Genomic DNA, 46,776 nt, shown 5'->3' on the forward strand with positions numbered 1-46,776 from the left:
CGCCTCAAGATTAGTCGTGGGACTCGCCTCCTAGTTGTGGGACTCGCTTCGCGAGTCCACAACTCGTCGCCTCGGTCATGGAAAAATGCAAGCATTTTTCCGCGACACTCGGCTCCTAGGGGACTGCTTCGCAGTCCCTCATCTATCGGCTCGCCTATACAAAAGCACTAGTGCTTTTGTGCAGGTCTCGCCTCATTATTAGTCGTTCATCATATGATTATAGAACTTGCGGTAGTTGTCCTTGTCTTCGGTCTTGCGGACGGCGATGGCATCCTGCGGGTGGCGGTTGAGCATACCCGTGATCATCTGCGGGATGATGTAGCCCCACTCGTACTTGCTCTGCAGCGGGAGGAAGAGTTCCTGGATGGCGTCGAGCACCGGACGCAGGTCGTACTTCGGGTTCTTGAGGAAGCTGAGCAAGAGTTCGGTGGTGCAGTTGCCTGCGCCGCGGCCCATGCCGGACACCGAGCCGTCGAGGTAGTCGACGTGGTTGATGATGGCCTGGATGGTGTTGCTGAAGGCGAGCTGCTGGTTGTTGTGACCGTGGAAGCCGAACTTCTTGTTCTTCACGATGCTCTTGTAGCGGGCGAGTTCCTTGTCGATGTCTTCCTGGTAGAAGGCGCCGAAGCTGTCGACGAGGTAGAGCACGTCGGCCTTGCATTCTTCGTTCACCTGGTGGAGCGCTTCGTCGAGTTCCGGACCGCGGTCACGGCTCACGGCCATGATGTTGAGGGTGGTCTCGTAGCCCATGTCGTGGAAGGCGTTCACCATGCTGATGCCCTTGTCGATGTTCTTGACGTAGCTGGCCACGCGGAACATCTGGTACGGGCTTTCGGCGGCGGGCTTCACGGCGTCCATGTTCACGCGGCCCACGTCGGCCATCACGGCCATCTTCATGTTCGATTCGATGCCGTCCTTCACTTTCCACAGAAGGTCGTCGTCGCAGAACTTCCACGGGCCGTATTCCTTCGGGTCGAAAAGTTCGGGGGAGTTCTTGTAACCCATTTCCATGTAGTCGATGCCGGCTGCGGTGAGGAGTGTATAGAGTCGACGGACGAATTCCAGGGAGAAGTCGTGCTTGTTGACGAGGCCGCCGTCGCGGATGGTGCAGTCGAGGACTTTGATTGTTTCGTAGTACATGGTCTTTTCTTTGGTTGATTGTTAATTGCTCCGCAAACATAGGTTTTAGGATGCGCATGGTCAAGTAGATGAATATACGGAAATTGAAAAAGTTGTGTAATCTACGCAAAATGAGCGTAGAAATGGGCGAAAATACTGAAAATGGCGAGAATTTTGTGGCCGATTGCGTCGTTTTGAGGTGCTGGCGGATGCGCCCCTCGAGCGCCCTTTAGGCCTCTTACCTTGCTCTAACCAAGTGCGATTTTATATTCTACGCTTAAAATGCGTTAAATATGAACGTGCGACTATGTACGACGCTGTTCTGCCCCGTTTTTTTTCGTGGTGGATGTTCCCGATTCGGGTGATGTTGGTCTGTTTGGAAACTAAAGTTTTCCTGACGTGCAAAAAAATTAGAACGCTGTCGTGCCTTTTAGCTTATTTTATGATAGAGGTGTGCGAATGTGGTTTTACAAGTTTTGTCCTCTGATTGCGATTGCCGTCGCTTCGCTTTTTGGGGTGAGTTTTGCCGGCCCGGCGAGTCCGTTCCCGATGATGGTGAAAAACCCGGACGGCTCGGTCGTGGTGATTCGCAATGTCGGTAACGAGAAACTCCATTATACGGTAACGGAAGACAACGAGCTCGTCGTGCGCGACAGTCTCGGTTTTTGGAACTATGCGGATACGGCGGGCAAGCCTACCGGGATGCGCGTCCACAGGCGCGGTGAACGCGAAAAGGGCGAAAATGAATTTCTGAAAAAGCACAATTCCAAGGAAATCATCGACAGGTTCCTGAAATCCCGCAAACTGCAGCTGCAAAAGAGGGATTCCGTTTCGGTGATGCCGCTGCGCAAGGCGGCTCCGCTTCGTGCCAGGGCCAACACGCTGGAAGAAGTCCTTTCGCGTGCGACCCGTCCGCAATTTGACGAGAGCATAACGATGGGTGAATCCAACGTGCTGGTGATTCTCGTGGAGTTTAGCGATATCAAGTTTCTGTCGTCGACTCCGCAGCAGGATTTTTTGCGCTACATGAACGAGGACGGCTATTCCGAAAACGGGATGCGCTGGAGCGTGCGCGAATATTTTGTCAAGAATTCCATGGGCGTGTTCAAGCCGACGATTGACGTGGCTGCGCCCGTGACGCTTTCTAAAACGCGCTCGTATTACGGTACGCAAGAGACTCCCGACGCGGCCTTCACCGAGGCCATCAACTTGATCAAGCAGCGGGGCGATATCGACTTCAGCAAGTACGACAACGACCACGACAAGACCGTGGATTACGTGTACATGATTTATGCGGGCGTGGGCTCCGCGGATTCGGACGTGCAGGATGCCATATGGCCGCAGGCGGGCGACGTTTGGCCAACGATAAATCTGGGCAGCAGGTCGAATCCGCTGTATATTTCGTCGTATGCGTGTTCCGGCGAGCTTAACGGCATGATGTACACGTACGGCCAGATTTACCATCCCAGGACTCCTTCGCGCACCCTGGCGGGAATCGGCGTGCTTGTTCATGAATACAGCCACGTGCTCGGCCTGCCGGATTTTTACGATATCACGGACGCGCAGAATTATTCAACGCCCGTAGTCTGGAGCCTGATGGACCTGGGTGAATACAATACTTATCCCAGTTCGTCGGGCGGTTCGTACAACCCGTTCAACCCGTTCGCTACGGTTGACACGGTGCAGTATATGTGCGGGAGCGCGCCTCCGCGCCTGAACGGGTTCGAGAGGTTTTCGCTGGGGTGGCTGACCCCGCGGATTCTCCCGAAGGTGAATGGCGAGGTGACTCTGCGTGGAATTGACCAGAACGATGCGATTCTGATTCCGTCGACGAACAAGAAGGATTACTTTATACTCGACTACCGCGCAAAATACGATTCAATTGCGCCCATGCCGAGCAGCGGGCTTTTGATTTGGCGCATCAACTACAGCAGGACGGCGTGGGGCGGAAACGAGGTCAATATCGGCAAGAATCTTCACATGTACCTCTACCGCGCGGATAACGACTTTACGATGGATAACCAGCGGTACGCCGCGCAGGACGACCCGAACTTGAAAGGGGACCCGTTCCCGGGCCGCAAGGGCGTCACGGAGTTCGACGGATTCGTCACCTATCAGGGAGAGGATCTCGGATTGCGCATTTACGATATTGTCGAGGGGGATTCCTCGGTGACGTTCAAGGTGGAATGGGACAATCCCGATCCGGTCTCGAGTTCGTCGGAAGTGGCGAGCAGCAGTTCTGAGATGTCGTCGAGCAGCGTCGTCATGGCGGGAAACTCCAGTTCGGAGGGTCCGGTGGCCTTGCAGGGCATGCCTGTGCCGGCGGGCGCGTTGCGCGTGGAGGCCGGCGTTGTCCATGCGGAAGTTCCGGCTGCGGGCCTGAAGGTGTTGCGCGTGTTCGACGTGCAGGGGCACCTGAAGCGCAGCGAGTTCTTTGCCGGCAACGCGGTGGCGGTGAACCTGAATTCGCTGCCGCCCGGAAGGTACGTTGTGCGGCTCGATGTGGACGGGGTCTTCCTGAAAAAGGGCCTGGTCGAATTGAAATAGGAAAATTCGCGAAAAAAACGGAAAATCCATGTAAATTTTTTTACATGGATTTTTTGTCAATGTTACTTTGGGTGTAGCGATGGATATCCTCCTTGCAGGAATATAGATTCAACGTACACACCAAGGTAGGTATGGTATGAGGATGTTTTCTATCGCGAGTGTGTCGCTGGGACTCTTGTTGTCTACGGCGGCATATGCTTTTACTGTCTCCGGAACGGTCAAGGACGAAACCGGCAAGCCTGTCGAAAAGGCTGCCGTTTCGCTCATTGCCAAGGGGCTGCGTACGCAGACCGATGCTTCCGGCGCATTCACCATCCATCAGGATGAATCTGGTCCGTATGCCCTGCAGCAGCGCGCAGCTTCGGTGGGCTTTCTCTCCGTGAACGGCGGGGTGCTCTCGTTCTCGCAGGGTTCGGGCTCTCCAGTCCATGTGCAGATTTTCGACATGGTCGGCAACCGCTTGCTCGACGAGACCCTCTACGGTTCGGGAACAATCGACATGAAGGCTTCCGTGAAGGCTCGCGGTGTCTACATGGCGCATGTCCGTGTCGGTTCCGCGTACCAGAGCTTCCGTTTCACGGCCGACGGCAGTTTCAATGCGGCTTTCGGCGGCAAGACGTCTGCGAAGGCGCTCCTCAAGGTGGGCGATTCCGATGACCTGCGCGTCGTCGCCGACGGCTTCGATACGCTCAACGTGAAGCTCAACAATCTCGATACGACTCTCGCGCTCACGCTCAAGAAGACCGCTCCGCCGCAGCCGCAGTACGCCTACGGTTGGGGCCTCAAGAACGATCCGGTTCCTTCGAGCGGTTGCGGCAAGGATGCCCCCAATCTCAACTACCAGTACCGCGGCGACAAGCCCCATTTCGAATTCAAGTGGAGCAAGGGTACGCGCACCGTGCGCATCGACGTTCCCAAGAGCTACGACAAGAACAAACCTTACAAGCTCATCTTTGGCATGCAGTGCATGGGCGGCTGGGCCGGCGGCGTGCAGGACGAAGGCTACTATGGCCTGAAGCCGCTCGACAAGAACGAGACCGCCATCTTCGTGGCGCCCGAAGGCAACGGAAACCAGGCCCCGTGGGCTCAGGATGACTACCAGTTGTTCGACGAGCTTCTCGCAATGCTCGAAAGCAGCTTCTGTATCGATTCCAGCCGCGTGTTCTCTACGGGCTTCAGCTACGGCTCCATGTTCAGCAACGGACTTTCGTGGAACCACCAGGAAGTGCTCCGCGCCGTGGCCGTGTACGAGACTGCCGAACGCAACATCTGGTTGCCGAAGCGAGAGGACAAGGGCATCGGCTGGATGGGCGTGCTCGGGCTCGATGACGGTCTTTGCACTCCCGAGATGGGACGCGCCGCACGCGATATCATCTTGACGCTCAATTCCGAAGGCGGCAAGGCGAAGAACGAAAGGGCCGAAGAGGCCCAGCGCAATGCGGCCCACAAGTGCTATGACTATACGACCGTTGAGGAACGCTTCCCCGTCCGCTGGTGCACGCAGAGCGGTGGCCACATCTGGGACCACAAGGATCCGGGCCAGAACAAGTCCTGGGTACCCGAGACCACGTGGGATTTCTTCAGCAAGTTCTAGCAGGAATTCATCCACACTCCAAAAACTCCCCGGATTGCTCCGGGGAGTTTTATGTTTGGCTACTGTTTTTTTGAACTATTATAACCGAATGAGAGGCTTGACTACGCTCGTCATATTGAACACGATGTTGCCTTTGCTGTCCTTGATGATGATGTCGATGCTCTTGATACCCTTATTCTTTAGCTGCAGAGGGAAAACCTCGTAGCCTTGGCTGTTGGGGCCTACCTTGAGTGTGGCTAGCTTCGATTCCGACCCAAAGTTTCCGATCATATTCTTTATGCTTTTGACCCACACGGTATAGGTTTCGGTGGAATTTTCTGCATTCAACCAGGAAACCTTCACTTCAAGGGGATCGGTACAGCGGGCATTGGTCAAGTTGTAGTCCTTGAATTCGCTAATGCTTCTATTCACCCTGGTTATATTCACGCCATCGCTTACGCGGAAGATGTCGGCGCGGATATTCATCCCGGCAATATTGATTTTGAAGTATTCGCACTCGACATTTCCGGAGGTATTGGTGGCAAGTTCGATATCGGTTATGGGCGCGTATTTGTTGTCGGTCGAAAGGCTGTAATTGAATGTATTGGTTACCCCGTTGCCCGTGTAAGTGAGCGTTATTTCGGTGCGCTTGTCGCTTCGATTTACCAGGTTCCCGTAGATGCTGGCGGGTTTGGGCATGCTGACGTTGGCCGTGAAGGTGTACCAAACGCCCGCCTTGATTCCGGTCAGCTTTGACAGGGGTATCTTGAATATCGTACCGTCTTTCGGATCTTTTTCGAACTTGATTTTTGCTTCCCATATTTGGTCGGGAGCGTTTTCTCCGAAGACCGTGACTCCTTGGGCGTGTTTGAAAGTACGGCCCGAGAAGAGTTTGGGTTCGCTATCGAATGGCTTTTCCGTGTAATACGAGGGGAGCAGTTCTAGTGACTTTATGACCGGCATTTGGTTCTTGGCTGTGATAATCCAGTAACCATTTTTGTCTTTTATACACAACTTGGGGTTGGTGAACGAAATGACCTTGTTCCCGATGGTAAGACGCAGCTCTAGTTTTGATTTGGGGAGAGTCTGCTTCTTTGTGGAATCGAGGGTCAATCGCCATATCCTTTCCTTTGTCGTTTCGATTCCGGTCAGTACGTACGGGGCGTTCTCGTTGACGATGGGTGTCGGTAACGTCTTGACAATGGGATTCTTGACGATGGCGTTGAGCTCGTCAAGGATTGCCTGGGTGTCCTCGTAGCATTTTGTGAAGTAATCCTTTTTGGTCAGATTCTGCTTTTGGAACCCTGCCGCGACGGTATCGTCAAAATGGAAATAGGCGATCATCTTGTCCGGCTGGCAAAGCCAGGTATGGAAAAGGATGTCTTTGTAGTAGGTGCTCTGATCGTAGTTGTTTTTGGCGCCGTGATAATCCCGATAGTATTTGCACGAGTAGAAGGGCATGAATCCGTTCTGGGCGTCGTTCTTGACGGCACGCATGTGGTTTATTTCGTATCTGAAAAGCGCAAACGCGGAATAGTCATTGACGTAACAACGGTAATCGTCAAGATTGAATTTGCAGTGGCCTTCGCTTGGATACCCACCGTATATGGAAGTGTTGGAGCTCATCTTCTGGGGGAGGGTGATGCTTCCGCCTAGGCAGGGTTCGTAGAACAAGCCGTACATTCCATAATGGGAATATCCCTTTGTCGTGTAATGGGCGTACGTGCTGTACTTCGCGTTCGGGAAAAGCTTGCATAAGTCGTTCATGATGTACTTTTGCTGCAGGTTCGCAGTGAATTCCATCATGACGCAATCCCAGATATTGATTTCGCGGCGTGTTGCGAAATCCTTGAAATTCCAGTATCCGAAACTTGGCTTTTGGGACGGAGTCTTATCCCACTTGGCCTTGTTGACCTCAGAAAGGAAGATTTCACCGGAGGCTTGGTAGGAGCGATAGGAATGGAACCCTCTGGATTCCAGCTTGGGTAGGATTTCCTTTTGGAAGCGTTCGGTATCGCTGATGGCGTTCCACATTTTTGTGAAATCGAGTTTGCCGTTAGTCTGGTACAGGCTTATGTTGAAACAATCCGAATCGTCGGTCTTGCCGCTATAGCAGTGTTCGATGCGACCATGCGTTTTTGTGAACCATGCGGTGTTGTATATTCTTTCCAGGTCGGAGTAGGCGTAGTCGATGTCGATGCCGAAGCTATGGATTTTCTTGAATATGTCGTGCAGCACATCTTGCGCGGCGTGGCATCCGGAAGAGGGACGCAGGTCGGTGGGGTCGTCGGGGTCGCCGATGTTCAGCCATTCCGAGAAGTATTTTTTTGCGCGCTTGACGCGCTCCCTGCAGGTGATAAGGTATTCGGCAAGGTCATTCCCGTTTTTCTTCAGTGCTTCGAGGAATTCGGGGTCGATTTCTCGTCCGGGTATCACCTTGGGGTGATTGTAATGGATGGGAGAATCGAAGAAGAGGTAGCCTTCGCCGCTGAATGTATCTTGTGCGGTATCTTGCGCGTGTCCGGAATAGACCATGGAGAAGATGTAGTCGCGTGTTAACCGCAGGTCTCTTTTGCTAAGAAGCTCTTTCTGGTCGCCATAGACGGTACGATCTTCGTTAAAGTTGTCGATGGTCTTGTGGATGAAGGTGCCTTCCTGCGCATCCAAGATGGCTCCGCCCATGAGCTGCCACAGGAATCCGTCAATGGATATGCTCCTTTTGCCCTTGGGTTGGGCGAGGAGTCGCCTTGCAAATTGTTTTGCTGCGTAGGTGGCTGTGGTTGTGGAAAATGCTGCTGGACTGTTGTAGGCTTCTTCGAAACTACAGTTGTCGAAAAGGCTGCGGTAATTGTTGTGCTTTTTGGGGTGCGAGGTGTCTTTTTCGATGAGCTCGTCTGTGACAAGTACGTTCGATTTCCAGACAAAGGAATTGAATTGGTTGGTATCCTTGGGGTAAACCGGAACCTTGATGTCGCAGGTGAATAGTGTAATCTTGTATTTCTTCAGCAGTTTCTGGAAAACGGCGTGAATCACTGTATTGGATATGGTCTTCTTTGGCGCTTTTTTTAATAAATCATTATCGACAATTTTAAATACTGGCGACAAATCCTTTTTCTTTGTTAGGCCTATGAAAAAGGCTGGGTGGTTCTGAATATCTTCGTTGTTGTATTTTACCTTCGTGCAGATTTTTTGCCAAACGTAGATTCCAGGTAAGGCTTTCCCCTTGTGACGGACTTCGCCGAAGTGTATCGTAGATTTGAGAAGCCTATCGCCTTCGGTAAGGGCTTCTGCCGCAGGCTCTTCGTAGAAGAAGGGAATGTCTTTGGGGTAGGTGAAGGGGACGACTTTGGGCGTACTATTGCAGAAAACGAAAAGGTAGGCTTCTTTTCTCCCGTCGAAAATTGCAGGCGGGATCTTGAATTCGTAGGTTTTGTCTTCTGCGTATTCCTTGATGCGAATTACGGATTGCAAAAAGATGGTGTTCGAACCAATGAACGGGTCGGCGCAATCCTTGATTCTTTTGCTTATTTTCGTGTCTGCAAGTTGGTTGTCGGCGTCCCCTTCGGTGATGCCATTTTCCATCAGTTGCTTTTTGATGGATTCCCTGAGGTTGGAGGAATCGACTTCTGGCGTGATATCTTTTGTGGAAAGCCCGATGAGGACGCTTTCCGAGAATTTTGAATCTGCTGCAATACTGCTTTTTAAGCCGGAGACGACAACCTTGTGGATGTCCGGTGTTATTTTATAGGAAAAGATGGCGTAGGCCTTTATTTCTGAGGGCTCGATAATCCCGATGCTCGACATTTTAACGAAGCTCCTGAAGGTCGAGTACTTGAGAGGTTCTCCCTGTACAGACGGAATATCGTCGAAATGGACAATCTTCGGGACCTTTTTGGTCAAGCTGGTGATGGTTTCTTCTTTGACCTTTTTGGTGTCTTTTTTAGCTATTATTTTTGCTTTCTTGGCGGCTATCTTCTTGATTGTTTTTGCTGATATTTTTTTGGAACTCATGATTTTTCCTTTGTTTTAAGAATACTTTGTTTAATATATAGCATTGAAATAACAAAAATTTATCTTGTGTGCATAATTTTATTTACATTCTGTAATACAAACAAAATACTTTGTATTTTATTGGGTAAAATCAATAACCTCTCTGGCCTCACGGCCGGGGTATTTTTTTGATGCAAAAAAAGGTATTTTAGGGAAAATCCCGTTTGGATGAGCCAAGATGAAAAAAATCTTTAAAATTCTGCTGATTGTATCTGCTCCTCTTCTGCTTGTTGCTGCGTTTTGCGGCTATCATATTTATCGTGCGCTATCCTTGGACCCGGGCTTTTTCTTGTCGGGTGATGGATCCGGTGGCCCGGAGAGTGCGCTGAATATGTTGCAATTTTCGAAGACCTTGCCGAAGGGGATTGTTTGCGGAGAATTGCCGGATCAGTTGAAGGAGGATAATCTCGACCCGAAAGAGTTTATGGAAATTGGCTCTGCGGTTGATTTCTTGTTCAGAATGCACGGTAAATCCGGAAAAATTACGGGGTATAGGTTTACGCAACGGTACGAAAAGGATTCTCTGGAGGGGGAACTCCGTTCAAAGTGGGGCGAGGGAACTGTAATTACCCGGTATTCAAAACGGTATTTAAAAGATGATAGTTGCTTTCGGGTTTCAAAAACGATTAAGGCAGAATCTGCGGATTCTGTTGTTGTGTTGGAAACTAGCTTTTCCGGTGATTCTAGTTTGTATGTGGGACGGCACAAGAATGGAATTTTGACGGAATGTGTTGCTTGCGAGTGGCGTGACGGACGCTGCAACAAGGTGATTAGCGAAAATAGAATGGAACTAGATTCGGTTTCAGGAAAACTGCTCGGTTATACTTCTAGAACGCGAGAAACTTATGTTGAGGGCTCCCTGTATGTGGGCAACGAATTCCATGCGGATAAAATGATGTTTGACAGTTTGCAGCGCGTAGTCCAGTATGAATTTAATGGTCAAGTCTTTCGCTATGAATATTCCTCGGACGATACGGCGAACTACAATGTGAACATATTTAGTGAATCGGGACGGAAGGTCGGCTTTTACAAGAGAAAGTTTAAACAAGATCGTGAAATACTCAATTACGGGACCGATCGTTATGAAAGGGAAATAACCCGTTATTATGAGAATGGGAAATTGATTAAGGAGACTTCGGAAAGGATCGATTTTTATGAGTCTGTGACTTTCCAGGCGAAGCTTTTTGATTTAGCTGGCAACGTGGTGCTGGATTCTTTATTCTATGAAGAAACCTTTTTCCCTGGAATGCGTTTTTCCCCCAATTCATTTATCATAAGGCATAATTATGATGAAAACGGAAAACTCAAATCTTATGAACAATTCCAGGAGTCTTATAGGAGAACGTTCCCGTTCTTTTTTGTTCCTGTCAATTTGGAATCAAGAGTTGAAGTCGGAAAACTCAAATTTGATTACGATGATACAGGACGTTTAAAAACGATAACGGATGAAAGCGAAGATGAAAATCGGGCGTTGCGGTATTACTTCCCGTTTGCTATGCACCGAATTGTCTATTCGAATGAGAAACTTGAAAATTTTCAAAAATGCATGGAACCATATAATCCTTATAAGCATTTGAAACCGAAACGGAGTACTCCGAAGCAAGAGTGATATTGCTCGCTTTTTTTCTAAATTTGGGCGCATGGAATTCAAACGTTTTGAGGCCCTTATAGAGATGTTCCCGCAGGTGCAGATTTTTAGCACCGAGGGCGAGGACTTGGACCGGGTCATTACTCACTTTTTGAACCAGCGGAAGAATGTCTCCACCATGTCGGAGGCGATGCAGCGGAAGATCCAGCATGCGCTGGCTCCGTTCTTCCAGCAGCGCTTTATCAGCCTGCACGACGAGGAGGCGCCGCTGGTGCGTCACCTGCTTTCGAAAAAGAAGTTCTTCTTGCAGACGGACCGCTATATCGACGACATGGCCTGGCCCGAAATCGACCCCGAGAAGTTGGGCGATGCGCTGAAGATTGCTGACCTTTCGGAAGAGATTCTGGACCGCAAACTTCTGAGCCTCTCGAACGGTGAACTGCGGCGCGTGCTCTTGGCCCGCATGTGGATGGAAAATCCTGAATGGGTCTATTTCAACGATTTGTTCGGAGGGCTCGATCCGGAGTACCGCCGGCACCTGGCCGCAAGCGTCGTGGAACTTTGCAAGCGCCCGGGCCTGAATGTGGCGGTGCGCCTTGCCCGCGAAGATGAACTGCTGCCCGAGATTCCTGCGTTCGTGTATGCGAACAAGACCTTCACGCAGTATGAAGGTTCGTTGCCGAACGAAGTCGCGAAACCGAAGTACACGAAGAAGGAACTGAAGGACTACGAAATCGTGGAACTTAAGGCGGTGAAAAGCGATGCCGCTGGCAAGGTTGCTGAGCCTGCCGAAACGAACGGCGCGGATTCCGAAATCCTTTTCGACCTGAAGAACGTGAACGTGCAGTTCGGCGATACGACCGTGCTCAAGAACCTGAACTGGACTGTGCGCAAAGGCGAACATTGGGCGGTGATGGGCGAGAACGGAGCCGGCAAGAGTACGCTCCTCGGGATGCTCACCGCGGACCACCCGCAAATCTACAAGAACGATATTACTTTGTTAGGGATGCGCCCGGGCTGTGGCCTGAACATCTGGGAACACAAGGCGAAACTCGGATTCTTCTCGCCGGAGCTGGCGCTCCAGTACCGCGAAGACCTTAGTCTGCAGGAGGTCTTGTGCACGGGCTTTACCGCGAACCTCTGCAAGGCGGAGAATACCACCTGGGAAGAACGCGCGAAGGCGAAGGAATGGCTCGAATACCTTGGCTTTGAAGATGTGAATGCGCGCTTCCGCAATCTTTCACCCATCGACAAGCGCGTGGTGCTCATGGCGCGTGCCGCAATCCGGCCGCCCGAGGTGCTTTTGCTTGACGAACCCACGCAGGGGCTCAAGGGCGAATACCGCAAGAAGATTTTCGATTTGTTGCAGCTCCTGTCGAAGGAGACGACTATCATCTTGGTGAGCCATTACGAAGAGGAATGGCCGCCCTGCATGACGCACCTGTTGCGGATGCCCAAGTTCTCCGGAACTTAGTGCAAACGGTGGTTTGTTAAAAATTATATACGTACATTCCTGTAACGTTTGATGTATTTTTTATAACTCAACTTATGTTGGTTGTAAAAAAGAAAACAAACTATTTATCAGGAGTACGTAATGACAAAGAAGGTTCTGCTTCTCTGTGGCGATTTTACCGAAGACTATGAGACCATGGTCCCATTCCAGTCCATGTCCATGCTGGGCTATCAGGTGGATGCGGTTTGCCCTGACAAGAAGGCTGGCGAAACGGTAGCTACTGCAATTCACGATTTTTTGGGCGAACAGACTTACGCCGAATCCCGCGGGCACAACTTCGCGCTCACGGCTGATTTCGACGCGGTGAAGGTGAAGGATTACGAAGGCCTGTTCATTACCGGTGGTCGCGCTCCGGAATACATTCGCCTTAACGAACGCGTGCTCAAGATTGTGAAGGAATTCTTCAAGGCCAAGAAGCCCGTGGCCGCGATTTGCCATGGCCCGCAGGTGCTCGCCGCTGCTGGCGTGCTGAAGGGTTACAAGGCTACCGCTTACCCCGCCGTGGGTCCGGACATCACTCTTGCCGGTGGCAAGTACGTGGCCGTGAACGTGGACGAAGCTGTGGTGGACCGCAACCTGGTTACCGCTCCGGCATGGCCTGGCGATACGGCGATTGTCCGTGAATTCGTGAAGCTCATGGGTGCCAAGATCAAGATTTGATTTTTGCGCTCTGCTGAGAATTGTTTTTTCAAAAAATTCTCTTTCTATAAAAGACATGTACTGTCGGTATGTGTCTTTTTTTGTTTTGTGAAAAAGTCTAAATTTCGTTTGAAAAAAAGATTGGGTCCAAGCGACCAGTAACCATCGACCAGCAACCAGCGACCATTATGCAACTGACTGAACAGAACATTTTGAGTGTCTTGCGTGCGGTGCAGGATCCGGACCTGCACAAGAACATCGTGGAACTGAACTTTGTCCAGAACTTGAAGATTGACGGAGACAAGGTGAGTTTCGACTTGCGCCTTACGACGCCCGCGTGTCCCATCCGCGACAGGTTCAAGGACCAGTGCATCGCCATCGTCAAGAGTCTCGGCGCGAGCGAAGTGGAGGTGACTTTTACTGCGCAGGGTCGCGTAGAAGGCTCCAATACGGCGGCGCAGGCTCCGAAAGTTTCGTACATAAACGAGGTCTCGCATGTGGTGGCCGTTGCCAGTGGCAAGGGCGGCGTGGGCAAGTCTACGGTGACGGCGAACCTCGCCATGGCGCTCAGCCTCTCGGGTGCCCGCGTCGGCATTCTCGACGCCGACATCTACGGCCCGAGCATGGGGCTCATGTTCGGTATCGACAAGGCGCCGGAAGTTTTTGACGACAATACGATTGCGCCTGTCGAGGCGAAGGGCGGCATCAGCATCGTGAGCATGTGCATGTTCGCCGCCTCCGACAAGGCGACCATCTGGCGTGGCCCGATGGTTTCGCAGATGATTCAGCACTTCATCCATCATGTGCGGTGGGGCAAGCTCGACTACCTGTTGGTGGACTTCCCTCCGGGAACGGGCGACATCCAGCTTACGCTCACGCAGAACTGCCCGATGGCCGGAGCCGTCGTGGTGACGACCCCGCAGGAAGTGGCTCTCGCCGACTGCCGCAAGGGGCTTGCCATGTTCGATTCCGTGGGAGTACCTGTGGTGGGCGTCGTCGAGAACATGAGCTACTTCATTTGCGACGAGTGCGGCAAGCACCACAACATATTCCGCGAAGGCGGCGGCGAGCGCATCGCGAAGAGCTGGGGCGTGCCGCTTATCGCGAAGGTGCCGCTTGAACCCGCGGTGGCGGGCTGCGGTGACGAAGGTACGCCTGCGGTGTTACGTTACCCGAACTCCGAGTCGGCGAAGGCCTTTATGCAGGCCGCCGATGCAACGGTCCGCACGCTCTCGATGTTTGCGTCTGAGGCCGATGGCGTGCTCAAGAATTTCAACTTCGAGTTCGAACAACTTCCGGTGGAGGACGCATGATTCAGCCGAAGAAAATATTTAGGACAAAGGACGGGCGCCTCGGGTTCGAGTGGAACGACGGCACTCGCGGTGCATGCGCCATACGCGAACTGCGTCTCGCTTGCCCTTGCGCTTTGTGCGTTGATGAACATACGGGCGAGAAATTGTTGGACGAATCTACCGTCGCAACTGACATAAAACTTACAAGAATACAATCCGTCGGTCGGTATGCCGCAGGGCTTACCTTCAGTGATGGTCACAACTCGGGAATTTACCCTTACGACAAATTGAGAGAATTGACGGGAAAGGCGTAAAAAGCCATATTTGATTGACCGAAGTTTTTTACTAGGTGGATTGATAGGTGTAAAGGTTATGAGTGATTTTAACGAAGCGCTTTATTTTCGCGACCTGAATCGCTACCCGACGCTCTCCCCGCAAGAGGAGATGGCGCTCTTGACGATTATCCGGTCCGACGAGAGCGAAGAGATTCGCAAGTCAGCCCTCCAACGGCTCATTCGCGGCAACCTTCGCTTTGTCGTCAGCGTTGCTCGTAAGTACCAGGGGAGAGGGCTTGCGCTTCTTGACCTTATCAACGAGGGGAACCTGGGTCTTTTCAAGGCGGCCAAGCGCTTCGATATGGAAAAGGACGTCAAGTTCATCAGCTATGCCGTGTGGTGGATTCGCCAGTCTATCCAGAAGGCGCTGTTTGAACAGGTTGGCGCGGTCCGCATTCCGCCTAACAAGCTTGCACTGGTGAACCGCTTCAAGCGGGCCCTGATGCTCAACAACGGCGATTACGACAAGACCATCTCCATGGAAGAGTTCGCTCCGTTCGAACGCGACATCGTGGAAGTCATGGAAAAGATTGTCGATATTTCGCTCGATGCGCCTATCGGCGACGACGTCGGCAGTAGCGGTTCGGATTCCGTGAGCACCCTCATGGACGTACTCGGGTCCGACGGCAACCAGGACGACGATATGGAGAAGGACGAACGCAAGAAGCTCATCCAGGAGACTCTTGCCTCGCTGCCTCGCCGCGAAGAAGAAATCCTCCGCATGTTCTACGGTCTCGATACCGTGGAAGATACGACGCTCAAGGACATCGGCGAAGACTTGCGCCTTTCCCGTGAACGCGTCCGCCAGATTAAGAACAAGACCTTGCGCCGTTTGCAGAAGAGCAAGGAACATAAAGAAAAACTCGCGGACTTCCTGGAGCTTTAATGTCTCAGTCATCGGCTACAGCCCGTAAGGCAGCTTATTGGTTCTTGGCCGTTTGCTGTGGAGCCCTCCTTGCCATGGGCGGTTTCAAGGCGTACGAGGAATTCGGCCCGTCTAAGGTCTCGATCGAGGCGGTCCCGTTCGGGCTGTCTTCTGCGGGCTCCGTGGCACGTGGCGATTCGCCCGACCTGAATGCCGGGGTTTCGGGACTTCCGGTGCAGACTCAGGCTGAACTGCGCCGTGCGGTAGAACTTTCTCACGGCGGCAATTACCAGGCCGCGATCGAAATTTTCGAAGCCATCGTGATGATATACCCGGACGTCCTCAAAGTCCAGTGGGAAGAACTTAATACTTTGTTTGAAAAGAACGCCCTTTCGGAACGCGAAGAATATCGCCTGAAGCAGTTCGTGGAATTGCTCAAGGCCCGCTATCCGGGTGGCGTCGCCATGTATATAGAAAGCCGCCAGGCTGCTCGCGCTTCGGACTTGTCGCTCGCGTTGCAGTTTGCGCAGGTCGCCGCCGAGAAGGCTCCCGCACTCTACGATGCCCGCCTTTGGTTTGCAAAGCTTTTGCTCAAGGAAGGAAGGCTTGCGCAGGCCGCCGCAGAATGCCATGTGGCGATAAGCCTTTCGGCGGGTGCGGACCCGCGCGCCTACGAAATCATGGCGAAGCTTTATCACGACCAGGGGCTCCTGGACAGCAGCTCCGCGGTGGTGGAGTATGCGCTCACTCAGTTCCCGGTGAATATGGAACTGCGGCTGCTGCAGGGTTACCTTGCCGAATACCGCGGGCATTTTGACGCGGCGGACAAGATATACCAGAGGATTCTCGCGCTCGACCCGAGCTTCACGAAGGCTTCGGAGGCGGCGGCGACTCTCGGTGAGAAGTCTCCTCCGGGAACGGGGGCGGCGGTCAGCCTCACTCCGCGTGACCGCGCGCAGATGGCGGTGGACATCCTCTCCCCGCTCGTGGAACGCTATCCCGAAAACCTGCCGCTTCGCGAGGCGCTCGGGCTTTCGTACCTCAAGGGGCGCGAGTTCGACCGTGCCCGCATCCAGTTCCAGGAAATTTTGAACCGCGACCCGGAATATCCGGATATCCGCCAGCGCTTGCAAGAATCCAACGTCACTAAGCCCGCTCCGGTATCGGCGGCAGACGGGCTTGCGGCGAACCTGAACCGCGCGCTCGACAGCATCAAGGGAACGAACGCCCCTTCGAAGGAACATGACTTCACGACGATGCTCGGACATTACCTTGTTCGTTACGGTGCCACTCCGGGTGAATTTTTCAAGAAGTATGCCATCGGAAACTTCAGGCCTATCCGCGCGAACGTGTGGCAGGAAACATTCTTCGACGGTTCGTACAAGCATACCTACACGGTGGTGTTCGATTCGCTCAACCATTTCCGCGAAGTGCACGTGGTGGTTTCGGATTCCTCGGTGAGGGCGAACCACATGGGCATGGCGCCCGAAATCTACACGCGCCTCTTGAAGCAGAACTCCCGCATTTCGGGCATCGGCAGCAGTACCGGCGAGACGGACTGCGGCGACAGCGTCGTGCTCGACGCCTCGGTATGGGAGACTCAGGACAACTTCGAAATCCTCGCGCGCGTTGTCGGCAAGCCTTCGGAAGTACGCATGGTGCGCTTCGACAAGACGGCGCTCCCGCCCGGCCTCAAGCTCTGCGACTACATTCCGTACTTGAAAGAATTCTAGTGCCGCTGCGTGGCAGTTCGTTGTTCTAACTTAGTTGCTATTTGCTAGTCTCTGAACGCTAGTTTATAGTTTGGCGGCGTATCCGCGATTATTTTAACTAGTAACTATCAATTAGTAACTGCACCGCAGGTGCCCAGTAAATATTGACTGATAACTAGCCCGTAAGGCGTAACTAATAACTGGTTTCTAGTAATTTTTTTTTGTATCTTTACTCCCATGTTCCGTATGCGTTACATGGCATATGTCTTGATTATTTTTGCTGCTTTCGTTCTCGATGGCTGCACTTGTTGCGCATACTTGAACCACATGTTCAATGCGGAACGCATTTACGACGAGGCGACCGAGATGCGAACCGCCCGTCTCGACAGTGTTTCCGATCCCGAATCTTCGATGCCCTCTTCCGAAGAGAGCATGAAGTACGACAAGGTCATCGAGAAGGGTTCCCGCGTGCTGGAACGCTTCCCCAAGAACAAGAAGCGTACTGCCGAAGCCGTGTTCCTCATCGGCGAATCTTTCCGTCACAAGGGCGAGTGGGGCAAGGCCATTATCAAGTACGACGAGTTCGAACGCTACTTCGCCGACCACGATTCCATGCGTACGGTGGAATACCAGCGCGCCTACTGCCTTTACAAGAACCTCGAGTACAATATCAGCCGATTCGCTCTCGAACCGGTCGTAGCCGACAAGAAGCATCCGTACTATTTCCAGGGATTGAACCTGCTTTCGCTTTTGGATGAACGTTCCGAACATCCGGACCAGGCTATTGAGGCTCTGGAGGCAGTACTTGCCGATACCGCGGGCACGCCGTTCATGAAGGGCAAGGCGCATTTCCGCCTGGCCGGCCTGTACTTCAAGAAAGAAAACTGGGACAAGGCGCGTGAGCACTATACCGCGAAAGAGATTGAGTTGCTGAATACGCGCGAACGCCAGACTTCTGGTGAACAGGCCGCGGAATGCCTCATCAACAAGAAGGAATACCTGAAGGGTGCCGACGAGTACAAGGCGCTCTACAAGAATCCCGAATACGAGTCTAAGCAGGCGGAATACCTGGTGCGCATTGGCGAGGCCACGCTGCTGGGCGGCCGCTATCCGGATGCCTTCGTCATTTTCCAGAAGGTGAATACCGAGCATCCCAAGTCGCAGTTCGCTTCGCGCAGTTACTTCAACCTTGGCGATTACGAGCAGAACAAGACGCTCGACTACGAGAAGGCGATTGTCTATTACGACAGCAGCTTTATTTCGCGTACCATATGCGAATGGGCGCAGAAGAGCCGCGAACGCAGGGATGCGCTCCGCAGGCTGCTCTCGATGCGCAAGCAGAACGATAACGTGAAGAAGGACTCCATCCCGAACATGGGCCGCTTCTTCGGGACTGAATTCCAGATTGCCGAACTCTTCTTGTTCAAGCTTTCGGAAGTGGACAGCGCTCTTGCGCGCCTCACCGGCATTATCGAGAATGCGGACGATTCCGTGAAGGTGTTGCGGGCATCGTATGCGCGTGCTTTCATTTACGACGAGTTCAAGGGCGATCCCGATACGGCGGAAGAGCTTTACAAGGAAATCATCGAGAAGTACCCGAATACCGAATATGCAAAACAGGCGCAGGCGAACCTGGGCATGAAGGTGACGATGAAGACCCAGGACGACCAGGCGCGTGACATGTACATGCGCGCCGAGAGCCTGTGGACCGTTGCTTCGGAAATGCCGCTCGACCAGATGGACCTCGTGGATTCCGCATATGCGAATGCTTTCTACGTGTTCGACAGCTTGTACCAGCAGTATCCCGGAACGGACGCGGGCGTGCAGGCGCTCTACATGAAGGCCGTTTACTACCAGATGAACCCTGAACTGAGGCTCGACAGCGCTACCGCTATTTACAGGACGCTTCGCGACAAGTACGGCAGGACTCCGTGGGGGCAGTATGCCGCCAAGGTGCTGAACAACCGCAGGACCAATACGGACGATAATCTCGAACGCCTGCGCAAGCGCGTGAAGCAGAGCCTGGAGCACATCGACAAGCTTTCGGAACAGTATTACGAGACCTTGAGCAAGAAGCCCGAAGAGAAGCAGGCTGAAGTCAAGAGCAAGGAAGACGAAATTCTCGAGAACACGTACAACAGCATGTACGATTTTGAATAGGGTGGGCCTATGCGCGTAGCCCTGATTGTCTCTTTTTGCATCGCGGTCGTCCTGTGCGGTTGCGCCGAGAAGGAAAGCATTTCGGCCCGCAAGGGTTTTGTGCGTTTTCCCGAAAAGCAGTATGCGTCAAAGGAGAAGGCGAAAATCGGGCTTGAGATCAAGGGCCAGGCGAGCTATTATGGCCCCGGATTCGACGGGAAGAAGACGGCGAGCGGGGAAATATTTAACCAGAACGACTACACCTGCGCGCACAAGAATCTGCCGTTCGGCACGAAACTCAAGGTGGTGCGCAAGGATAACGGCAAGAGCGTCGTTGTGCGCGTGAACGACCGCGGGCCCTACGCCAAGGGCCGTATTTTGGACCTGAGCGTCGCTGCGGCGAAGCAAATCGGGCTCGACAAGGCTGGTCACGCCGAGGTGGTCGCGACCGTCATTGAATAGGCGGATTTTTTTTTTGGAAAAATGCCGAAATGTCATAATATGACATTCGGTGAATCTATATTTTACTGCACAGAGAAGCACTTAAACGTCTGTGTGCTTTTCTTTGAAAAAGAGGTAAAATATGGCTAAGAAAACCAAGTCCGATGTTGCGTCCCGCGTGTATGAAGTGCCCGAAAGCGTCCCCTGGGATTCGGGATTTTCCCTGTTCAAGCGCCGCATAGGTGAACAGCTCCAACTGAACGGCTTTTCGGACGGGATTGTCGACGACAGCGACTTGCTCCCGTTCTACCGCATGGGCGAAAGCGAGACATATGTGCTCAGCGCTCTCGGTTGCGCTGTCTGCGAATGATTAGGACGCCCGCAAAACAGTTCTTATTTGCGGTTGATGCGGAACAGCACCTGCAGGGAATTTATGTGATTGCCGTTGCTGTCGTAATCCTCATGGTAGTTCTCGCCATCGCTATCGACGATACCGAGATAGCGCCATCTTATGCCGATACCCATGTAGAACCTTTCGGAAATTTCCCAATCTTTGCCGAGTTCCAAGTCGATGCCCATGACCAGATCGTCAGAGCGGTGATTGCCTAATATGACAATAGTGGGATCACTTATGAAGGATAGACCCATCAAGGCCTTTGCACCGAAGAATGTCCCGTGCAGGAATGGGTTCTGGCTGCGGGAGAAGGGAAAGACCGTGGTTCCGAAGCCGCCGACTACGACAAGAGCGTTTATTTCCCTGACTTTTTTGCCGTATTTATCGTACTGTTTGGGCAGGTCGTAATCTCCGTCGATGGTGTAGAATCCGAAAGATCCCTGCAGGGTTGCTGCTTCCTTGATGAGCATGCCTAGCGAAACTTCTCCCACGAAGCCGAAACCAGTTCCGTCATAACTATTTCTGTTGAGACTGGTTAAATTGGCTCCCAAATCGGCGTTGACGTAGAAACTGCTTCTTTTGGGTGCGGAATTGTCCTGGGCGAATGCAGCTTCGCAAAAAAGAGCAACGAACAAGACGAGAATAATTCGCTTCATATTTTTCTCCTTTTGATCCCCTTTAGAATTAATTTAGCAAAAATTATTTCGCTTTGTAGCTTACGAAGCGGATGTTGCCGCAGAAGTCCTTGTGGATTCCCGTGAATTCCAGCCACGGGTAGCTTGCGGCTTCTGATTCGAGGACGCTTGCCTGCTCCGACCCGATTTCGAGGAGGATGGATGCGCCCGCGGAGAGCCTGCCTTCGGTCTGCTTGAGCATCTTGCGGACAAGCGAAAGGCCGTCGGGTCCGCCGTACAGGGCGAGCTCCGGGTCGAACTTGTCAACTTCCGGCTGGAGTTTTCCTTTTTCCCCGTCGGGAATGTAGGGGAGGTTCGCGATAAGGCTGTCGATTTTCGCGGAAGCGTCGCCCGCGGCCTTTGCCATGGCTTCACCGCTCACTGCATCGAGCAGGTCGCCTTGTGCAAATTCGATGGGGGTTTCGTTCGCGTCCGCGTTTTCCTTCGCAAGCGCGAGCGCTTCTGCGGAGACGTCTGTCGCGAGAACCTTGGCGCCCGGGATTTCCTTGGCGCAGGCGATTGCGATTGCGCCCGTGCCCGTGCCGATTTCGACGATGAAGGGGGTGGCGACGCTTGCGAGGCGTTCCTTCGCCATGTCGACGAGTTCCTCGGTTTCGGGGCGCGGAACCAGCGCACGCGTGTCACACTTGATGGTGTGCCCGCGGAAGCTCGTGTCGCCCACGATATGCTGCAGCGGCTCGCGGTTCGCACGGCGCGCTACCAGCGGGCGGAGCTTGTCGAGTTCCGCGGCCGAGAGCGGCTTGTCGAAATTCAGGTAGAGGTCCATGCGCTTCTTGATGCCGAGCCCGAAACAGATGATGTATTCCGCATCGAGGCGCGCGTCGGGCACGCCCTTCTTCTCGAAGAAGACTTTGGTGCGGTTCAAAATTTCAAGAACGGTCATCTGCGGCATAGACTAAAAACCTTAAGCGTTGAACTTTCCGAGCTTTTCCTGGGCGTTCGCCATCTGGAGACCGTTGATGATTTCGTCGAGGTCGCCGGTGATGACTTTGTCCAGGTTGTAGAGCGTGAGGCCGATACGGTGGTCGGTCACGCGGTTCTGCGGGAAGTTGTAAGTGCGAATCTTTGCGGAACGGTCGCCGGTGCCCACCAATGCCTTGCGGCTGGCGGCTTCTTCCTGTTCCTTCTTGGCGATTACGGCGTCAAGAATCTTGGAACGCAACATTTCCATGGCGTGCAAACGGTTCTGCAGCTGGCTACGTTCGGTCTGGCAGCTCACCACCACGCCTGTCGGGATGTGGGTGAGTCGCACGGCGGAGTCCGTCTTGTTGATGTACTGGCCGCCCGCGCCCGAAGAACGGTAGGTATCCATGTGGATGTCGGCTTCGCGGATTTCCACGTCGACTTCTTCGGCTTCCGGGAGGATGGCGACTGTCGCGGCGGAAGTATGCACGCGGCCCTGCGTTTCGGTTTCGGGCACGCGCTGCACGCGGTGAACGCCGCTCTCGAACTTGAGTGTTCCGTACACGCTGTCGCCTTCGATAAACACGCGGATTTCCTTGTAGCCGCCCACGGTGCCTTCGCTTGCATCCTGGATGGTCATCTTCCAGCCCATGCGGCTGCAGTAACCCTGGTACATGCGGAACAGGTCGCCTGCGAAGAGCGCCGATTCGTCACCGCCGGTACCGCCGCGGATTTCAAGGGTCGCATTGCGGTAGTCCCACGGGTCCTTCGGCACCATCAGAATCTGCAGTTCGTCGGTGACTTCCGGCAGCTTCTTTTCGATATCCGAAATTTCGGATTTGGCCATCGCGACCATCTCGGGGTCGGAATCGCCGAGGGCGCCCTTCCATTCGTCGAGGTCGTTTACCATTTGCAGGTATTCCTTCGCTTTCAGGACGGCCTTCTCGATTCCCTTGTACTGCTTGTGAATCTTGTTGTAACGGGCCTGGTCGGCGAGAACGTCCGGGTTCCCGAGTTCCGATTCCAGTTCCTCGTACTTTTCAATCAATTTTTTTGCTTTATCTTTCATCGGATGCAAATTTAGTAAAAGGTGAGTGCTGCGACAAAGCAAACTATTGCTTTGGCATTGCCGAACCGTACTAAATGCGCCTCAAAGAAGCGCCAATTTAGAGCCCGTCTAAAAATCCGCCAATTATGCCTCCTGCTACTTCTCCAGCGGCGTCAATAGCTTGGTCTATTACAGGACCGGCAGCGTCAATAGCCTTTTCTGCGACAGATCCTGCTACATCGATTGCTGTATTTGCGGCGGCCCCTGCGGTGTCAATAGCGGTGCTTGCTGCTGATCCTGCTACATCAATCGCTGTGTTTGCGACAGACCCAGCTGCATCAATTGCTGGTTTGGCGATACTTGATATTTTGTCGACTACGGTATCGAAGGCCGCGTCGATAGCATGGTCGCCAATAGAGCTTAGAACCTGTTCCACGAAGGAAGGCTCATTTGTGGCGCTTTGTGTTTGGTTTAGATTTTCAATCGGTTCGTTATTCATATTTGATAAATTATTAAATTTTGCGTGATAAATTGTTGCTTTGTACAATGATTTTATGCAAATCACTCCGATAGGTACATTTTTCGGCGATGCCGTCTACAAGTACGAGGCTCCCCGTCAGGGGAGGCTTTTTGCTGGGCATCCTGGCCGTATCGTGTTGAACGAGGGACAGAATTTCGAGATGGCGCTCCGCGACCTGGACGGATTCGAACGCATCTGGGTGATTTTCCAGTTCCACGAAAATGAGGGGTGGCGCCCGACGACGCGTCCGCCCGTTCCGCCCAAGGGCAAAGACCGCGTGGGCACTTTCGCGAGCCGCAGTCCCTACCGCCCGAATCCAATCGGGCTTAGCTGCGTGCGCCTGCTGAAAATTGATGGCCTTACTTTGTATGTAGACGAAGCGGACTTGCTGAACGGTACTCCGGTACTTGACATCAAGCCGTATATCCCGATGGCGGATGCCTTCCCGGATGCGAAGGCGGGATGGGTCGAGGAACAGGTGGGAGACTTGTGGACCGTCGATACGACCGAGGAATTTGCCGCGCAGAACCGATGGATTGCGGAACATAGCGAATTCGACCTGGACAGTTTTGCCAGGGTGCAACTTTCCCGCGGGAACTTTTCGAAGGACCTGTTTGACAGTTCGCGCCGCCGCTTGACAATCGATGAAGTCGCCTGTACGGGAGTGCTCGCCTACCGCACTTTCCGCATCCATTTTACCTACGATGAATCGAATCGCTTGGTTTGCCTGCAGCGCATATTGAGCGGTTATGCCGCCGAAGAACTGCAGGAAGGCGCCGAAGACAAGTACGGCGACAAGCAGTTGCACCGCGATTTCTTGAAATCATTTGGCATCGCGCCATAGCGCAAGGCGGTGTCGGTTTCCCGATGCGTGCGCAAGCGTTTGCGGCGATTTAAAGCTGTGTTTATACTTCGTGGCTGCCGTCGATGATCCACCTGCAGAGTTCGACGATTCCGTCGTAGTCGGGCAGGTTGCGGATGAAGTTCTGCGACTTGCAGCGTTCGATAAAGTTGCTCCAGGCGCTTTCGTTTTTCGCCTCGAGACCGAGGTGTTCTTCGATGGCGCCCTTGGTCCACACCCATATTCCCTGCTGGCGCAGTTTCATGTGTATGTTCCTGATGGGGCGTTCCGCTTCGGGCATGGCGGCCATCATGGCGTAAGCCTTCGCCGCGGAAATGTTGCTGTGCTTGTTCACGGGGCGCCCGTTCACGAGTCGCATGTGGTTGCGGAACGCGAGTTCACGGAACAGGTTGGTGCAGAACTTGATGTCGGGATCATTCGCCTCGAGGAATCCGTCGCGGGTGGCGGTGGTGAAGGCGTAGTCCAGGTCGACGATGGAGCGTACGGGCATGTCCATCGCCGATAGCACCTGCATGCTCTTGCGGGTGTTGCTCACGCCTCCCTGGCGCACGAGCGCACACTTGATGAGGGCGAAACTCTGTCCGGTCAGTCGTTCGAAGAGGGCCGGCAATACACGCCATTCCGTCTTGCCTTCGGTCAGAAGCACGTAGTCGGCGAAAAGCAGTTCGTTGCTGTTCGACAGGCTGAAGAGCATCTGCAGCTGGCTGGGCGCATCCTGAATCACCTGGTGCACGGCATCTTCCATTCGCTTGCGCATGTAGGTGCCGCGTTCCTTGTTCTTGCGGATCAGGAGCGATGTACTCACGTCTTCGCTCGTGACCATCTGTGCGGAATGCGTCGCGAAAATCACCTGGTAGCCCTCGTTCGAGAGGTTCTTGAGGGCGACGCGCACGAGTTCCACGGCCTGCGGGTGCAGGAACAGTTCCGGAGAATCGATGAGCAGCATGGTGCGGCTCAGGTAATGGTTGTTGTGGTGCTTCTTGACTTCGGAGAGGTAGCGGACGAGCGCCATCTGGATGGCGCGCTGGCTTCCTGCGCCCATGCGGTCGATATCGCGTTCGAAACCGTCGTCTTCGTCAATCACCTTGAGGGTCGCCTTCTTCAGGAAGGTTTCCAGCGTCGGGATGGGAATGTTCAGCTCGACTCGCACGCTCGGGAACAGAGGCTTGAGCTTTTCGTTCACGTCGTGGTCGAAACTCTGGATTTCGGCGGCCTGGTTTTCGCTGCCGGGGCTGAGCATGTCGCTGAACTTGCTCAGGATGTCGCAGAATTCATTGCCGAAGCGCCTTTCGAGCGGCTTGAAAATTTCGTGCAGGAGTTTGGTGAGCGATTCGTTGCCTTCGAAGTCCCAGATGGCGATAGGGGCGGGGAACATGCGGCTGAATGCGCAACGGAACACGTCGTCGGTCCGGATCCATTCCTTGCGCTTGTCCGTCCGGCGGTTTGGCGGGACGAACGCCCAGATTTCCACATTCTCGGGAATTTCGCCGGGGACGCGCTGGATTTTCTTGATGCGTATCATGTCGCCGTTCAGGAAAGGCCTGATGGCGGTCGCCTTCTCTTCGCCCAGTCGGTTCAGTACGTTCTCGGTAATGCCCTCGAAAATGCCTTCGACTTCGACGGGGTTGTTCGGGTCGTCAAAAAAGGAAATGTCCAGCGAAAAACGCGAAAGGAGCCACCGTATGCCCATCAGGATGTTCGTCTTTCCCGCATTGTTGTAGCCGATGAGCGCAGTGAAACCGCTCAGCGGGAAAGTTTGTCGCTGAATGGAACGGAGGTTAGAAATCGTAATTTCTGAAAGTCTGAGTGCTTGGGGCTGCATGACTTCAATATATATCTTGATTTTGCGGAAAGTTGCGATTTTTTTTATGAAAATCGGCTTTTTTTTGCTTGTCAAGCGCCTAGTCGAAGTTCAGGCTGCGCCTGTAGGGAACGAAGCCCGCGTCGCGGATGAACTTTTCGGCTTCTTCGATGGAGGTGAGCCCCTGACTCTGCAGCACGTTCTCCTCGATGACGATGCTGTTGATGTCGTCGGCGCCGCAATGCAGCCCGAGTTCCCCGAGGGATTTGCCCATGCCGAGGAGCGAAACTTCGATGTGCGGGATGTTGTCGAGGAATATGCGGCTAAGGGCGAGGAGTTTGAGGTATTCGTCCCCGCGCACGTGCCGGATGGGGAACTTGTCGGTCTGCGGCTGGAAGGTCCATACCACGAAACTCTTGAAGCCCTGCGCTATATCCTGCGTTTCGCGCACGTAGTTCAGGTGTTCTACTATTTCTTCGGGCGTCTCGACGCTGCCGAACACGATGTTCGCGCTACCCGGAAGGCCCTTCTTGTGGCAGGCGGCGAGCGTGTCGCACCACTGCCTTGCGGAAAGTTTTTTGGGGCTGAGTATCTGGCGCATGCGGTCGCTGAGAATTTCGGCTCCCGCGCCCGGGACGGAAGAGAGCCCGGCGTCTTTCAGGATGTCCAGCAGTTCGTCGAGGCCGATGCGGTTGGTTTCCGCGATGCGCACGAGTTCTACCGGCGAAAAACCGCGTACCTTCATGCCGAGCTCGCGGGTGAGCATCTTGAGCACGTCGGTGTAGTAGCTAAGCGGGATGTCCCTGTTCACGCCGCCCTGCAAAAAGATGTGATCTGCGCCCTTCTCCTTAGCCTCGAGGGTCTTTTGCCTGATTTCGTCGAGGGAGAGCACGAAGGCCTCGGGGCTGCGCGCGGGCCTGCAGAAACTGCAGAAACTGCACGTGACTTCGCAGACGTTCGTGTAGTTCACGATGCGGAATGCCGTGTAGCCTACCTTGTTTTCGGGATGCATGCGCCTGCGTATAGCATCTCCCGCTTCCACCACGTCAGTCCACGGGGCGTTTTTCAATATGTCGAGCGCTTCCGCCGGGGAAAGGCGGGTGCCGTCAATCGCTTTTTTTAGCAGCAGGTCCATCGCTCGGAGGTTCAAATCCTATATGCTATTTTTCCACGTCGCTGGTGTCGAGGACCGGAATGTTCTTGTCTTCTTGGCAGAGATTCTCTTCGCGGATCTTGAAGGTGAAGTCGACCAGGTTGTTCTCGAACATCTTCTGGTAGGGCTTCTTGGCCTGTACGCTCTGGAGGGCGCAGGTGCAGTAGTTGATGCGCTGTATGAGCCTCGTGTCGTCGGAGGGGATTCCCTTCGCGAAGACGCATTCGTGCATGATGGCGTATTCCATCGGGCGGTCGTAGCGGCCCTTGCATTTGTTCTTGAGGTCGGGCTGCGCGGCCACCTTCTCGATGATTCCCTGAGAGGGAACGTCGTTTATGACCTTGCAGGTGATGAACCCGCAAATGAAGAACAGGAGGCATACGGCGGCGTTGATAAGGAAGCGCTTGCCGCGGCTTATCTTGTTGTAGCTGCGTTCGACTGCTTCGAACGCTTGGGTGGCATGTAGCCGGACGTCATCAAAATCGTTTTTAGCCATAGTCTTCTTCCAGTGTCCAGATTTCGGGGTATGTACGGTAGTTTTCGGCGTAGTCGAGCCCGTAGCCAACTACAAACTTGTTTTCGATGCTGAACCCGACAAAGTCGGCGTTGAATTCGACGGTGCGGCGCGCGCTCTTGTCGAGGAGCACGCAGGTCCGGATTTCGGAGGGCCCGCACGCCTTGAGCGTCTCGCGGACCTTCGAAAGCGTGATGCCCGTGTCGAGGATGTCGTCGACGAGCAGGATCTTTTTGCCCTTGATGTCGAGCTTTTCGAGGCCGGATATCTGCAGCTGCCCGCTGGACTGCGTCGAGTTCCCGTAACTGGAGGCGCGTATGAAGCTCACCTGCAGTTCTGGGGAGGCGATACGGCGACACAGGTCGGCTGCGAATATGAAACTGCCCGAAAGCAGAGGGACGACGACGTCGAAACCGCAGGGCTTGATTTCTGCGGCGAGGGAGTCCAGGCGCTCTTCGATCTCCTTCGCGGAGATGAGCGGTTTGCTGGACATCTTATACATTGTCCACCTCGAAGTTGAGCCAGCCGAGCATGGGCTTGAGCGCCGCAAGCTTGCCGTTCGGGTCTTCCTTGAACTGCGTGTAGATGCGGAACACCTTGTTCTCGAGACTCGTCTTGTCGATACCCAGGTGGAGCCAGTCGGCCACCGTGATGAGGTCGGTGATGTACTTGACGGTCGATTCGTCGATCTTTGCGTACACGTCGTCGATGAGCTTGCTCAGCTTGGCGTGGAACATGCGTCCCGTGCCTCCGAAACTCGGGTTTGTGTCGAGCGCGTTCGCCTCGTCCATCAGGTCCTTGATTTCATCCACGAGCTTTGAATCGGGGCCTTCGAGCAGCTTGAGCGCTTTGTTGTGGATGCGCGCATTGAGCTCGAGCGAGAGGATCTTTCTCATGGTGTCGGGCAGCGTATGGTCGGGGTCGGCGAGGCTGTCGATGGAAATGCCGTGGTTCAGTGCGAAGTGCGAGTACGATTCCGTGAGCTTCGTGAGGTGCTTCTGCGTGCAGAGCTTGTTGATGCACTGCAGGGAATCGCTCATGAGGTCGCGCATGCGCACCACGTAGGCGGTGGGGAACAGGCGGCGCAGTTCCTGCGTACTCATGTTCGGGTTTTCGACGAACTTGAGGCCGTTCTGTTCGACGGATCCCATGGCGACCACGATGTTCACGCGGCCGAGCGGGTCGGTGATGACCAGGTTCGTCGTTTCGCGGGATTCCGCGATGAGCTTGTCTTCGTACGTGACGCGCACGAGGGTCTGGCGACGACGGCTCGAAATCTTTTCCGCCTTCATGCGGGAATCCTTGTCGTCGTAGTTCTCTTCGAGCTCCAGGTGGAAAATCGCGGCGCGTTCTGCCATTTCCTTGAGGATCACGGGAACGTCGTCTTCGGCATAGCGGGTGAAGACTTCGGCTCCGTTCCATTTGTGCTCGTTGCTTGTGGCGCGGGCGAGGATGCTCAGCATTTCGCTCTTGATGTTGTGCCCGAAGGGGAGGAAAGGCTCCATGAGTTCGATGGCGCGCAGCGCGTAGCGCATGTTCTGCACGGGCTCGAGGCCTTCGATGTCGTTGAAGAACCAGCCGCAGCTCGTGTAGCTGAACAGGCAGAACTTCTGGATTTCGAGGAGGCGGAGGGCCTTGGCGCGTTCCTTGGCGTCGTCGGGGTGCAACAGCACCATCTGCAAAAAGTGGTCGGTGCGGGCTTGCTGTTCGGGGGCAACGAGCGTCTCGACATATGCGTCACGCACGTCCCACGGGTCCATGGTCGTAAGCCTTTCGATTTCGCGGGCGTAAACATCGTCGGCGAGGGCCTTGAGGTGGTCGAATGCCTCGCGCAGGGGGCCGCGCCATTTCTGGTTCCAGTCGGGCCCGCCGCCGGTGGAGCATCCGCAGTCGCGGTACCAGCGGCCCACTCCGTGGGCGCAGCTCCAGGCGCAACCTTCGCCGTGGAAGTTCTTGAGCATCACTTCGTGCTCGGGCGGGAACTTTTCGAGGAACCAGCCGTAGTTGACCGGAACCATGTTGTGTTCGGGAGCGTAGCGGTTGTAGAGCCAGGCGGCGCACATGTCGCCGAAGGGTTCGTGGTGGCCGTAGCTTTCACCGTCGGTGCCGATGCTTACCAGCTGGGGTTCCTTGCGGTTTGCGTCCCAGGCGTCGGCGATGCGTCGGCCGAACGTTCCCGCGTCGCGCAGGAGGTGCTCGAAGCCTACGGCCGAAGAGAGCCACGGGTTGTAGAAGAATACGTCGAGGTAGCCGTCACAGACGAGCTTGCCGTCCTTGTCGCGCGGGTAAACGCGGTAGGGGCGCGTCGTGTCGATGTCGGTGTTGGAACACCCGGTCCATTCCTCGGTTCCGAACTTGCGGAAACTGTCGGCCTGCGTGGGCGAGAGGATGGTGTACTTGATTCCCGCCTTGATGAGTTCCACGACGGTCTCGAGGTTGATTGCCGTTTCGGCAAGCCACATCGCCTCGGGCATGCGTCCAAAGTGGAATTTGAAGTCTTCGATGCCCCAGCGGATTTGCGTGCGCTTGTCGCGTTTGCTCGCGAGCGGCATGATGATGTGGTTGTAGACCTGCGCAATCGCGTTGCCGTGCCCGAGCCTCTCGATGCTCTTCTTGTCGGCTTCCTGGATGCGCCTGTACGTATCGGGCGTGTTCGTGCGGATCCAACCCATGAGCGTGGGGCCCATGTTGAAACTCATGTATTCGTAGTTGTTAACGATATCTACGATGTGTCCATGCGGACTCAGGATGCGGCTTGCGGAATTGGGACTATAGCACTGGCTGGCGATTCGGTCGTTCCAGTCGTGGTTGGGGCGTGCGCTGGGCTGGTTCTCGATGACGCCAGTCCAGGGATTTTCGCGTGGCGGCTGGTAAAAATGGCCGTGGATGGTAAAATAGAGGGGGTGCTTTTCGCTCATGTTTGACAATATAGAAAATGACGTAGAAAATGCATGGAAAAGTAAAACGCCCGTGCGTGAACGGGCGTCAGTTGAATAAAGCTGCAATTTTTCGCAAAAAAGCTACTTGAGCATGACTGGCCTTGTGACCGTCGTTCCTGCGTATTTTGCGCAGACGATGTACTTGCCGGCCGGAATCTGCGCGAGGCTGAAGGCGTAGCTGCCCGGAGCGAGCGTGCCGCGGAAGAGTGTCGCGATGCGCTTGCCGTTCATGCCGAATACGTCGACCGATACGTCGCCCGCCTTGGCCGTAGTGAGCGAGACCGAGCTGCCGGTGACTTTGAACGAGTGGCTGGCCTTGATGCTTGCGGCTCCGTTCCCGATTTTGTGCGAATTCCCGTCGAACACGATCTTGATTTCGGGAATCATCTCTTCGGTGTTTTCGAACCCGCGGCTGAACGCGTCGTACTTGTCGCTGTTGAAGTCCCAAAGGACCTGGTCGCCTGCCTTGATGTTGTCGTAAAGGATGGTGCCGGTGTAGCCCGCGGTGTAGTTCGCGATGACCACGCTCAAGGTCTTGTTGCGGTCGGCATGGCTAGAAATGTCGAACGAGCAGGTTTCCGTCTTGCCTGCAGGCACGGTGCATTTCCCGTCGACTTCGGTCCAGGTCCACGCATCGGTCAATTTGAAGATTAAGTACAAATTAGCAGCGTCTGTCCCGTTGTTCGTCGCTTCGAACGTGAACGTACTGGCCTTGCTCAGGTCCCATGTCTTCTGGTATTCGATTTGCGCGTTGTCGCCGCCGTAGGTCACCGACATCTTGCCGTCGCCGCCTTCCTGGCTAATCGTGACGTCCTTGATCTTGATGCTCGCTTCTTCTGTTGCGGCGAGCGCCTTCATGGCGTCGAGCGCGGGGTCGATGGTGTAGGTGTAACCGCCGAACTGCGATTCGGTCTTGTCGCCGATATACTGCCAGGCGAGAGCGCCCGCATAGCCGCCGTCAAATGCCTTGCGGTAACATTCCTCGGTCGAAATCTGGGTCTTCGCCGCCATGCTTGTCACGTAGGTTTCGCCCTTCCAGCCGCTGGCCGGGAATTCACCGATAATCATCGGCTTGGAATCGTAGCCGTAGGTGGTCGCCATCTGGGCCGCGGTATTTACGAACGGAGAAACGGCGTCATTCTGGTAGTAGGGATAATAGTGCGTCTGGAAAAAGTCGAGCGTGCCCTTCGCTTCGCCGCCGGCTTGGACGAGCGCCGCGTCGTTCCAGTACTTTTGATACTGGATGTTCACGCTGCCGGTAGAAACGAGAAGTTCCGGGTTTGTCGCGTGGATGGCTGCTGCCACCTTGTTGGTGAACTTCTGGATTTTCGCAAGCGCCATCTTCTTGGTGGTCCAGCCGCTGCATTCGCTCGTCATGCCTTCGGGTTCATTGAAAACTTCCCAGCTCATGAGCGCCTTGTGGTTGCCGATTGCCTTCACGACGGGATTCAGCACGTTGTCGATGAACGCCTTGGTGCCCTCGTCTTCGAAGAGCAATTCGTTCGCGGTGATGTCGAGCTTTTCGCTGTAAAGTCCCCACTGGTTCGGTTCCATCAGGTTGTGGCTGAAAAGGCACATCGAGACCATCACGCCGTATTCCTCGGCGATGTCCAGGGCCTTCTTCATGTTGGCGACGGTATTGGCCTTGGGGCCGGTCACCAGGTGCGTCGTCTGGTCGATAGTCGGGCTCTGGCTCATGTTGTTGAAGAGCCACCAGCGGATAGCGTTGCCACCCGCGGCGCGCGTGCCTTCCACGGCCTTGCGCCAGGCGTTTTCGTTCAGCGGGGAATCGCCCACGTCGGAGTTGTAGTCGCTCCATGCGAGGTTCGTGCCCGAGAAGAAAATCTTCTTGCCGTTATAGAGCAAATCGGTTCCGCTCACGGTGAGTCCCGGGGCGGCGAAAGCGCTTCCGCCGAGCAGTGCGGCGGCAAGCAGGGTCTTGAAACTATTTTTCATGAAACATCCTCATTCAGTTTCCATGAAAAATAAATAAAAAGGGCGAAAATAGGAGATTTTCGCCCTTCTGGTGTTGACACAAATCACGAGATTTGTCCACACCCTTTGGAGGAGTTGTTTTAGCGCACGAGAACGGGTCTTGTCGCCGTAAATCCGGCAGTTTTCACGCGTACGATATAGCGGCCCTGCGGCATGTTTTCGAGGCTGAACGAGTTGCTGCCGGCCATGATTGTGCCGTTGTAGAGCGTGGCGATTCGCTTGCCGTTCATGCCGAATACGTCGACCGATACGTTGCCGGATTTTGCCGTCGTGAACGAGACGACGTTGCCGGAGACGCTGATCTTGCCGGAAGTGGCGACGGGCATGCGCTTGATGGCGGCGGGGGCGCCCGTTTCGTCGACGAGTTCAATCTTGCTCACGTGACCCTTGCTCTGGTTTGCAACCTTGAAGAGTTCCGTCTTCTTGTCGAATGCGGAAATCACCTTGCCGTTGTCCGCTACGAGGTCGTCAAAGATGACCGTCCCTTCGAAGCCCTCGGCGGCGACCATCAACGTTACGGAGAAGAGGTTGCCGAGGTCCATCGCGTGCTTTTCGCCGGCTTTGTCCTCGTATTCGGTGATGTCGAATTCGCAAGTCGAAGTCGCGCCGTCGTTGATCCAGCAGCCGGTGGAGGGGGACATTTCCCAGGTCCAGGCGTCATCTTCCATGCCGTTGCGCACGAAGGCGAGACCAACCCAGATGCCATTGTCTTTACCGCCCGAGCCATTGTTCGTAATCGTCAGCGAGACGCTTGTTGCACCGGTGAGGTTCGGCACCTTCTGGAGTTCGATGTTTGCGCCGCTGTCGTTCAGCGCCGTATAGGTCACGGCCATCATCAGGTTCTTGTAGTCTTCTTTGTTGGTCGTGTCTGCGCCGAACTTGGCGTTGGCGGTAGAAGTCGGGCAAACCTTCGTTGCGGCGGCAGCTTCGTTGTAGTTATCCCAGCCGGGCATTTCGTCGAGAGTGATGATGCGTTCGTCGGCGAGGTTCTTAAGCCATATCTCTTCGGAAGTCTGGCTGATGAAGCCTGAAGACCAGGAATCGTACCACGGCATCCACCAGCTCCAAGTGGCACCGTCTTCGTACATGTTGTCCACATCGGGAATCGGGCCGTTTTCGCTGAGGGAAATAAGCTTGTTGGTGCTGGCCTTGTTGGTAAGGTCGATAAAGGCCGCGCTGTTGCTCTGGTGATCGTTCGGATCGTTGTAGATGTCGACGCTCAACACGTCATAGTAGGTTTCGCCCGGAGTCCAGGACATCATGGAGGCGTCCTTCGGGTTGAAATCCCAAATGAGGTTGTTGACGCCGTTCTTGAACACCATGCGTTCGTAGAGCAACTGGTAGAGGGCCGCAAACTGCTTGCCGGTATGCGTGCTCCACCAGAACCAGCTACCACCGGATTCATGCAACGGGCGGAAGATGGCGGCGATGCCTTCTTTCTGGAGGCCGATGAAAATCTTGGAGACGGTGTCGATGTCGGCGACGAGAGCCTTGTAGGCGGTCGAAACGGTATCCCAGTTGGTCGTGCCGGTCATAAACGCTTCGGTGAAGTCAAATTCCGTGTAGGTCTCGTGTGCGCCTTTCACGTAGAATTCCACTTCGTCACCCGGACGCCAGTGCCACGTGAATGCCGGAATGCCGCCTTTTTTCCAGGTGGTCTTGGCGATATCGATGGCCTTTTCGGTGTACTGCTGGAACCAGGAATCGTCCTTGTTGGCACCGGTAGCGTTCATCAGGTCCACTCCGACGAGCGCCGGGTACTTGCCGGATTTCTGGTATACGACCTGAACGTCTTCGTGCTTGGTGAAGTCGCCCTTGGTGTAGGCGTCCATGTTGCCGGTCATCACGCCGGAAATGGTCTTCTTGCCAAAGTTGTTGACCAAGAAATTGTAAAGCTTGATTGCGGACGGGGTGGCGGTCTTTGTTACCGGGGCGTTGCAGATGTCGAACGCCTTCGCTTTGTAAGGCTTGACATCGATGTAGTCCACGTCGATCCAGCCCCAACTCTTGGTGATGCTGATGGTGTTCTTGCCTGCGGCGAGGCTCAGAACCGTTTCCACGTCGACGAACGTGTTCTTTTCTGTGACTTCGAAAGTAACCGCAGAGGAGGCGCTTCCGACAACGACGTTATTGATCTTGGATCCGCCATAGTTGTTCATGTAATGAATGACGATGGTGTACTGGCCGGCTTTGTCGACGGAGACATCGGAGAACGTGATTTCCCCGCTGTTCATCTTGACATATTTTCCGCCGGAGGCGGCGGCACTCGTGCCGAGAGAGGCTTCATCCGTGAAGGTGGCGTCTTCGGCTTCGTACTGCGCGGCGAAAGAGGTTGCCGCGACAAGTCCAAACATCATTGCGAATTTTGTGAATCTCATACACTCTCCTGTATTTTCTCAGAAAATAGGTTATATAATGGCGAATTCAAAGAAAAAAACGGCTGGCGCCGAACAAAACGTTGGGTGCTTCGCAACAAGAAAAATGCCGTTTTTAACGTGAAAACGGCGTTTTTGATAGAAAAAACTGAAAATTTGCAGTTGTTACTTCACTCGGAACTTGAATCCGAAAGTGAACGTTTTTTCTTCGCTAGGAGGGATGACGATGAGGCCGCGGTGATGGTTCAGCGCGTCGGGCTCGGATGTCATGGGCTCGATGGCGATGCTCATGCGGTCGGGCGGGGTGTACATTTGGATGGCGTTGTACTGCTCGTTACCGGCCTTTTGCCAGATGTCGAGGGCGAAGTGGTCGCTTTCGAGCTGTACGTGCGCTTCTCCGCTCTGGTCGGCGAGGCAGAAACAGTCGTTGATGAACTCGTCACCGATTTTGCGGCCGCCCACGAAGCGCGTGTCTTCCTTGAAGTTGCCGGTGGGGAGGTCGGCGCTGTCCAAGAGCGCGAGGTTCGTCTTGGGGAGCGTGAGGGTGAGCCCGTCGATTTTTTCGCCGAGCATAAAATACGGGTGCCAACCTTCGGAATACGGCATGTCTTTTTTGCCGGTGTTCTTGACGCTGGAGGTCATGGTGACGGTTTCGCCGGTAAAGACGATGGTGTTGGTTGCGCGGAAGGGGAACGGGAAACCCGCGAAGGCGCCGGGCCAGTCGCAGGTGAAAACTGCGGTGCAGCTTTCGCTATCGCTTTCGAAACTTTCGAATTTCCATTCCTGGTTCTGCAGGAATCCGTGCAGGGCGTGCGGGGCCCAGCTTACGTTATTGATTAGTTTGTATGTGCTGCCGTTCCAGGTGAATTGCGCATAGGCGGTGCGGCCGGGATACGGTGTGAGTCGGCAACCGGCATTCGTGTCGGGGCCCATCTTGAAAATGTCGTCGCCTTCGCGGTAGCCGAAGAGGAGGTCGAGGGGTTTGCTGCTCACGGGGACGCGCCAGGCGTTGAGGCCGCCACCGTAGCCCGAAAGGATTTCGAATTCGGCGCCGTCGTTGCGTCGGAGGACAAAGTTCTGAACCGTGCCGATAGGGCGGGAAATAATCGAGAAGTTGCTCATGCTAGGTAAGATAGAAAAAGGAGTTACTAATCAATAGTTACTAGTTGCTAGAATTCCAAATATCAAGAAGCGTCTTGTAATTGGATGTGCTAGTAACTAGGAAGTCAGAACTAGGAACTACTGCGGAAACGGTTCCATAATTACTATATTCTCGCACATGGATTCCCAGACGATTGTTGCGCCGATGACGCCTGCGGGCGTCAGTGCCGTTGCCGCGCTCCGCGTGAGCGGCACCCGCGTCCGTGACGTGGTTCGGCGCCTGTTCGGCGACAAGCATGCTTCTGCGCTTGAGCCGCGCAAAGCAAGTCTCGGGACTGCGCGCGACCCGCAGACAGGCAAGGTGATCGATAGCCTGCTGTACCTGTTTTTCGAAGGCCCGAATTCTTACACCGGCGAAGACGTGCTGGAACTGTACCCGCACGGGAACCCGCTTATCGTGCGCGACCTGCTGCAGGCCATCCGCGGTATCGAGGGTGTGCGCCTTGCGGAACCGGGCGAGTTTACGCGCCGCGCCTTCCTAAACGGCAAGATGGACTTGACTCAGGCGGAATCCGTGGCCGACGTGATCCACAGTGCGAACCGTGCGGAACTCGAGAATGCGCATCGCCTGCTTTCGGGCGCACTCTCGAAAAAGATTGCGACGCTCGCCGCGCAGGTGAAGGACATCTCCGCGCGCCTCGAACTCGACGTGGACTTTGCCGAAGAAGAGGCCGACCCGGATTTCGCGGGTTGGGAAACGCGATTCGTTTCGGTCCGTGAATCCATCCAGCAGATTTTGAACAGCTTCCACGGGAAGGCTTCTTTGAGCAGGCTCCCGCTGGCGGTGCTTTACGGTGCGCCCAACGCGGGCAAGTCGAGCCTCGTGAACGCCCTCCTGGGCGAAGACCGCGTGCTCGTGAGCAACGTGCCGGGCACGACGCGCGACTTTGTGGAAGTGCGCCTGTTCCTCCCCGGTGGGGAAGTCCGCCTCGTCGATACGGCGGGTATCGCGGACCGTGCGACCGACGAACTCGATGCGCTCAGCATGAAGAAGAGCAAGGAAATTCTCGAGGAAGCGGATTTGAAGATTCTCGTGGTGGACTCACTTGCCCCTGCGGGGCTGCGGAGTGACGAGGGTGACAATGATGCCGACGTCGTCGTTTATTCCAAGAGCGACTTGCGCGACCCGAATGCCTCGCACATGGACCCTATCGCATCTACGATGCTCCAGGGTGACAGATGTGCGGCCCTCAATATCTCATCAAAGACAGGTGACGGCCTTGCCGCACTCAAGGACATCATGAATGCGGCTCTGTTCAAGGAAAACGCGAACGCGGAAGACCTCTGGATTACGAGCGAGCGCGAGAAGGCCTGCCTCGAAGACGCCCTCGCGGGTGTCGACCGCGTGCTCAATTTGCTCAAGAACAATCCGGCGGTGGAACTGCTCGCCTTCGAAATGCAGCTGGTGCGCCGCGCCCTCCAGAGCATAACGGGCGAGATTTCGTCCGAAGACATTTTACAATCTATTTTTGCGGGGTTCTGCATTGGAAAGTAGCATGCTCAGCATTATCGGCGTCCTGATGGGCGTCTTCGCCTTCGGGACATACATGGTCCCGCTCAAAAAGTACCCGAACTATTCTTCGTGGGCGTTCCTCGCGGTAATGTCTGTGGGCGCGATCGTATGCTCGTCGGTTATCGCCTGCATTACGGGGCAGTTCAACCTGCAGCCCGTAGGTGTCGTTTGCGGGCTCCTCTGGGTTATAGGCGGTGCGCTTTGCTTCTGGGCGGTGCAGGCTGAGGCCGACCTCGCTGGCACGGGGCTGCGTTCCATGAGCGTGAGCATCCTGCTCTCGTTTATCACGGGAGTCACGCTGTTCGCAGAACATACGCTCCTCTATTTCTCGATTCCCGCCATCGCGTGTATGCTCGTGGGTATCTGGATTCCGGCGGGCCGCGTAAAGCACCTCTGGAAAAACTGGCGCTCGCTCCTTTCGGGCGTGGTATTCGGTTCGTACCTGATTCCGTACAAGCTCAGCAACCTCGGGGATATGGAATTCCTGTTCCCGTTCTCGGTGGGCGTCTGCGTGGGCAGCGTTGCCCTTTTTGCCGTCCTCACGCTCAAGCGCGGTAAACGCTACGACATGCCGGTTGTCCCGACTTTGTTCTCTTTCGGTGCGGGCGCGCTCTGGATGCTCGGAACGCTCGCCATCTTCTGGGCCATCGCTGACGACGGCATGTTCGGTTATGCGGTGGGCTATCCGCTCCTGCAGCTCAATCTCGTGGTGAACCAGTTGTGGGGCGTGTTCGCCTTCGGGGAATACGCGACGCGCACGGAACGCGTAAAGCTTGCCGTGTCGACTGTCGTAATCCTTTCGGGAGCCGTGCTGCTTACGCTTTCAAAGATGTAATTTCCGTCTCGATTTGCTCGGCGGATTTCGTGTCTTCGTTGTAGATGGCGTTTATCTTTTTGCAGCTGAGTTCGAGCAGCTTGCGGGCGGGCTCGTTGTTGCTCTGGGCGCGCAAAATCCTCAGGGCGCCGTCGATTCGCTTGACGTCCACCTGCGAGGGGTAGCTCTTCATGAAGTTGTAGAACAGCTTGACTTGCGCGTCGTATTCGTCGTCGTTTTCGCAGGCGAGCAGGAACGGGATGACCTTCACGTTCAGGAGGTTGCTCAAGTCGCCGACGAACGTATTGAGCGATGCGCCTTCGGGGAAGAGTTCCACCGTGTCCTTCATGATGTCTTCGTTGTCGAGGAACTGGCCGTTCTCGAACTGCGAAAGCATCTCGTTCAAAAGATCCATCTCGAGTTTTTTCGTCTGCTCGCGGTAACGCGCCTGGTAGTAGATGGGGAGCGTCGTGAGGCAGAAGTGGGCCTGGTTCGCGCCGATGAATTCACCGATAAAGTAAATGTCGGCGTCTTCTTTTAAGATGTCCTCTTCTTTCGTGAAGTTGCCGATGCGCGCCGGGATGGGAATGACTTCCATGGAGGAAAGTTCGCGCAGGCGGTCGCGCAGGGTGTCCACGTCGAGATTCTCGGGCATGTCGACGCCGTTCTCTTGCATGGACTCGATAAGGTCGTTGAGCTTTTCGTCGACGATTTTCTTCTTTTGATTGCGGGACGGGACCGCCGGATTGAACGTGCGGAAATCCCCTTCGAGGACGAGCAGGCCGTTCTTTATCATGTCATCGAGCGGAGAACTGTCGTCATCGCTATCGGGAGTAGGCAAAATCTTTGCGTAGGCGATCATCCTGCCGCAAAGTTTTTCGTCGTTTCCTTTTTTCTGTTCAATACCGAGCATGACAATAATATAGAAAATATGCCTGGATCATTCACTTGCCCTATTGTCACTCTGGAGCCGAAGGCGATAGAGTCCAAGGCATGTCTCCGGGTTCTTGAGGTATTTTCTATTATTGGCGTTATGGAACCGGCAACGTGGCAAAAGATTCTCGACCTGTGCAACAGGCTCTCGAACGTGACGTATGAGAACCTCACGAAAATTATACGCCTGGAATCTACCGGCAGTGCGACCGCGGCGCGCAACCTCGACGACAGCGACCAGAACGATATCGATACCTGGATGGGTGGCGGCACGTGCTTCAGCATGACATGGCACCTGTACCAGAGCCTGCGCGACATGGGGCTTGAACCGCGTCTTGTGATGGGGCACAAGCGCAAGGAGCGGAACATCCACTGCGCGCTCATTTTACCGGACCCGCAATGTCATCCCGGCCCTAGTGCCGGCGGACAGCACTTGGCAACTTGTTGCCTTAGTGCGCATGGTCCCCGAATGGGGAGGATCACCGTGTCTCAACCAGCAGAGTTCCTCTTCGATCCCGGCTACCTCATCTTCGACCCGCTGCCAATCCCGCTTCCGCAGCCATTCGGCACCGGCGAATCGCTTTTCCCGCTCGTGCCCAACAGCGTGAGGCTCGTCCGGCCCGACATGGATTCCATGGAACTCTGGACGGGCGGTTCCATCCGTACCGACGGAAAACTGAACTCTCCCATGAAGTTGCGCTTCGAATACCCGGTCGCGGGCGTGAGTGTTGAAGAATTCAAGCAGCACTGGGCCGAAAGTTTCTACCGCGAGATGATGACCTACCCGGTGCTGAACCGCCTCGACCGCGAGCGCGGCGTGCAGTATTACTACCAGAAGGGCAATCTCGTGACCCGCGATGCGAACGGGAGCCGTATGGAACGCCTCGATGAATCCGTCCGGGTAGAAAAATTGAGCGAAATTTTCAAACTTTCGCCCGAACTTGTGTCCAAAGCGCTCGGAATCCTCTCGAAATAGTTTCGCCCGCCCTTTTTTTATATATTAAGCTGTATAACAAAGGAGTATCCTCATGAAAAAGATTCTGGCCGCTTTTGCCATCCTCGTTTCCGCCGCTCTCGTCGCTTGCGGACCTTCCAAACTTGAAATCCAGGAAATGTCGTCTACGTGCGACGTGTCCGTCGAGGTGGGCAAGGTGCTCAACGATTCTATCAGCCTGTATGTGGGCAACATGTTCTTCCTGAACGCGAAGCAGACCGTGAACGAGGAACTCTTCCCGCTTTCGGCCAGCATCCGCGACCCGATGAACATCGATGTGCAGGGCCGTACCGACGTGATTGCCTCTGCCGCCGACTTTATCGCCTACCTCCGCCGCACTGTTCCTAATGCGGTGACCTTCGGCATCGTGGTGAACGAAGCCGCGAAAAACGAAATCGGCTTTGACGAAGCGAAGACCGTCAACCGCCTGCTCGAAGTGTTCAAGAGTCTCGATGGCGGCTCTGTCATCCTGTTCCACGAGAAGGACGGCCAGCTGACCGACGCGAAGAAACTGTTCTAACCGTTTTTGTTGGGTGTATTCGGAAAAGGCGACCTTTTGGCCGCCTTTTTGTGTTTTATATTAAATTGACGTTGCGAATAAACTGCGTTCTATTTCAGTTTCTTCAGTTCATGCCGCAGCATGAGCACACCGATGAGGGCCGCGCCGACATCGGAAATGGGCTGCGCGAGGAACACTCCCTTCAGTTCGAAGAAGCGCGGCAAAATGAGCAGGAAGGGAATCAGCAAGATGACTTGGCGGCAGGCGTTCAGGAACATGGACCTGAGCGCCTTTCCTGTACCCTGGAAGAAACTCCCGGAGACGAGCCCGAGCGGAATCATGAAGAATCCCGCGCCAAAAAGCCTCATGGCCCAGGCGGCTATTTCCTGCAACTTCAGGTCGTTCGGGGCGAAGGGGGCGACAAAGACTTCCGCCTTCCACATCAGGATGGCCCATGCCACGAGCATCACGCTGAACGCATAGATGAAGGTGAACTTCAGCGTCTCCTTGACGCGGTTGTTGAGGCGCGCGCCGTAGTTGTACCCGATAATCGGCTGCGTACCGTGGACAAACCCGAGCAGCGGCAGCAATATGAACGAGGCGATGCTGTTCACGATTCCGAACGCGGAAATCGCCATGTCGCCGCCCGACAGGTGCTCCGTCGCGGCGAGGCTGATGTTTCCGTAGGTGGTGAGGCTCCAGGCGAGAATCGCGTTCATGAGGCTGTTGCAGACCTGCATGATTGAAGGCGGGATGCCGAGGATGATAATCTTCCTCACGTAGACAAAGCGCAGCTTCATGTGGCGCCAGCGGATGCGGATGGGCGTATCCTTCTTCACGAAGAACTGCGTGATGAGCGCCGATGATACCAGCTGCGAACTGATGGTGGCCCAGGCGGCCCCTTCGATGCCCCAGTGGAACTGCCGGATGAACAGCCAGTCGAGGAAAATGTTCGTGACGGCGCCGATGACTTCGCGGAACATGGCCGTCTTGGGGTGGCCCATGCTGCGGATGAAGTGGTTCATGCCCGGGGCGACCGTCTGGAAGATGGCGCCACAAAGCAAAATGCGCATGTAGCTCGATGCCACGGGGAGCGTCTGCTCGCTTGCCCCGAAAAGCCGCAGCAGCGGTTCCATGAAAATCTCGCCGAGCGTGAACGTGGTGAGCGCCATCAGGATGAGCAACGAGAAGGAGTTGTTCAGGATGATGCTTGCCTGGATGTACTTCTTCTGCCCGAGGCGTATGGCGAACAGCGTGTTGCCGCCGACACCCACCATCATCGACATCGCCATGATGAACAGCGTGATGGGGAAGCAGAGCGTGATGCCCGCGAGGCCGAGGCTTCCGACGTCCTGGCCCACGAAGAGGCGGTCTACGATGTTGTAGAGCGCGTTCACCATCATGCTGATGATGGAGGGGACCGAGAACTGAAGGACCAGTTTCGGGATGCTAGCGGTGCCGAAAGAATTCAGCTTATTGGAGTAGAATTCACTCATTTCGGGGCCAAATTTAGAAATTATTCGACTCAAGTCCAATATGCGCAGCTCACATATGAAACGCTTGTTTCATATACGCAAATTTTGTGTATAAAAATCTAGAAATTAGTGATTTTGGTTAAAATTTATTGATTTTGTTTCATAAAACTATTGACTTTCGCAAAAAACGGTTGTATATTTGAAAATGATGAAACCGATAATCGAATACATAGACTTCCGCCAGTACATGCGCGATTTCTACGAGGAACGCAAGCGCCGCTCCGCTTTCACGTGGCGCGAGTTCTCGAGGATTGCTGGCTTCTCGTCGTCGGCGTACATGAAGGTCGTGTGCGATGGCGCAAGCAAGCTCAGCAAGATTGGCGTGGAACGCGTAGGCGCGGCGATGGGCCTTACCGGTTTCGAGATGGATTATTTCAGGGCCATGGTCAAGTTCGGCCAGGCCGATTCCGAGGAGAAGAAAAAGGCAGCCTACGGAGAAATGCTCGCGGTCGCAAAGCAGTACAAGATCCGCGTGCTTTCGGGTGACCTGTTCGAGTACTACGATTCCTGGCGCAATCCGGTGCTGCGTGAACTCGCACCGCTGATGCCCGGTGCCACTCCGGGGGAAATCGCGAAAAAGATTTACGTGGAAACCTCGGCGCAGGAAGTCCGCGAGTCGCTCGATTTCCTTACCAAGACGGGCCTTTTGAAGAAGAAGGAAGACGGTACGCTTGTCCAGTCGGAAACTTCCGTGAAGGGCGCGACCGATGCTACGCGCCTTGCCTTGAGGGGCATGCACCGCCAGATGTCGGAACTTGCCACGCCCGCGCTCGACCTCCCGAAGGAAGAACGCAATTTTAGCGGCGTTACGATGGGAGTTTCCCGCGAGAGCTACGCGCGTATCGTGGATGTGCTCAATGAATGCCGCAAGAAGATTGTCGCCATCGCAGGCGAAGAAAGCAATATCGAACAGGTCTATCGAGTCAATTTGCAACTTTTTCCGCTCACCAGGAACCTCAGGGAGAACGAAAATGCGTAACATCAGGTTGTTTATCATTGCTCTGTTTGGTATCGCGTCCCTGTGGGTGGGCTGTTCTGATTCGCAGAAGATTACGGGAACCTCCGAAGAAGAAAACGAGCTCATCGCCCGTCAGAATTCTTCGAGTTCGTTGATGCCCGAATCGATATCCTCCAGTTCTTCCGAGAAGGTCGAACCGGCATCGAGTTCTGACGATGAATTGCCTCCTTCTATAGATTTTGAAGGCCGCTCGAGCAACAGTACGACGAAATCCGTTGATTCTTCGAGCAGCAGTGGAAATGGGAATGGCAGTGGCCCGGTGGAAGTTACCGCCAATAATCGGAATACTTTTGGTTACTATATCGAGATGTTCGCTCTTGACATTGTGCAGTTCGATAGTACCGTCAAGGCGTCGGCCATTGTCGATATGGAAAAACCCGGATTGTACCGGATTACGAAGGATGAAGTCGACTCCCTGAAATTGAATTTCCCGACTGCCGTCAGAAGGTACAGCGATATTATCACTGCCGTCAAGAATGACAGCGCTGAATGCGGCCTATACCTCTACAACGTGCAGGGCGATGTGCGTACGGCCGGGCTTATCTTGAACGGCATTACGTCCGATACGGTGGTGGTTCTTGATATCGTATCGGAAAATTGCGAGCCTACGAATGAAAAGATGTTCGGCTTCCTCTTCACCTACTGTGGCGAGATGAACAGTGATCCCGAACTTGTGCGGATTACTGTCAACAGCGAAATTCCTGGGAACAAATGCCCTGACGGGCGAATCAAAGAATGGATAAAAGAAAATTAACTGGCGAACGCCAAGAAGATTTTTAAAGGAGAAATATCATGAAACGATTTACCAGTATGGCTTGCGGAATTGCCGCAGCCTCTATCCTCTCGTGTGCCTTGACGGCATGCGATAACGAAAGCCCGAGTGCCCCGGTCAGTGGCGACGAAAAGTCTTCCGCTGTCGAAAGTTCCGACGCCGGTGAGGTTTCCAGTTCCAGTTCGGGAGTGGTTGCTAGATGCGATGCGCTCTCGACCGAATGCGGATATTCCGAAGAGGAACTCTGCAAGATGGGCGTCCCGGGGTACTGCGGCAACGAACTTGTCGAACTCAGTTCCTCTTCCGGAGATGGGCCGACTTCCAGCTCGGGGGCGGTTATCAGATGCGATGCTTTCATGCCCGAATGCGGATACAGCGAAGAAGAACTCTGTGGAATGGGCTATTACGAGTACTGCGCTTCCAGCTCCAGTACGTTGGAAACATGCATTATCATGGATGAGTTGTGTCCGTCTTGCAACGGTAGTGGTGAAAAGTTGACTTGCCCGGTGACGAACGAACCCTGCAACCGGTGCAGTATGACCGGCGAGCGCACCAAGGATTGCAAGACCGGAATGGCCTATGTGTGTAAGGATGGAATCTGGAGGAAAGCGCAGGAAGATTCCATTTGCGTGCACATTACCGATGTCGATGGGATGACTGCCAACGGGAATTGCAATAGCGATACTGACTTGGAATCGGTTATCGACTGCGCGACCGGCAGGGAATTCAGGTGCATCATGAATTACTGGACTGCAATTGACCTCTGCCCGCCGGGCAGCAAATGCAACGAAGGCAATATCGTTGAAGAAGCGACGGACGTGAGCGCGATGAACCGTGGTGGCCCCGCTGTGGCCCCGAGTGTCGTGAAGGTAAGAAACGCCAACGGAAGCATTACCTTCCGCGACGATGGCATCCTTGTTGACGAACGTTGCACCTTCAATGGCCTGAGGGCGGAGCTTTCGGGCGACACCCTGCTTGCCACCATCCTGTATCCGGGATGCACGGCGACCGGCGGGTTCATGGGCGTCATCACGTTCACTCTCAGTGAAGATTTTGTCGGCGTCAAATACATCAAGTACGATGATAAGGAGAACGTCCAAAAAATTCGCGAAGCGGAAGGACTGTTGCCCTGCGGGAACAATGCTTCTTGCACATCGTGCGGAAAAGGAATGTCCTGCTAAAATTCACCATTAAAAATCCCGGCGGCAACATGGCCACCGGGACTTCTCTCTCTTTGGTGAAATTTTGCTAGGCGGAGGGCGGGGCCTTATCGGACCTCGAAACGCACCTGGCGGGAATTGACGCCTTGGCGCACCCTGACGAGGTACTTGCCTGCGGAAAGCGAGCTCATGTCGATCAGGTGGTTGCCGGAGGAAAGTTGTTCCTCTTTTTTCAGGCGCGTGTTGCCGAGCAGGTCGAAGACTTCGATTTTCGTAACGCCGCTTCCCGTAGATTCAAGCGCGAGTTTGCCGTTGGCGAAGGAAATGTTGAAATGGTCGTTGGCTTTTTGGAACGGAATGGCGATGACGGAAGAGGAACTTCCGGGACCCACGTCGTGGCAGGCCTTGTAGGTCGCGGGGTTTGTGGAGAGGTATTCCTTCACCATATTGCCGGAGGTCGTGTACTGGAGGGAGGTCTTGCTGGAACTGCCCTGGAATGCGGCCGTGCCTTCGCTGATCATGGAAGCCGACCAGTTCGCCCAGGAGAGCTTGTGCTTGTTGATGTATTCCTGCCAGCTTTGGTTGCGGCCCTGGTCCGGGGTTCCGCCGCCGTCGGCTTTGCCCGTGCCCCATTCGGAGACGAACACGGAGAGGCCCGCGTTCATGGCCTTTTCGCCCTTGGTGCCTTCGCAGGCGTCGTTGTTGCCGTCGCCCCAGCCGTAAGAACCGCTCCAGCAGTGGCTATTGGCGTAGTAGTGCAGCGTGTAGGCGGTATTTTTCTTGGGGTCGTTCACTTCGTTGCCGATGGCGTCGGAGGGGTTCTGGTCCCACGAGGGGTTGCCCACGAGCACCAAGTTGTCGGAATACTGGCGGATAACCTCGATGACCTGGTTCGCGTAGTTCTTTACGTCGCTCCAGGGAATCTGCTGCGGCTCGTTATACACCTCGAAAATCACGTTGTCGTACTGGCCGTAGGCTTCGGCCATTTCCTTGAAGAAGTTCTTGGCGGCGTCGGTCTGCTTGTGGGCTTCGTGCGAATGCCAGTCGATAATCACGTAGATGTCGTTCTTGATGGCGGCCTCGACGACGGTCTTCACCAGGTTCTTCTGGGTGTTGGGATCGCTCGCGTAACCCTTATAGCCGCCTTGCCAGTCCTCGTTGCCGGTAGCCATGGCCGCGCGCACAATCTGGATTTTCATGTCGTTCACCATGGTGGTGATGCCTTCTTCGCTCCAGAACTCGATGGCCTGGGGCATAAGGCTCCAGTAGAGGCTCATGCCACGCACCTGAACTTCGGCGCCGTCCTTGACGCCTTCGCAGGAACCGTAAATCTGGCCTTTACCCTGCGAGGTCTTGCCGGTCATC

General features: G+C 54.6%; 37 protein-coding genes. 20 read left to right on the top strand and 17 right to left on the bottom strand.

The annotated features are described in order from the left end of the window. Nucleotides 1-198: 198 nt before the first annotated feature. Nucleotides 199-1,140: an aldolase catalytic domain-containing protein gene (locus IK012_RS03225; RefSeq protein ID WP_290950411.1), complete on the bottom strand. Its 942-nt coding sequence runs from the start codon at nucleotides 1,138-1,140 to the stop codon at nucleotides 199-201. 438 nt (nucleotides 1,141-1,578) lie between these two features. Here IK012_RS03225 and IK012_RS03230 point away from each other — a divergent pair, with 438 nt between their 5' ends. Further along, a complete protein-coding gene (locus tag IK012_RS03230; protein WP_290950413.1) occupies nucleotides 1,579-3,666 on the top strand; it encodes a M6 family metalloprotease domain-containing protein in 2,088 nt (695 codons plus the stop codon). A 136-nt stretch (nucleotides 3,667-3,802) separates the two neighbouring features. Continuing rightward, nucleotides 3,803-5,260 carry a carboxypeptidase regulatory-like domain-containing protein gene (locus tag IK012_RS03235; protein WP_290950415.1) on the top strand — a complete coding sequence of 486 codons (1,458 nt, stop codon included), beginning with the start codon at nucleotides 3,803-3,805 and terminating at the stop codon, nucleotides 5,258-5,260. Between the two features lie 78 nt (nucleotides 5,261-5,338). On the opposite strand, the gene IK012_RS03240 is transcribed toward IK012_RS03235, so the two are convergent. Further along, a complete protein-coding gene (locus IK012_RS03240; RefSeq protein WP_290950418.1) occupies nucleotides 5,339-9,250 on the bottom strand; it encodes a hypothetical protein in 3,912 nt (1,303 codons plus the stop codon). Nucleotides 9,251-9,467: 217 nt separating this feature from the next. On the opposite strand from IK012_RS03240, the gene IK012_RS03245 reads away from it, so the two are divergent. From IK012_RS03245 to IK012_RS03290, 10 genes are all read left to right on the top strand, one after another. Continuing rightward, nucleotides 9,468-10,898, top strand: a complete 1,431-nt coding sequence (locus IK012_RS03245) for a hypothetical protein (RefSeq protein ID WP_290950421.1) — start codon at nucleotides 9,468-9,470, stop codon at nucleotides 10,896-10,898. Nucleotides 10,899-10,929: 31 nt separating this feature from the next. Next, nucleotides 10,930-12,351, top strand: a complete 1,422-nt coding sequence (locus IK012_RS03250; protein WP_290950423.1) for an ATP-binding cassette domain-containing protein — start codon at nucleotides 10,930-10,932, stop codon at nucleotides 12,349-12,351. Nucleotides 12,352-12,471: 120 nt separating this feature from the next. Next, the gene (locus IK012_RS03255; RefSeq protein WP_173384586.1) at nucleotides 12,472-13,050 is read left to right on the top strand and encodes a DJ-1/PfpI family protein; all 579 of its coding nucleotides are present in this window, start codon (nucleotides 12,472-12,474) and stop codon (nucleotides 13,048-13,050) included. A 167-nt stretch (nucleotides 13,051-13,217) separates the two neighbouring features. Next, complete coding sequence (locus tag IK012_RS03260) at nucleotides 13,218-14,342, top strand: Mrp/NBP35 family ATP-binding protein (RefSeq protein ID WP_290950427.1); 1,125 nt, start codon at nucleotides 13,218-13,220, stop codon at nucleotides 14,340-14,342. Then, nucleotides 14,339-14,635, top strand: a complete 297-nt coding sequence (locus tag IK012_RS03265) for a DUF971 domain-containing protein (RefSeq protein ID WP_173379427.1) — start codon at nucleotides 14,339-14,341, stop codon at nucleotides 14,633-14,635. Before IK012_RS03260 ends, IK012_RS03265 begins: the two co-directional genes overlap by 4 nt. Before the next feature lie 58 nt (nucleotides 14,636-14,693). Then, nucleotides 14,694-15,542, top strand: coding sequence for an RNA polymerase sigma factor RpoD/SigA (locus IK012_RS03270; protein ID WP_173379428.1), 849 nt, complete (start codon nucleotides 14,694-14,696; stop codon nucleotides 15,540-15,542). Next, nucleotides 15,542-17,254, top strand: coding sequence for a tetratricopeptide repeat protein (locus IK012_RS03275; RefSeq protein ID WP_290950432.1), 1,713 nt, complete (start codon nucleotides 15,542-15,544; stop codon nucleotides 17,252-17,254). The genes IK012_RS03270 and IK012_RS03275 overlap by 1 nt, the downstream gene beginning before the upstream one ends. 216 nt (nucleotides 17,255-17,470) lie before the next feature. Then, complete coding sequence (locus IK012_RS03280; RefSeq protein ID WP_290950434.1) at nucleotides 17,471-19,393, top strand: tetratricopeptide repeat protein; 1,923 nt, start codon at nucleotides 17,471-17,473, stop codon at nucleotides 19,391-19,393. Between the two features lie 9 nt (nucleotides 19,394-19,402). Beyond that, nucleotides 19,403-19,834: a septal ring lytic transglycosylase RlpA family protein gene (locus IK012_RS03285; protein ID WP_290950437.1), complete on the top strand. Its 432-nt coding sequence runs from the start codon at nucleotides 19,403-19,405 to the stop codon at nucleotides 19,832-19,834. Nucleotides 19,835-19,955: 121 nt separating this feature from the next. Then, nucleotides 19,956-20,183, top strand: a complete 228-nt coding sequence (locus IK012_RS03290) for a hypothetical protein (protein WP_290950440.1) — start codon at nucleotides 19,956-19,958, stop codon at nucleotides 20,181-20,183. Nucleotides 20,184-20,206: 23 nt separating this feature from the next. Here the strand turns inward: IK012_RS03290 and IK012_RS03295 are convergent, their stop codons facing one another. From IK012_RS03295 to IK012_RS03310, 4 genes are all read right to left on the bottom strand, one after another. Then, nucleotides 20,207-20,863 (bottom strand): hypothetical protein, encoded by a 657-nt coding sequence (locus IK012_RS03295; protein WP_290950442.1) that lies wholly within the window; start codon nucleotides 20,861-20,863, stop codon nucleotides 20,207-20,209. Nucleotides 20,864-20,906: 43 nt separating this feature from the next. Next, a complete protein-coding gene (prmC, locus tag IK012_RS03300) occupies nucleotides 20,907-21,794 on the bottom strand; it encodes a peptide chain release factor N(5)-glutamine methyltransferase (RefSeq protein WP_290950445.1) in 888 nt (295 codons plus the stop codon). Nucleotides 21,795-21,806: 12 nt separating this feature from the next. Then, entirely contained in the window at nucleotides 21,807-22,874 is a 1,068-nt protein-coding gene (gene prfA, locus IK012_RS03305) for a peptide chain release factor 1 (RefSeq protein ID WP_290950448.1), read from the bottom strand. Nucleotides 22,875-22,971: 97 nt separating this feature from the next. Then, entirely contained in the window at nucleotides 22,972-23,352 is a 381-nt protein-coding gene (locus IK012_RS03310) for a hypothetical protein (protein WP_290950452.1), read from the bottom strand. Between the two features lie 55 nt (nucleotides 23,353-23,407). On the opposite strand from IK012_RS03310, the gene tsaA reads away from it, so the two are divergent. Continuing rightward, the gene (gene tsaA, locus IK012_RS03315; protein ID WP_290950456.1) at nucleotides 23,408-24,217 is read left to right on the top strand and encodes a tRNA (N6-threonylcarbamoyladenosine(37)-N6)-methyltransferase TrmO; all 810 of its coding nucleotides are present in this window, start codon (nucleotides 23,408-23,410) and stop codon (nucleotides 24,215-24,217) included. Nucleotides 24,218-24,278: 61 nt separating this feature from the next. On the opposite strand, the gene IK012_RS03320 is transcribed toward tsaA, so the two are convergent. From IK012_RS03320 to IK012_RS03355, 8 genes are all read right to left on the bottom strand, one after another. Beyond that, nucleotides 24,279-26,057: an AAA family ATPase gene (locus IK012_RS03320; RefSeq protein ID WP_290950459.1), complete on the bottom strand. Its 1,779-nt coding sequence runs from the start codon at nucleotides 26,055-26,057 to the stop codon at nucleotides 24,279-24,281. Nucleotides 26,058-26,136: 79 nt separating this feature from the next. After that, complete coding sequence (locus IK012_RS03325) at nucleotides 26,137-27,171, bottom strand: CofH family radical SAM protein (RefSeq protein ID WP_290950462.1); 1,035 nt, start codon at nucleotides 27,169-27,171, stop codon at nucleotides 26,137-26,139. Nucleotides 27,172-27,196: 25 nt separating this feature from the next. Then, nucleotides 27,197-27,685, bottom strand: a complete 489-nt coding sequence (locus IK012_RS03330; protein ID WP_290950464.1) for a hypothetical protein — start codon at nucleotides 27,683-27,685, stop codon at nucleotides 27,197-27,199. Beyond that, entirely contained in the window at nucleotides 27,678-28,205 is a 528-nt protein-coding gene (gene hpt / locus IK012_RS03335) for a hypoxanthine phosphoribosyltransferase (RefSeq protein WP_173379942.1), read from the bottom strand. The genes IK012_RS03330 and hpt overlap by 8 nt, the downstream gene beginning before the upstream one ends. After that, nucleotides 28,198-30,621 (bottom strand): DUF3536 domain-containing protein, encoded by a 2,424-nt coding sequence (locus IK012_RS03340; protein WP_290950468.1) that lies wholly within the window; start codon nucleotides 30,619-30,621, stop codon nucleotides 28,198-28,200. The genes hpt and IK012_RS03340 overlap by 8 nt, the downstream gene beginning before the upstream one ends. Nucleotides 30,622-30,723: 102 nt before the next feature. Then, a complete protein-coding gene (locus tag IK012_RS03345; RefSeq protein ID WP_290950472.1) occupies nucleotides 30,724-32,598 on the bottom strand; it encodes a cellulase family glycosylhydrolase in 1,875 nt (624 codons plus the stop codon). 119 nt (nucleotides 32,599-32,717) lie between these two features. After that, complete coding sequence (locus IK012_RS03350; RefSeq protein ID WP_290950475.1) at nucleotides 32,718-35,015, bottom strand: glycosyl hydrolase; 2,298 nt, start codon at nucleotides 35,013-35,015, stop codon at nucleotides 32,718-32,720. Between the two features lie 162 nt (nucleotides 35,016-35,177). After that, complete coding sequence (locus IK012_RS03355; protein ID WP_290950478.1) at nucleotides 35,178-36,134, bottom strand: aldose 1-epimerase; 957 nt, start codon at nucleotides 36,132-36,134, stop codon at nucleotides 35,178-35,180. A gap of 157 nt (nucleotides 36,135-36,291) precedes the next feature. Between IK012_RS03355 and mnmE the strand changes: the two genes are divergently transcribed. Then, nucleotides 36,292-37,668 carry a tRNA uridine-5-carboxymethylaminomethyl(34) synthesis GTPase MnmE gene (gene mnmE / locus IK012_RS03360; protein WP_290950483.1) on the top strand — a complete coding sequence of 459 codons (1,377 nt, stop codon included), beginning with the start codon at nucleotides 36,292-36,294 and terminating at the stop codon, nucleotides 37,666-37,668. Between the two features lies 1 nt (nucleotide 37,669). Further along, the gene (locus tag IK012_RS03365) at nucleotides 37,670-38,521 is read left to right on the top strand and encodes a GRP family sugar transporter (RefSeq protein WP_290950486.1); all 852 of its coding nucleotides are present in this window, start codon (nucleotides 37,670-37,672) and stop codon (nucleotides 38,519-38,521) included. Here the strand turns inward: IK012_RS03365 and IK012_RS03370 are convergent. Beyond that, nucleotides 38,502-39,413, bottom strand: coding sequence for a hypothetical protein (locus tag IK012_RS03370; RefSeq protein WP_173380108.1), 912 nt, complete (start codon nucleotides 39,411-39,413; stop codon nucleotides 38,502-38,504). The genes IK012_RS03365 and IK012_RS03370 overlap by 20 nt on opposite strands. Before the next feature lie 120 nt (nucleotides 39,414-39,533). Here IK012_RS03370 and IK012_RS03375 point away from each other — a divergent pair, with 120 nt between their 5' ends. Both IK012_RS03375 and IK012_RS03380 read left to right on the top strand, forming a co-directional pair. Next, on the top strand, nucleotides 39,534-40,409 hold the full coding sequence (locus IK012_RS03375) for a hypothetical protein (RefSeq protein ID WP_290950489.1): 876 nt from the start codon (nucleotides 39,534-39,536) through the stop codon (nucleotides 40,407-40,409). 52 nt (nucleotides 40,410-40,461) lie between these two features. Further along, the gene (locus IK012_RS03380) at nucleotides 40,462-40,947 is read left to right on the top strand and encodes a hypothetical protein (RefSeq protein ID WP_290950492.1); all 486 of its coding nucleotides are present in this window, start codon (nucleotides 40,462-40,464) and stop codon (nucleotides 40,945-40,947) included. Nucleotides 40,948-41,036: 89 nt separating this feature from the next. Here the strand turns inward: IK012_RS03380 and IK012_RS03385 are convergent, their stop codons facing one another. Next, a complete protein-coding gene (locus IK012_RS03385; protein WP_290950494.1) occupies nucleotides 41,037-42,422 on the bottom strand; it encodes an MATE family efflux transporter in 1,386 nt (461 codons plus the stop codon). 187 nt (nucleotides 42,423-42,609) lie between these two features. On the opposite strand from IK012_RS03385, the gene IK012_RS03390 reads away from it, so the two are divergent. From IK012_RS03390 to IK012_RS03400, 3 genes are read left to right on the top strand one after another with little or no spacing between them, the layout of a single operon-like run. Then, entirely contained in the window at nucleotides 42,610-43,440 is an 831-nt protein-coding gene (locus IK012_RS03390) for a TIGR02147 family protein (RefSeq protein WP_290950506.1), read from the top strand. After that, the gene (locus tag IK012_RS03395; RefSeq protein ID WP_290950497.1) at nucleotides 43,433-44,233 is read left to right on the top strand and encodes a hypothetical protein; all 801 of its coding nucleotides are present in this window, start codon (nucleotides 43,433-43,435) and stop codon (nucleotides 44,231-44,233) included. The genes IK012_RS03390 and IK012_RS03395 overlap by 8 nt, the downstream gene beginning before the upstream one ends. A gap of 38 nt (nucleotides 44,234-44,271) precedes the next feature. Further along, entirely contained in the window at nucleotides 44,272-45,432 is a 1,161-nt protein-coding gene (locus IK012_RS03400; RefSeq protein ID WP_290950500.1) for a hypothetical protein, read from the top strand. Nucleotides 45,433-45,518: 86 nt separating this feature from the next. Here the strand turns inward: IK012_RS03400 and IK012_RS03405 are convergent. Continuing rightward, the coding region (locus IK012_RS03405) for a cellulase family glycosylhydrolase (protein ID WP_290950503.1) at nucleotides 45,519-46,776 on the bottom strand (1,258 nt) is incomplete at its 5' end.

Origin of the sequence: Fibrobacter sp. (genome assembly GCF_017551775.1) — a bacterium.
GTDB lineage: Bacteria > Fibrobacterota > Fibrobacteria > Fibrobacterales > Fibrobacteraceae > Fibrobacter.

Coding starts and splice junctions, on each gene's coding strand:
- IK012_RS03225 (WP_290950411.1), bottom strand. CDS start 1,140: ATGTACTACGAAACAATCAAAGTCCTCGACTGCACCATCCGCGACGGC.
- IK012_RS03230 (WP_290950413.1), top strand. CDS start 1,579: ATGTGGTTTTACAAGTTTTGTCCTCTGATTGCGATTGCCGTCGCTTCG.
- IK012_RS03235 (WP_290950415.1), top strand. CDS start 3,803: ATGAGGATGTTTTCTATCGCGAGTGTGTCGCTGGGACTCTTGTTGTCT.
- IK012_RS03240 (WP_290950418.1), bottom strand. CDS start 9,250: ATGAGTTCCAAAAAAATATCAGCAAAAACAATCAAGAAGATAGCCGCC.
- IK012_RS03245 (WP_290950421.1), top strand. CDS start 9,468: ATGAAAAAAATCTTTAAAATTCTGCTGATTGTATCTGCTCCTCTTCTG.
- IK012_RS03250 (WP_290950423.1), top strand. CDS start 10,930: ATGGAATTCAAACGTTTTGAGGCCCTTATAGAGATGTTCCCGCAGGTG.
- IK012_RS03255 (WP_173384586.1), top strand. CDS start 12,472: ATGACAAAGAAGGTTCTGCTTCTCTGTGGCGATTTTACCGAAGACTAT.
- IK012_RS03260 (WP_290950427.1), top strand. CDS start 13,218: ATGCAACTGACTGAACAGAACATTTTGAGTGTCTTGCGTGCGGTGCAG.
- IK012_RS03265 (WP_173379427.1), top strand. CDS start 14,339: ATGATTCAGCCGAAGAAAATATTTAGGACAAAGGACGGGCGCCTCGGG.
- IK012_RS03270 (WP_173379428.1), top strand. CDS start 14,694: ATGAGTGATTTTAACGAAGCGCTTTATTTTCGCGACCTGAATCGCTAC.
- IK012_RS03275 (WP_290950432.1), top strand. CDS start 15,542: ATGTCTCAGTCATCGGCTACAGCCCGTAAGGCAGCTTATTGGTTCTTG.
- IK012_RS03280 (WP_290950434.1), top strand. CDS start 17,471: ATGTTCCGTATGCGTTACATGGCATATGTCTTGATTATTTTTGCTGCT.
- IK012_RS03285 (WP_290950437.1), top strand. CDS start 19,403: ATGCGCGTAGCCCTGATTGTCTCTTTTTGCATCGCGGTCGTCCTGTGC.
- IK012_RS03290 (WP_290950440.1), top strand. CDS start 19,956: ATGGCTAAGAAAACCAAGTCCGATGTTGCGTCCCGCGTGTATGAAGTG.
- IK012_RS03295 (WP_290950442.1), bottom strand. CDS start 20,863: ATGAAGCGAATTATTCTCGTCTTGTTCGTTGCTCTTTTTTGCGAAGCT.
- prmC (WP_290950445.1), bottom strand. CDS start 21,794: ATGCCGCAGATGACCGTTCTTGAAATTTTGAACCGCACCAAAGTCTTC.
- prfA (WP_290950448.1), bottom strand. CDS start 22,874: ATGAAAGATAAAGCAAAAAAATTGATTGAAAAGTACGAGGAACTGGAA.
- IK012_RS03310 (WP_290950452.1), bottom strand. CDS start 23,352: ATGAATAACGAACCGATTGAAAATCTAAACCAAACACAAAGCGCCACA.
- tsaA (WP_290950456.1), top strand. CDS start 23,408: ATGCAAATCACTCCGATAGGTACATTTTTCGGCGATGCCGTCTACAAG.
- IK012_RS03320 (WP_290950459.1), bottom strand. CDS start 26,057: ATGCAGCCCCAAGCACTCAGACTTTCAGAAATTACGATTTCTAACCTC.
- IK012_RS03325 (WP_290950462.1), bottom strand. CDS start 27,171: ATGGACCTGCTGCTAAAAAAAGCGATTGACGGCACCCGCCTTTCCCCG.
- IK012_RS03330 (WP_290950464.1), bottom strand. CDS start 27,685: ATGGCTAAAAACGATTTTGATGACGTCCGGCTACATGCCACCCAAGCG.
- hpt (WP_173379942.1), bottom strand. CDS start 28,205: ATGTATAAGATGTCCAGCAAACCGCTCATCTCCGCGAAGGAGATCGAA.
- IK012_RS03340 (WP_290950468.1), bottom strand. CDS start 30,621: ATGAGCGAAAAGCACCCCCTCTATTTTACCATCCACGGCCATTTTTAC.
- IK012_RS03345 (WP_290950472.1), bottom strand. CDS start 32,598: ATGAAAAATAGTTTCAAGACCCTGCTTGCCGCCGCACTGCTCGGCGGA.
- IK012_RS03350 (WP_290950475.1), bottom strand. CDS start 35,015: ATGAGATTCACAAAATTCGCAATGATGTTTGGACTTGTCGCGGCAACC.
- IK012_RS03355 (WP_290950478.1), bottom strand. CDS start 36,134: ATGAGCAACTTCTCGATTATTTCCCGCCCTATCGGCACGGTTCAGAAC.
- mnmE (WP_290950483.1), top strand. CDS start 36,292: ATGGATTCCCAGACGATTGTTGCGCCGATGACGCCTGCGGGCGTCAGT.
- IK012_RS03365 (WP_290950486.1), top strand. CDS start 37,670: ATGCTCAGCATTATCGGCGTCCTGATGGGCGTCTTCGCCTTCGGGACA.
- IK012_RS03370 (WP_173380108.1), bottom strand. CDS start 39,413: ATGCTCGGTATTGAACAGAAAAAAGGAAACGACGAAAAACTTTGCGGC.
- IK012_RS03375 (WP_290950489.1), top strand. CDS start 39,534: ATGGAACCGGCAACGTGGCAAAAGATTCTCGACCTGTGCAACAGGCTC.
- IK012_RS03380 (WP_290950492.1), top strand. CDS start 40,462: ATGAAAAAGATTCTGGCCGCTTTTGCCATCCTCGTTTCCGCCGCTCTC.
- IK012_RS03385 (WP_290950494.1), bottom strand. CDS start 42,422: ATGAGTGAATTCTACTCCAATAAGCTGAATTCTTTCGGCACCGCTAGC.
- IK012_RS03390 (WP_290950506.1), top strand. CDS start 42,610: ATGAAACCGATAATCGAATACATAGACTTCCGCCAGTACATGCGCGAT.
- IK012_RS03395 (WP_290950497.1), top strand. CDS start 43,433: ATGCGTAACATCAGGTTGTTTATCATTGCTCTGTTTGGTATCGCGTCC.
- IK012_RS03400 (WP_290950500.1), top strand. CDS start 44,272: ATGAAACGATTTACCAGTATGGCTTGCGGAATTGCCGCAGCCTCTATC.